At 61.3% G+C, this 56,718-nt stretch carries 56 protein-coding genes and 1 other RNA gene (1 of these 57 only partly in view); 23 read left to right on the top strand and 34 right to left on the bottom strand.

Annotation, left to right across the window (positions count from 1 at the left end; genetic code table 11):
• The 3 genes in view from AB3X55_07510 to AB3X55_07500 are tightly spaced (at most 9 nt apart) and all read left to right on the top strand, a layout consistent with a single transcriptional unit that may run on beyond the window.
• On the top strand, nt 1-2,073 hold the 3' portion of the coding sequence (locus tag AB3X55_07510; protein MEX0503427.1) for an ATP-dependent helicase. It extends 171 nt beyond the left edge of the window; 2,073 of the gene's 2,244 nt are visible here — the last part of the coding sequence; its start codon lies beyond the left edge, outside the window; the stop codon is at nt 2,071-2,073.
• Nucleotides 2,074-2,082: 9 nt separating this feature from the next.
• Nucleotides 2,083-3,051, top strand: coding sequence for a 50S ribosomal protein L11 methyltransferase (locus tag AB3X55_07505; GenBank protein MEX0503426.1), 969 nt, complete (start codon nt 2,083-2,085; stop codon nt 3,049-3,051).
• Nucleotides 3,048-4,835: an aminopeptidase P family protein gene (locus tag AB3X55_07500; protein ID MEX0503425.1), complete on the top strand. Its 1,788-nt coding sequence runs from the start codon at nt 3,048-3,050 to the stop codon at nt 4,833-4,835. The genes AB3X55_07505 and AB3X55_07500 overlap by 4 nt, the downstream gene beginning before the upstream one ends.
• Here the strand turns inward: AB3X55_07500 and ligA are convergent.
• The 21 genes from ligA to AB3X55_07395 form a co-directional block, all read right to left on the bottom strand.
• Nucleotides 4,832-6,943, bottom strand: a complete 2,112-nt coding sequence (gene ligA, locus AB3X55_07495) for an NAD-dependent DNA ligase LigA (protein MEX0503424.1) — start codon at nt 6,941-6,943, stop codon at nt 4,832-4,834. The two genes, AB3X55_07500 and ligA, sit on opposite strands and share 4 nt — an antisense overlap.
• A 1-nt stretch (nt 6,944) precedes the next feature.
• Entirely contained in the window at nt 6,945-8,606 is a 1,662-nt protein-coding gene (recN, locus tag AB3X55_07490; protein MEX0503423.1) for a DNA repair protein RecN, read from the bottom strand.
• Between the two features lie 2 nt (nt 8,607-8,608).
• Entirely contained in the window at nt 8,609-9,424 is an 816-nt protein-coding gene (locus AB3X55_07485) for an outer membrane protein assembly factor BamD (protein ID MEX0503422.1), read from the bottom strand.
• A 167-nt stretch (nt 9,425-9,591) separates the two neighbouring features.
• Nucleotides 9,592-10,509: a UDP-3-O-acyl-N-acetylglucosamine deacetylase gene (gene lpxC, locus AB3X55_07480; protein MEX0503421.1), complete on the bottom strand. Its 918-nt coding sequence runs from the start codon at nt 10,507-10,509 to the stop codon at nt 9,592-9,594.
• A 324-nt stretch (nt 10,510-10,833) separates the two neighbouring features.
• Nucleotides 10,834-12,855: a cell division protein FtsZ gene (gene ftsZ, locus AB3X55_07475; GenBank protein MEX0503420.1), complete on the bottom strand. Its 2,022-nt coding sequence runs from the start codon at nt 12,853-12,855 to the stop codon at nt 10,834-10,836.
• Between the two features lie 153 nt (nt 12,856-13,008).
• Nucleotides 13,009-14,304 carry a cell division protein FtsA gene (ftsA, locus tag AB3X55_07470; protein MEX0503419.1) on the bottom strand — a complete coding sequence of 432 codons (1,296 nt, stop codon included), beginning with the start codon at nt 14,302-14,304 and terminating at the stop codon, nt 13,009-13,011.
• A gap of 13 nt (nt 14,305-14,317) precedes the next feature.
• Nucleotides 14,318-15,148 (bottom strand): cell division protein FtsQ/DivIB, encoded by an 831-nt coding sequence (locus AB3X55_07465; protein ID MEX0503418.1) that lies wholly within the window; start codon nt 15,146-15,148, stop codon nt 14,318-14,320.
• Nucleotides 15,136-16,041: a D-alanine--D-alanine ligase gene (locus tag AB3X55_07460; protein ID MEX0503417.1), complete on the bottom strand. Its 906-nt coding sequence runs from the start codon at nt 16,039-16,041 to the stop codon at nt 15,136-15,138. Before AB3X55_07460 ends, AB3X55_07465 begins: the two co-directional genes overlap by 13 nt.
• Nucleotides 16,038-16,985 (bottom strand): UDP-N-acetylmuramate dehydrogenase, encoded by a 948-nt coding sequence (murB, locus tag AB3X55_07455; protein ID MEX0503416.1) that lies wholly within the window; start codon nt 16,983-16,985, stop codon nt 16,038-16,040. Before murB ends, AB3X55_07460 begins: the two co-directional genes overlap by 4 nt.
• Complete coding sequence (gene murC / locus AB3X55_07450) at nt 16,982-18,403, bottom strand: UDP-N-acetylmuramate--L-alanine ligase (protein ID MEX0503415.1); 1,422 nt, start codon at nt 18,401-18,403, stop codon at nt 16,982-16,984. The genes murB and murC overlap by 4 nt, the downstream gene beginning before the upstream one ends.
• On the bottom strand, nt 18,400-19,506 hold the full coding sequence (gene murG / locus AB3X55_07445; protein MEX0503414.1) for an undecaprenyldiphospho-muramoylpentapeptide beta-N-acetylglucosaminyltransferase: 1,107 nt from the start codon (nt 19,504-19,506) through the stop codon (nt 18,400-18,402). The genes murC and murG overlap by 4 nt, the downstream gene beginning before the upstream one ends.
• The gene (locus AB3X55_07440) at nt 19,503-20,636 is read right to left on the bottom strand and encodes an FtsW/RodA/SpoVE family cell cycle protein (GenBank protein ID MEX0503413.1); all 1,134 of its coding nucleotides are present in this window, start codon (nt 20,634-20,636) and stop codon (nt 19,503-19,505) included. Before AB3X55_07440 ends, murG begins: the two co-directional genes overlap by 4 nt.
• On the bottom strand, nt 20,629-21,960 hold the full coding sequence (gene murD / locus AB3X55_07435) for a UDP-N-acetylmuramoyl-L-alanine--D-glutamate ligase (protein MEX0503412.1): 1,332 nt from the start codon (nt 21,958-21,960) through the stop codon (nt 20,629-20,631). Before murD ends, AB3X55_07440 begins: the two co-directional genes overlap by 8 nt.
• A 12-nt stretch (nt 21,961-21,972) precedes the next feature.
• Entirely contained in the window at nt 21,973-23,061 is a 1,089-nt protein-coding gene (gene mraY / locus AB3X55_07430; protein ID MEX0503411.1) for a phospho-N-acetylmuramoyl-pentapeptide-transferase, read from the bottom strand.
• On the bottom strand, nt 23,051-24,508 hold the full coding sequence (gene murF, locus AB3X55_07425; protein ID MEX0503410.1) for a UDP-N-acetylmuramoyl-tripeptide--D-alanyl-D-alanine ligase: 1,458 nt from the start codon (nt 24,506-24,508) through the stop codon (nt 23,051-23,053). The genes mraY and murF overlap by 11 nt, the downstream gene beginning before the upstream one ends.
• Nucleotides 24,505-26,034, bottom strand: coding sequence for a UDP-N-acetylmuramoyl-L-alanyl-D-glutamate--2,6-diaminopimelate ligase (locus tag AB3X55_07420; GenBank protein ID MEX0503409.1), 1,530 nt, complete (start codon nt 26,032-26,034; stop codon nt 24,505-24,507). Before AB3X55_07420 ends, murF begins: the two co-directional genes overlap by 4 nt.
• Nucleotides 26,021-27,742 (bottom strand): peptidoglycan D,D-transpeptidase FtsI family protein, encoded by a 1,722-nt coding sequence (locus tag AB3X55_07415; protein ID MEX0503408.1) that lies wholly within the window; start codon nt 27,740-27,742, stop codon nt 26,021-26,023. The genes AB3X55_07420 and AB3X55_07415 overlap by 14 nt, the downstream gene beginning before the upstream one ends.
• Complete coding sequence (locus AB3X55_07410) at nt 27,739-28,152, bottom strand: hypothetical protein (protein ID MEX0503407.1); 414 nt, start codon at nt 28,150-28,152, stop codon at nt 27,739-27,741. Before AB3X55_07410 ends, AB3X55_07415 begins: the two co-directional genes overlap by 4 nt.
• Entirely contained in the window at nt 28,143-29,135 is a 993-nt protein-coding gene (gene rsmH, locus AB3X55_07405; GenBank protein MEX0503406.1) for a 16S rRNA (cytosine(1402)-N(4))-methyltransferase RsmH, read from the bottom strand. The genes AB3X55_07410 and rsmH overlap by 10 nt, the downstream gene beginning before the upstream one ends.
• Entirely contained in the window at nt 29,135-29,629 is a 495-nt protein-coding gene (locus tag AB3X55_07400; GenBank protein MEX0503405.1) for a division/cell wall cluster transcriptional repressor MraZ, read from the bottom strand. Before AB3X55_07400 ends, rsmH begins: the two co-directional genes overlap by 1 nt.
• A gap of 627 nt (nt 29,630-30,256) precedes the next feature.
• Complete coding sequence (locus AB3X55_07395) at nt 30,257-31,711, bottom strand: hypothetical protein (protein MEX0503404.1); 1,455 nt, start codon at nt 31,709-31,711, stop codon at nt 30,257-30,259.
• 455 nt (nt 31,712-32,166) lie between these two features.
• On the opposite strand from AB3X55_07395, the gene AB3X55_07390 reads away from it, so the two are divergent.
• Nucleotides 32,167-32,409 carry a type II toxin-antitoxin system RelE/ParE family toxin gene (locus tag AB3X55_07390; protein ID MEX0503403.1) on the top strand — a complete coding sequence of 81 codons (243 nt, stop codon included), beginning with the start codon at nt 32,167-32,169 and terminating at the stop codon, nt 32,407-32,409.
• Between the two features lie 23 nt (nt 32,410-32,432).
• Entirely contained in the window at nt 32,433-32,738 is a 306-nt protein-coding gene (locus AB3X55_07385; protein ID MEX0503402.1) for a HigA family addiction module antitoxin, read from the top strand.
• A gap of 78 nt (nt 32,739-32,816) precedes the next feature.
• Here AB3X55_07385 and rnpB read toward each other — a convergent pair.
• Nucleotides 32,817-33,225: RNase P RNA component class A (gene rnpB, locus AB3X55_07380), an RNA gene on the bottom strand.
• A gap of 36 nt (nt 33,226-33,261) precedes the next feature.
• Nucleotides 33,262-34,032: a lysophospholipid acyltransferase family protein gene (locus AB3X55_07375; protein ID MEX0503401.1), complete on the bottom strand. Its 771-nt coding sequence runs from the start codon at nt 34,030-34,032 to the stop codon at nt 33,262-33,264.
• A 265-nt stretch (nt 34,033-34,297) separates the two neighbouring features.
• On the opposite strand from AB3X55_07375, the gene AB3X55_07370 reads away from it, so the two are divergent.
• Entirely contained in the window at nt 34,298-34,939 is a 642-nt protein-coding gene (locus tag AB3X55_07370; GenBank protein ID MEX0503400.1) for a hypothetical protein, read from the top strand.
• Between the two features lie 8 nt (nt 34,940-34,947).
• Here the strand turns inward: AB3X55_07370 and AB3X55_07365 are convergent, their stop codons facing one another.
• Together AB3X55_07365 and AB3X55_07360 are read right to left on the bottom strand one after the other, a co-directional pair.
• The gene (locus AB3X55_07365; protein ID MEX0503399.1) at nt 34,948-36,912 is read right to left on the bottom strand and encodes an ABC-F family ATP-binding cassette domain-containing protein; all 1,965 of its coding nucleotides are present in this window, start codon (nt 36,910-36,912) and stop codon (nt 34,948-34,950) included.
• 1 nt (nt 36,913) lies between these two features.
• The gene (locus AB3X55_07360) at nt 36,914-37,654 is read right to left on the bottom strand and encodes a TerB family tellurite resistance protein (protein ID MEX0503398.1); all 741 of its coding nucleotides are present in this window, start codon (nt 37,652-37,654) and stop codon (nt 36,914-36,916) included.
• 96 nt (nt 37,655-37,750) lie between these two features.
• Between AB3X55_07360 and AB3X55_07355 the strand changes: the two genes are divergently transcribed.
• A complete protein-coding gene (locus AB3X55_07355; protein MEX0503397.1) occupies nt 37,751-37,993 on the top strand; it encodes a sulfurtransferase TusA family protein in 243 nt (80 codons plus the stop codon).
• 32 nt (nt 37,994-38,025) lie between these two features.
• On the opposite strand, the gene AB3X55_07350 is transcribed toward AB3X55_07355, so the two are convergent.
• Entirely contained in the window at nt 38,026-38,376 is a 351-nt protein-coding gene (locus AB3X55_07350; GenBank protein MEX0503396.1) for a hypothetical protein, read from the bottom strand.
• 23 nt (nt 38,377-38,399) lie between these two features.
• Between AB3X55_07350 and AB3X55_07345 the strand changes: the two genes are divergently transcribed.
• Genes AB3X55_07345 through AB3X55_07330 form a run of 4 tightly spaced genes read left to right on the top strand, consistent with a single transcriptional unit; the run spans nt 38,400 to nt 40,014 of the window.
• Nucleotides 38,400-39,164, top strand: a complete 765-nt coding sequence (locus AB3X55_07345) for a lysophospholipid acyltransferase family protein (protein MEX0503395.1) — start codon at nt 38,400-38,402, stop codon at nt 39,162-39,164.
• Nucleotides 39,165-39,182: 18 nt separating this feature from the next.
• Nucleotides 39,183-39,575: a DUF2237 family protein gene (locus AB3X55_07340; protein MEX0503394.1), complete on the top strand. Its 393-nt coding sequence runs from the start codon at nt 39,183-39,185 to the stop codon at nt 39,573-39,575.
• A 38-nt stretch (nt 39,576-39,613) separates the two neighbouring features.
• A complete protein-coding gene (locus AB3X55_07335; GenBank protein MEX0503393.1) occupies nt 39,614-39,817 on the top strand; it encodes a hypothetical protein in 204 nt (67 codons plus the stop codon).
• Nucleotides 39,814-40,014, top strand: coding sequence for a hypothetical protein (locus AB3X55_07330; protein MEX0503392.1), 201 nt, complete (start codon nt 39,814-39,816; stop codon nt 40,012-40,014). The genes AB3X55_07335 and AB3X55_07330 overlap by 4 nt, the downstream gene beginning before the upstream one ends.
• A 29-nt stretch (nt 40,015-40,043) precedes the next feature.
• On the opposite strand, the gene AB3X55_07325 is transcribed toward AB3X55_07330, so the two are convergent.
• Nucleotides 40,044-40,385 (bottom strand): TfoX/Sxy family protein, encoded by a 342-nt coding sequence (locus tag AB3X55_07325; protein ID MEX0503391.1) that lies wholly within the window; start codon nt 40,383-40,385, stop codon nt 40,044-40,046.
• A 227-nt stretch (nt 40,386-40,612) separates the two neighbouring features.
• Here AB3X55_07325 and AB3X55_07320 point away from each other — a divergent pair, with 227 nt between their 5' ends.
• The 4 genes from AB3X55_07320 (at nt 40,613) to AB3X55_07305 (ending at nt 43,080) form a co-directional block, all read left to right on the top strand.
• Nucleotides 40,613-41,551, top strand: a complete 939-nt coding sequence (locus tag AB3X55_07320) for a homocysteine S-methyltransferase family protein (GenBank protein MEX0503390.1) — start codon at nt 40,613-40,615, stop codon at nt 41,549-41,551.
• Between the two features lie 17 nt (nt 41,552-41,568).
• Entirely contained in the window at nt 41,569-42,072 is a 504-nt protein-coding gene (locus tag AB3X55_07315; GenBank protein MEX0503389.1) for a YbaK/EbsC family protein, read from the top strand.
• 97 nt (nt 42,073-42,169) lie between these two features.
• Nucleotides 42,170-42,544 (top strand): rhodanese-like domain-containing protein, encoded by a 375-nt coding sequence (locus tag AB3X55_07310; GenBank protein ID MEX0503388.1) that lies wholly within the window; start codon nt 42,170-42,172, stop codon nt 42,542-42,544.
• Nucleotides 42,541-43,080 (top strand): tetratricopeptide repeat protein, encoded by a 540-nt coding sequence (locus tag AB3X55_07305; GenBank protein ID MEX0503387.1) that lies wholly within the window; start codon nt 42,541-42,543, stop codon nt 43,078-43,080. The genes AB3X55_07310 and AB3X55_07305 overlap by 4 nt, the downstream gene beginning before the upstream one ends.
• Nucleotides 43,081-43,429: 349 nt before the next feature.
• Here AB3X55_07305 and AB3X55_07300 read toward each other — a convergent pair whose 3' ends face one another.
• A complete protein-coding gene (locus AB3X55_07300) occupies nt 43,430-43,774 on the bottom strand; it encodes a hypothetical protein (GenBank protein ID MEX0503386.1) in 345 nt (114 codons plus the stop codon).
• A 165-nt stretch (nt 43,775-43,939) separates the two neighbouring features.
• Here AB3X55_07300 and AB3X55_07295 point away from each other — a divergent pair, with 165 nt between their 5' ends.
• From AB3X55_07295 to AB3X55_07285, 3 genes are all read left to right on the top strand, one after another.
• The gene (locus AB3X55_07295; GenBank protein ID MEX0503385.1) at nt 43,940-44,458 is read left to right on the top strand and encodes a glutathione peroxidase; all 519 of its coding nucleotides are present in this window, start codon (nt 43,940-43,942) and stop codon (nt 44,456-44,458) included.
• 78 nt (nt 44,459-44,536) lie between these two features.
• Nucleotides 44,537-45,835 carry a DUF3422 family protein gene (locus AB3X55_07290; GenBank protein MEX0503384.1) on the top strand — a complete coding sequence of 433 codons (1,299 nt, stop codon included), beginning with the start codon at nt 44,537-44,539 and terminating at the stop codon, nt 45,833-45,835.
• A gap of 21 nt (nt 45,836-45,856) precedes the next feature.
• Nucleotides 45,857-46,363, top strand: coding sequence for a DUF3291 domain-containing protein (locus AB3X55_07285; protein ID MEX0503383.1), 507 nt, complete (start codon nt 45,857-45,859; stop codon nt 46,361-46,363).
• 3 nt (nt 46,364-46,366) lie between these two features.
• Here the strand turns inward: AB3X55_07285 and AB3X55_07280 are convergent, their stop codons facing one another.
• Nucleotides 46,367-47,356: an alpha/beta fold hydrolase gene (locus AB3X55_07280; GenBank protein MEX0503382.1), complete on the bottom strand. Its 990-nt coding sequence runs from the start codon at nt 47,354-47,356 to the stop codon at nt 46,367-46,369.
• A gap of 219 nt (nt 47,357-47,575) precedes the next feature.
• Here AB3X55_07280 and AB3X55_07275 point away from each other — a divergent pair, with 219 nt between their 5' ends.
• The gene (locus tag AB3X55_07275; GenBank protein ID MEX0503381.1) at nt 47,576-48,640 is read left to right on the top strand and encodes a cobalamin-independent methionine synthase II family protein; all 1,065 of its coding nucleotides are present in this window, start codon (nt 47,576-47,578) and stop codon (nt 48,638-48,640) included.
• A 42-nt stretch (nt 48,641-48,682) separates the two neighbouring features.
• On the opposite strand, the gene AB3X55_07270 is transcribed toward AB3X55_07275, so the two are convergent.
• Nucleotides 48,683-49,198, bottom strand: a complete 516-nt coding sequence (locus AB3X55_07270; protein MEX0503380.1) for a hypothetical protein — start codon at nt 49,196-49,198, stop codon at nt 48,683-48,685.
• 207 nt (nt 49,199-49,405) lie between these two features.
• Here AB3X55_07270 and AB3X55_07265 point away from each other — a divergent pair, with 207 nt between their 5' ends.
• Entirely contained in the window at nt 49,406-49,801 is a 396-nt protein-coding gene (locus AB3X55_07265; GenBank protein ID MEX0503379.1) for a helix-turn-helix domain-containing protein, read from the top strand.
• Nucleotides 49,802-49,876: 75 nt separating this feature from the next.
• On the opposite strand, the gene AB3X55_07260 is transcribed toward AB3X55_07265, so the two are convergent.
• From AB3X55_07260 to AB3X55_07250, 3 genes are all read right to left on the bottom strand, one after another.
• Nucleotides 49,877-50,506 carry a hypothetical protein gene (locus AB3X55_07260; GenBank protein ID MEX0503378.1) on the bottom strand — a complete coding sequence of 210 codons (630 nt, stop codon included), beginning with the start codon at nt 50,504-50,506 and terminating at the stop codon, nt 49,877-49,879.
• A gap of 69 nt (nt 50,507-50,575) precedes the next feature.
• Complete coding sequence (locus tag AB3X55_07255) at nt 50,576-51,712, bottom strand: DUF1501 domain-containing protein (protein ID MEX0503377.1); 1,137 nt, start codon at nt 51,710-51,712, stop codon at nt 50,576-50,578.
• A gap of 1 nt (nt 51,713) precedes the next feature.
• On the bottom strand, nt 51,714-53,207 hold the full coding sequence (locus AB3X55_07250) for a DUF1800 family protein (GenBank protein ID MEX0503376.1): 1,494 nt from the start codon (nt 53,205-53,207) through the stop codon (nt 51,714-51,716).
• A gap of 122 nt (nt 53,208-53,329) precedes the next feature.
• On the opposite strand from AB3X55_07250, the gene AB3X55_07245 reads away from it, so the two are divergent.
• From AB3X55_07245 to AB3X55_07235, 3 genes are all read left to right on the top strand, one after another.
• Nucleotides 53,330-54,103, top strand: a complete 774-nt coding sequence (locus AB3X55_07245) for a dienelactone hydrolase family protein (protein ID MEX0503375.1) — start codon at nt 53,330-53,332, stop codon at nt 54,101-54,103.
• A gap of 258 nt (nt 54,104-54,361) precedes the next feature.
• On the top strand, nt 54,362-55,084 hold the full coding sequence (locus AB3X55_07240; GenBank protein MEX0503374.1) for a hypothetical protein: 723 nt from the start codon (nt 54,362-54,364) through the stop codon (nt 55,082-55,084).
• A gap of 498 nt (nt 55,085-55,582) precedes the next feature.
• Nucleotides 55,583-55,954, top strand: coding sequence for a cupin domain-containing protein (locus AB3X55_07235; protein ID MEX0503373.1), 372 nt, complete (start codon nt 55,583-55,585; stop codon nt 55,952-55,954).
• Between the two features lie 159 nt (nt 55,955-56,113).
• Here the strand turns inward: AB3X55_07235 and AB3X55_07230 are convergent, their stop codons facing one another.
• Nucleotides 56,114-56,431, bottom strand: coding sequence for a putative quinol monooxygenase (locus AB3X55_07230; protein ID MEX0503372.1), 318 nt, complete (start codon nt 56,429-56,431; stop codon nt 56,114-56,116).
• Between the last annotated feature and the right edge of the window lie 287 nt (nt 56,432-56,718).

Raw genomic sequence — 56,718 nt, 5'->3', positions numbered from 1 at the left:
AAGCCGTGGAACATCCTGGCCGTGACCTTTACCAACAAGGCGGCGCGCGAGATGAAGATGCGCGTATCGGCGATGGTGGGGCCGCTTGCCGAACAGGTCTGGCTTGGCACATTCCATGCTCTTGCCGCCCGGATGTTGCGCCGCCATGCCGAGCTTGTCGGTCTGCGAAGTGATTTCACAATCCTTGACATGGATGACCAGAACCGGGTTCTGAAACAGCTGATGGAGGTGGATGACATCGACTCCAAACGCTGGCCGGTGAGGCTTCTCGGCGGCGTGATCCAGCGCTGGAAGGACCGCGGGCTCACCCCGGACAAGGTCGGGCTTGCCGAGGCGGGCGATCTTGCCAATGGTCGGCTTCGCCAGCTCTATGAGGCCTATCAGGCGCGACTTCTGGCGCTGAATGCGGTCGATTTCGGAGATTTGCTGCTGCATATGCTGACCGTCCTGCAGGGACACCCCGATGTGCTGGCGGAATATCATGGCCGCATCACACACATCATGGTCGACGAGTACCAGGATACCAACGTTGCACAATATCTCTGGCTGCGCCTGCTGACCGGCAGCAACCGCAATCTGTGCTGTGTCGGTGATGACGATCAGTCGATCTATGGCTGGCGCGGTGCCGAGGTGGGCAACATCCTGAAGTTCGAAAGCGATTTCCCGGGTGCCAAGATTGTCCGTCTTGAGGAGAATTACCGGTCGACAGGACATATCCTTGCTGCGGCATCGGGGATCATTGCGCGCAACGAGACGCGGCTTGGCAAAACCCTCTATACCGGGGCGGGTGATGGTGAAAAGCTGCGCGTCAACGGATATTGGGACGGGGCTGACGAGGCCCGTGCCGTGTCCTCGGAAATCGAATCGATCCAGGCCGCCGGCGAGGATCTGTCGCAGATTGCGGTTCTGGTCAGGGCCGGGTTCCAGACCCGTGAATTCGAGGAACGTTTCATCGCCATTGGCCTTCCCTACCGGGTTGTCGGCACACGGTTCTATGAACGGGCGGAGATCCGCGACGCCATCGCCTATCTGCGGCTGATCAGCCAGCCTGCCGACGATCTGGCCTTTGAGAGAATCATCAACGTGCCAAAACGGGGGCTTGGAACGGCCAGCATTCAGGCGATCCATATCCAGGCACGGGCCACCGGAAAGCCGCTTCTGGCGGCGGCGATCGATCTTGTCGCCAGTGACGAGTTGCGACCCGCGGCGCGTACCGCGCTTGGCGGCTTCTGTCAGGATATCAGACGCTGGCGCGAGGTTTCAGGAACCTTGCCCCATACCGATCTGGCCAAGATGGTGCTTGATGAATCCGGCTACACCGCGATGTGGCAGGCCAACAGGTCGCCAGAGGCCGAAGGTCGGCTGGAAAACCTGACCGAACTTGTCAACGCCATGCAGGATTTCGACACGCTGCAGGGGTTCCTTGAACATATCTCGCTGGTCATGGATGGTGATTCGCAGTCCGACCAGGGCGAGGTGACCTTGATGACCCTCCACGCAGCCAAAGGTCTGGAATTCGACACCGTCTTTCTTCCCGGATGGGAGGAGGGGGTGTTCCCAAGCCAGCGCACAATCGACGAGAATGGCGCTGTCGGGCTGGAAGAGGAACGACGGCTTGCCTATGTCGGCATCACCCGCGCCCGCCGGAAAATCTTCCTCAGCTTTGCCGGCAGCCGGCGGATCCACGGCCAGTGGCAGAGTTCGATCCCCTCGCGGTTTGTTCAGGAACTGCCACCCGAAACGGTGATCGAGGATATCGTCCAGGGGCTTGGTGGCGGCATACCCTTTGGGCGGGCCGCACAGGCACAGCTTGCCGGGAATGGTGGCTTTGGCGAGTCGCCGCGCGGCGGCTACGGGCCTGGCTGGCGCCGGATGGCGGCGCGCCAGGAAAAGACCGAGGCGGATCACTATCTGCCGACAGGCAGCAAGGATGGCTTTGTCGCCGGGGATCGTGTATTTCACCAGAAATTCGGTATGGGAAACATCATCCATATCGATGGTGACAAGCTTGAAATCGCCTTTGACAAGGCCGGTCACAAGAAAGTCGTGGCCGGGTTTGTCAGCAAACCGTAATCTGCCGCGATGACCAACCTCTACACTGTCAGCCTGCAGCTTGACCAGAGCCTGTCGCCCGGCCAGCTTGGCAGCTTCGAGATGGTGTTTTCCGAGCTTCTCGATGCCGCCGCGACCGCGCATCTTCGTGACGGTGGCGGTGACTGGGTGATCGAGGCAATATTCACCTCGCCGCCGGACAATACGGCCATTGATGGCCTTCTGGCATCCTGTTTTGCGGCCTGTGGGCATCCTCCGGTGCCGGTAACGGTCCGCCAGCTTGCCGACCGTGACTGGCTTGCCGAGAACCGCGCGGCCTTTCCGCCGCGACAGATCGGCAGGTTCTGGATTTTCGGCGGCCATGTCGAAACGCCCCCGCCAGCGGCAAGCTGGCCGGTTCAGGTCGAGGCCGCGCAGGCCTTCGGGTCGGGAACGCACCCGACAACCGAGGGCTGTCTTCGCGCGCTGGAGGATATTCTTCGTGGCGGCGCTTTGCGGCGTCCGCGCTGCCTCGATATGGGATGCGGGTCGGCTATTCTGGCGCTGGCCGCGTTGCGGGCACGGCCCGGGGCGATGATGCTGGCCACGGACAATGACCCGATAGCCGTGCGGACAGCGGCCGCGAATGGCCGGATCAACCATATCGCGCCGCACCGGCTTCATGCCGTCTGCGCGCAGGGCTATCAGTCACGTCGGGTACGCGGCGCGGCACCGTTCGACATCATTCTGGCGAATATCCTTGCCAGACCATTATGTCAGATGGCCGGTGACCAGCGGGCAAGCCTTGCCAATGGCGGCTGGCTGATCCTGTCCGGCATCCTGAACAATCAGGCGGTGATGGTGGAACGGCGCTATGCCGCCCAGGGGTTGCGCCTTGCCAGGCGGATCCGGATCGGGGAATGGACAACACTTGTCATGCGCCCGGCGCGCCTTGGCCTGTCCCGCAAGCTATGGCATTCTGCCCCGTCACCCACAGCATCTGTCGGACCCGCGAAATGAGCAGTCTCACCCCATCGGAAAAGCTTGCCGGCCTGCGGGCGATCCTTGCCCGGCGCGGCCTTGATGGCTGGTATGTGGGACGCGAGGATATGTTCCAGGGCGAAGAGGTGCCACCGCGCGAGGAGCGTCTTGCCTTCATCAGCGGTTTTACCGGTTCGGCCGGCTTTGGGGTGATCCTGCCCGATCACGCGGCGCTGTTCAGCGATGGACGATATACGCTGCAGATGAGCAGGCAATCCGACCCGGATCTGTGGCGCACATTCACCCTGCCGGAGGCCAGCCTCGCCGGCTTTCTGCAAGAGGCGAGGGCAAATGGCCGGCGCCTTGGCATCGATCCGCGGCTGGTCACGGTGCGCGGGTTTGAACGGCTGCAGGAGACATGCCTGAAAGCCGGGGTGGAGCTGGTCGCCGATGACGACAATCCGGTCGATTCCTTGTGGGGCGATGACCGGCCCGGCACAGTGCCGTCGCGACCATTTCGCATGCCGGACCGTGTGGCCGGCCAGTCCATGACCGACAAGCTGGCGGCGTTGTCGGCGCGCCTCGAAGCCGAAGGGTGCGAGGCGGTCGTGATCAGCCGTCCCGACGCGGTGAACTGGCTGGTGAATATTCGTGGCACGGATCTGTCGAACACGCCGATCAATCTTCTGTTTGCCCTGTATCACCGGGACAATGGATTGATCCTGCTTGGTGACAGGGATCGTCTGGCCCCGGTCATGGAAGGGGATCTGGCAAATCAGGCTGCAATTGTGGCCCTGTCGCAATTTGGCGATCTCATTGATGCGCGGGCCGGATATGGTGACAAGGTGAAGGTGATGTTCGATCCTGACAGCCTGCCGCAGCAATTGCATGCGCCGCTTGCCAGGGCAGACATCACGCCGGTGGCCGCGCCCTGTCCGGTCACCGCGATGAAGGCGGTGAAGAATGATATCGAGTTGGACGGCACGCGGCGCGCGCATGTCGAGGATGGCGCTGTCATGGTTCGGTTTCTTGCCTGGCTGGACAGCGGCGCGGCGCGGGGGCTGAGCGAAACCGAAATTGCCAGCCATCTTCTGGCCCTTCGCAAGGCAAGTCCGCGCTTTCTTGCCTCGAGTTTCGAGACCATCTGCGGGTCCGGGCCGAATGGTGCCATTGTGCATTACCGCGCCATTCAAGGGCAGGACAGTGTGCTGGTCGATAACAGCCTGCTTCTTGTCGATTCAGGGGCGCATTACAATGACGGGACCACCGACATCACCCGTACCATCGCCATTGGCACCCCGACGCCGCAGATGATTGCCGCGTTCACGGCGGTTCTGCGCGGTCATATCGCCGTGGCGACGGCGCGTTTTCCCCAAGGAACGACCGGCCAGCAGATTGATGCCCTTGCCCGCGCGCCAATGTGGGCCGTGGGGCTTGATTACGCGCATGGCACCGGGCACGGGGTGGGGCATGTCATGCAGGTCCATGAAGGTCCGGCAAGCATCTCCAAACGCGGCACCGTGGCACTGGAAACCGGCATGTTGCTGTCGAACGAGCCGGGATGCTACCGGGTTGGCGAATGGGGAATCCGGACCGAGACACTGGTCGCCGTTACCGGACAGGATGATGACGGCTTCATGGGGTTCGAGACGATCACCATCTGTCCGTTCGACAGGCGGTTGATTGACGGCGCGATGCTGCTTGCCGCCGAACGGGCCTGGCTGAACGATTATCACGCGCGGGTCGAGGCGACGCTGGCCCCGCAGCTTGCCGATGACGCACCGTGCCTTGCATGGCTTCGGGCGGCCTGCGCCCCGGTCTAGCCCGCCGCGCCGGCGTCAATCATCGCCAGCCAGTCTTCCTCGCTGAGAACGGTCACGCCAAGTTCGGCCGCCTTGCGGGCCTTCGAACCTGCATCCGCGCCGGCAACAAGATAGGTCGTCTTTGTCGAAACCGATCCCGACACCTTGGCGCCGAGGGATTCGGCGCGTGCCTTCGCCTCGGCGCGGGACATGCCCGCCAATGTCCCGGTGAAGACAATGGTCTTGCCGCTGATGGCGCTGTCGTCCGACGGGCGTTCGGGCGGGGTCACGTCAAGCTGGGCCAGTAGGTCGGCAACCGACGCACGGTTGCTGTCATTGGCGAAAAATCCGATCAGATCCGCCACCATTGACTCGCCAATCTGGTCGATGGCCACCAGCTCTGTGGATGTTGCCTCAAGATCGGCGGATGGCGACAGCGCCGCCATCATTGCGTCCGGCTGCATGAAATGCAGCGCCAGAATGCGCGCCGTCGCCTGACCGACCTGACGGATACCAAGGGCAAAGATGAAGCGTTCAAAGCCAATCTGGCGGCGTGCCTCTATGGCGGCAAGCAGATTGGTGATGGACGTCTCGCCATAGCCGTCGAGCGCGGCCATTTCGGCGCGCCTGTCACCAAGGCGAAAGATGTCGGCTGGCCGTTCAACCCAGCCAAGGCCGACAAACTGGTCGATCTGCCGCGCGCCCAGACCCTCGATATCAAAGGCATCGCGGGACACGAAATGTTTCAGCCATTCCAGACGCTGGGCAGGACATTCCAGACTGTTGGTGCAGCGCCTTACAGCCTCGCCTTCGGGCCGCATGGCCGGCGCGCCACATTCCGGACAGCTGTCGGGAAAGACAAACTCGGTACTTTCGGCGGGGCGTGCCTGATGGATGACGCGCACCACCTGTGGGATCACATCTCCGGCCCGCTGGATCACCACCCTGTCGCCGACGCGCACATCCTTGCGGCGGATTTCATCCTCATTGTGCAGGGTGGCGTTGGACACCACCACACCGCCAACGGTGATCGGGGCAAGCCTGGCAACAGGTGTCAGCGCGCCGGTTCGTCCCACCTGAATGTCGATGGCGTTGAGGGTCGTTTCGGCCTGTTCGGCAGGGAATTTATGCGCCAGTGCCCAGCGTGGGGCACGGGCAACCTGGCCCAGACGTTCCTGATAGTCATGCCGGTCGACCTTGTACACCACACCGTCGATATCATAGCCGAGATCGGCGCGCGCGGCGCCAATGGCGGCATAGACAGCCAGCAGGCCGGCGACATCATCACAGCGCTTTGACAGCCTATTGATGCTGAACCCCATTCCGGCCAGTGCCTGAAGGCTCATCATATGGGTGTCGGCCAGAGGGGCGCTGACTTCGCCAAGTGAATAGGCAAAGAACTGCAACCGCCGCGAGGCCGTCACACCGGGATCCTTCTGGCGCAACGATCCGGCAGCGGCGTTGCGGGGATTGGCGAATATCTTGCCGCCGGATTCCTGCTGTGCGCTGTTCAGGGCCAGAAAATCGGCCCTGTCCATATACAGCTCACCCCGTACCTCGAGAATGGCTGGCGGGCTGCCGGCAAGCCGGGCCGGTACCGCCTCGATCATTCGCACATTTGCCGTTACGTCCTCGCCCTCCGTGCCGTCACCGCGGGTGGCGGCCTGAACCAGAATGCCGTTCTCATAGCGCAGGGACAGCGACAGACCATCGATCTTCGGCTCGGCGGTGAAAGCCAGCGCAGCCGCATCGTCAAGCGACAGGAAGCGTCTAATACGGGCCGCAAAATCGGCAATGTCCTCGTCTGAAAAGCCGTTATTGAGCGACAGCATCGGTCGCACATGGCGGATCTTGCCGAACCCGGCGACAACCGGCGCGCCGACGCGCCTGCTGGGGCTGTCATCGCGGATCAGGTCGGGAAAGACGGCTTCGAGATCGCGATTGCGGGCCACCAGCGCGTCATAGTCGGCGTCGCTGATCGCCGGGTCGTCCTCGCCATGATAGCGGGCATCATGCCAGGCGATGGCGATGGCGAGCGATTCCAGCTCCTGGCGTGCCGCGTCGATATCCATTTCGGATGCCGGCGTGGTGCCGGGGCGCAGCGCGCTGATCGCCTTGTCATCCGTCATCCTAACGCTCCAGCAGGGCCAGCGCGGCGGCGCGCGCCTCGGCGGTGATTTGTTCGCCAGCCAGCATGCGGGCGATTTCCTCGGTGCGGGCATCGTCGGCCAGTGGTTCGGTGGCGCTGATCACGCCGCTGTCTGTTGCTGTCTTGGCAATCCGCATATGATGATCGCCCTTTGCCGCGACCTGCGGTGAATGGGTCACGACAAGGGTCTGGGTGGTTTTCCCAAGCCGGGCCAGCCGGTCCCCAACCGCAGCCGCGACAGCGCCGCCAACGCCGGAATCGACCTCGTCGAAAATCAATGTCCGGCCGGCCGCGTCACCCTCCAGCGCGACCTTCAGCGCCAGCAGAAAACGCGCCAGTTCACCCCCGGATGCAATCCGGTCGATCGGCCCGGCCTTCATGCCCTGATTGGTGCTGGCCTCGAAACGGACCTGCTGTGTGCCAAGCGGCCCGAACTGGTCCGGTGGCAGATCGCTGATGGCCGTGGCAAAGCGCGCGCCTTCCAGTTTCAGCGGTGGAAGTTCGCCCATGACCGCCTGGTCAAGTCGCTGCGCCGCCTGCAGCCGGTTGGCGGCGACAATGGCCGCAATCTGCTGATAATAGTCGCGCCACTGGCGTTCATTGTCGGCAAGTTCGGTCAGCGCGCCGGCTGAATCCTCTATGCCCGCAAGACTGGCGGCAAGACGTTCGTGAACCGCGGCAAGATCATCAGGTGTGCAATCATGCTTGCGCGCCTGCTGGCGCAGCTCGTGAAGTCTGTCATCGACGGTTTGCAGCCGCGCCGGGTCGTTTTCCAGCTCGTGTCCGGCGCTGCTGATGCTGGCAGCGGCCTCGGCAAGCTCGGCATCGGCCCGGCCAAGCGCGGCCTGGGCCTCGTCAAGCAGGCCGGCAGCAAGTGGTGCCGCCCTGTCAAGCGCGGCGCGGGCCCGGCCAAGCATGGCCTGGGCACCGCTGTCACCGAAAATCGCATCATCGGCAATGGCCAGACCTTCGCCGATGCGCCCGACATTCGACAGCCGTTCACGCTCGGCGGACAGCTCGTTTTCCTCGCCTGGTCGCGGTGCCAGCATGTCCAGCTGCTGCACCGCGTCGCGAAGCCATTCCTCTTCGGCGCGCGCGGTTTCCAGATCGCGTTTCGCCTGGGCCAGATTGCGCTGCGCCTGAAGCCAGTTTGTCCAGCCGGAACGGAGTTTTTCCAGAACGTCCCGATGATTGGCGGCGCGGTCGACATGGCCAAGATGGGTCGCGGGATCAAGCAACCCGCGGCCTTCGAATTGCCCCTGTATTTCAACCAGCGAGTCACCGATTTCGCGCAACAGCGCCGCTGATACGGGGGTGTCATTGATGCTGGCCGAGGATTTGCCGTCGCTCTTCAGCCGGCGGCGCAGGATCAGCTCGTCATCCGGCGGAATATCGGCTTCGGCAAGGCGGGCCCATACCGGATGATCCGCTGCCAGATGAAACACCGCCGATACCTGCGCTGTTGCCTCGCCCTCGCGGATCAGGCGAAAATCGGCGCGGCTGCCAAGCGCCAGGCCAAGCGCATCAAGAAGGATGGATTTACCGGCACCTGTCTCGCCCGTAAGCACGGTCAGCCCATGCTCGAAGGTCAGCGTCAACCGCTCGATCAGAACGATATTGGAGACCGACAGGCTGTGCAGCATGGCTAGCGATCAAACAGGTCTGACAGGGATTCGATGGCGCGCTGGAACATGCCCTTCGGCAATGACCGCGCAGGATCCTCGGCAAGTGACAGCAGTTCCTTGGTCCAGAACGAGTCCGGGTAGTTGTAGACCGCGACCGATCCAACACGGTCGGCTTCATCGACCAGGCCAAGCGCAAGATAGGCCTCGACCATCCGATACAGCGCCTCCGGCACCTGATTGCTTGTCTGATAATCCTGCACCACTTTCGCAAAGCGTCGCAGGGCGGCGGTATAATGCCCACGCTCGGTATAGAAACGACCAACCGCCATTTCCTTGCCGGCCAGATGCGAACGGGCAAGGTCCGCCTTCAGTCTGGCATCACGAACATAGGTGCCCTGCGGAAAGCGAAGCAGCATTTCATCGAAAGCGTTCATTGCCAGAAGGGTCATTTCGGCATCGCGCTCGACATCGACGATCTGTTCATAATAGCAGAGCGCCCGAAGATAATAGGCATATTGGACCATCTCGTCCGCCGGGTACAGCTCGATAAAGCGTTCCAGCGCGGCGACAGCGCGGGGATAGTCATTGTCCTGATAGAATGACCATGCGGCCATGATCTGCGAACGAACGGCGAGGTCCGAATAGGGATGCTGGCGTTCCACCTCTTCGAATTTCGGGGCGGCCTTTCCGGGTTCGCCTTCGGTTGCCAGCGCAAGCGCCTCGTCATACAGCGTGCCGGCAGGCCGTTCTTCCTGTTGCAGCGGTTCGGGTGCGGCACAGCCTGTTATGGCAAGTGTTGCGGCAAGGGCAATGGATGTCAGAAGAATCTTGGCCAAGATGGCTCTCCACAGGGGCGGTAGGTCTCTGGCCCGACACAGGATCGGATGCCGGACAAAGCTTGCGCCCACAATAGCCGCAAGTGAAGCAGGTGAAAAGACGCCAGATGCGTTGCCGGTGCGCCGGCATGCCGACAGGCGGGGAAGGGGTGAATGCCGTGTAACGGTCAGACCGCGGCGGCGGCGGCAACTTCGGGAAGCGCGTAACCGTCGGAATGCTCGACAGCGATGCCGTCCTCGATGATCTGGAAACAGGCTGGTGAATTCCACAGCGTGTTGATCAGCTTGGCACACATGGCATGACCGGGCCGCGATGCGGTCATCCGGCCACGCATCATCGAGCCGAGAAGGTACAGGTCGCCAAGGCAATCCAGAATCTTGTGGCGCACGAATTCACGTTCCATGCGAAGCCCGCCATCATTCAGAACGGTGCCGTTCTCAACGACCACGGCATTGTTCAGCGACCCGCCAAGGGCAAGGCCGGCATTCTGCATTGCCGCAACATCCCGCATCAGACAGAAGGTGCGGGCCGCGGCAAGCTCGCGCTCGAACGAGCCGACACCATGCCGATACACGAACCGCTGGCGTCCGATGGCTGAATCGTCGAAATCAATTTCCGCGTCGATCTCAAGATGGTCACAAGGCTCAAGCTTGGCCCAGCCGCCGCCATGTTCAACCGAAATCGGCGCGGTGACCACAAGCAGTCTGCGTCTGGTGCCAAGCTGGCGGAGGCCGACGCGATTGATGGCCTCGACAACCGGCAGGCTGCTGCCGTCAAGGATGGGTGCCTCGCCGCCGTCAATATCGACAATGGCGTTGTCAACGCCAAGTCCGGCAAAGGCGGCCATGATATGTTCAACCGTTTCAAGGCCAACGCCATCTTCATTGACAATGCGGGTGCAAAGCCGCGCCTGGCGTACCGTATCCGGGCGCGCCGCAATTGTCTGGCGGCTTTCGGTTACATCGACGCGGCGGAACATGATGCCGGTGTTGGCGGGGGCGGGGTGAATGGCGACACGAACGAAGCGGCCCGAATGCAGGCCTACGCCGTCAAAGGCAATGATATCTGCGACAGTGGTCTGCATTGGGGATTGGGTCTGCATTGGGAATTGCATGTGTTTGTCGCTATGCATATGCGGGTGACCCTGTCGACTTCCGGTTTGCCGGCAAATATCTGCATCGCTGAACGCATCGGTTTGCCGTAATTTTCGTGGTTTGACCACTGCTGCATTAAGAAGCGGTCCGGGTCCACAATCAAATCACATTTGGTTACAGGTTGTTACAAGCGGAGGTCTGTGTAATGGCGGAGGCTCCAGACCGTTGTATCGGCAGCTGTTACAGACCAAAAAAAAGGGGTCCGGCACAAGGCCGGACCCCGTTTTGATGATGTTGTTCGACCGACGTGACCGTCAGTTCGCCTGACGCCGCAGGAAGGCCGGGATCTCCAGATCGTCAGCCGGCTTGTCAAGCGTTGTGGTGCCAGCCGGCTCCGGCATGCGGTTCATCGCATCGGCACGGGGCAGATCAAGGATCGACGGGGTCGAATCCCTGTCCGCAACAGCAGATGCGGTGGCGGCCTTGACCGGCGCGATGTCGGTGGCAGCGGCCTCGACAGCCGGCTCACGTCGTGGTGATGCCGCCTCGTCCTGGGGCTTTTCGGTCCACAGCCGCGAGATCTTGTTGATCAGGCTCGTCTTGCCGCCGGCAGGTGTCGTGGCGGGCACGGTTTCATTCTCGGGCATCTCAGCCGGTGTTCCGGGAATGAAGGGCGTGCGGGGCGCCGTCAGCTCCGCCGGTGTATCGGCAACCATGACAGTGCCCGGCGCGGCGTCGGCCTGTGCCGCTGATGTGGCCGGTTCCGTCAGTTCCACAGCAGACGGTGCCGCCGGCATGCCGCTGCCAAAGCTGGTTGACCGTTCCCTGGCAATGGCCTCGTCGATCGAGATCTGCCTGTCATCAGCCCCGTCGGCGGAAGCCGATTCCGAGTCGGTCTTTGCCGTGGCCCGGCCAGAGGCAAGAAAGGCCAGCCGCGAACGAGAGGCCTTTGTTGGCACAAAGCCCGGCATGATGGCACCGTCCCCGCTGCCGTCGGCCTGATCAGCTTCGGCCAGAACGGTTTCAGTCTGATCTATTTCAGCCTGTTCTGTTTCAGCCTGAACGGTTTCGATCTGCCCGGCCTCTGCATCTTCGGCCTCGGCATGTTCAGCCTCTACATGTTTGGCTTCGATCTGGTCGGCTTCGGCCTGCTCAGCCGGCGCTGCCGGTTCGGTTGCCGCGGCGGATTCTGCTGTCGCATTGTCCGCAACGGGTGTCGGGCTGTCTTCGGACGCCACTGCCGTCACACTGCCGGTGGCAATGGCCGCCGCCGCAGGGGCGGTCGGCATGGCGGTTGGTGCCGAGATGATGGTGGACCGGCGGGTGATCGGGGCCTGCAGGAACGTCGGACGTTCGCGGGTCTGCAGATTGGCTTCGATCCCGGTGGCCACGATCGACACCCGCATCACACCTTCCAGCTTTTCGTCGAAGGTTGATCCGAAGATGATGACAGAGTCGACATCGACTTCACGACGGATCCTGTTGGCGGCCTCGTCGACCTCAAACAAGGTCATATCCATGCCGCCGGTGACATTGATCAGGACGGCGCTTGCCCCCTGCATCGAAATGTCGTCCAGAAGCGGGTTGTTGATGGCGGCCTCGGCGGCCTGCGTGGCCCGGCCTTCGCCGGATGCCTCGCCGGTGCCCATCATGGCTTTGCCCATCTCGCTCATCACCGCGCGGATGTCGGCAAAGTCGAGATTGATCTGGCCCGGCTTGATCATCAGGTCGGTGACGCCGGCCACGCCCTGATGAAGCACCGTATCGGCCATATGGAAGGCATCGGCAAAGGTGGTACGCTCATTGGCAAGCCGGAACAGGTTCTGGTTCGGGATCACGATCAGCGTATCGACAAAGCTCTGCATCTCGGCGATTCCGGCCTCGGCCTGTGCCATCCGGCGCTGACCTTCAAAGTCGAAGGGCTTTGTGACAACACCAACGGTCAGGATGCCGCGTTCACGGGCCGCCCTGGCGATGACCGGTGCCGCACCGGTGCCGGTACCACCACCCATGCCGGCGGTGATAAAGACCATGTTGCAGTCGGCAAGCTCGCTCATCACCGCTTCGATGCTTTCTTCGGCGGCGGCGCGTCCGACATCCGGCTTCGATCCGGCACCAAGCCCCTGCGTGATCGCGCTGCCAAGCTGGATTTTGCGGCTGGCAAGCGAATGGGCGAGGGCCTGTCCGTCGGTGTTCGTGACCAGGAAGTCAACACCGTCAAGGTCGGAGTTGATCATGTTGTTGACGGCATTGCCGCCAGCGCCGCCAACACCGACTACAGTGATGCGCGGACGCAGTTCCTGCATGGTTTGCGGAACGGAAAGATTGATTGTCATGAGACTCTCCCTTGTGCGGTTGGTAGTGATGGTGCTGCCGGCATGTGACTGTCACCCTGCGCGGCAGTGATTGGAGACGGGGACAAAATGGCCCCGTTGCTGGAATTTCCTGGTTCAGACATCAAACAAAGTCGCATGTGGCGTGCTCCTTTCTCATAGATTGTCCCTGAACCAGGCACCGAGCTTTTCGATCGGCCCGTGGGGCAGGGTTCTGGTTTGCCGTTCTGCCGGGTCATCCTCGGTCAGCCTGCTGACATGGAGGAGGGCACCGACGGCGGCGGCGTTCGACCGGCTGGTCTCTTCGACGGCCAGATTGCTGATCCCGTCCGGCTGGCCGAGAACGACGTTCCTGCCGACAAGCTGCGCACAGAAATCCGCAATGCCGGTCAACTGGCTTGTGCCGCCGGTAAGCACGAACCGGTTGCCGGCGGCATAATCCATCCGTGCGGCACGCATCCGGTCCATCAGCAACTCGATGATTTCCTCGATCCGTGGCTTGATGACGGCGCTGAGAAGCCGTCTTTCAATCGTCTTGCCGCCGGCCTCGATCACATCGCCAAGGCCGGGCAGGGTGATGTTGTCGGACATGCCAAGCTGCAATGCTTCGCGAACCGGTGACGGGGCCGAGGCCATGACATCGACCGGCGTGATCGAGCCGTGTACGGCCTTCAGCCGCTCGGCCTCGGCAAGCGGTGTTGACAGGATCCGTGCAATATCGGTCGAGACATGCTGCCCGCCGACAGGCACCGTATCGGCATAGATCAGCTTGCCGTCCATGAAGATGGCGATGGACGAGGTGCCGCCACCAATATCGATCACCGTGCTGCCAAGGTCGCGATCCTCGCCGGACAGACAGGCAAGTCCGGCCGCATAGCCGGCATGGATGAACCGTTCGGCGCTCAGATGGTTCAGCGCCAGCGCCTCGATGATATTTGTCAGGCTGGTGCGCAGCGCTGCCACATTCAGGAAATCGACGGCAAGCGTGCGTCCGCGCATCCCTGTCGGGTCGGCAATGCCGCGCACGTCGTCAAGGCTGTAATGAAGCGGATGAAGCTGCATCAGCTGCAATGACGGGTCCAGCTCCTGAGAGCCGCACCGGTCGAGAAGACGACGAACATCACGGCGGCTGACGGTGCTGTCGGACAGCGTCATGTCCTGGGTGCGGACCTGCGAACGCGGGCTGCCACCGGGCAGAACGACGGTGACCGAAGCAATGGACAGATCGGCTGCCCGTTCCGCGCTCTGCACCGCATGGCCGATGGCGTCGCCAAGTGCCGTCAGCGCGGTGACCTCGCCGGCGCGCATGCCCGCCGAGGCATGCGTTCCCTGTCCGAGAAGGCGAAGCTCGCCCTGGCGGGTCACCTCGCCGATCATGCAACAGATCTTGGCGCTGCCAATATCCAGAATGGCAAAGGGCCGTCCTATGCTGCGTCGACGCCGCAGTTTCATCGCCGCCTCCCTGTCATGTGTTTCTCCCCTGTCCGCGAACCGGGATATTCGGTTCGACAATCATCTGGTCGGGCACCCGCATGTCGATCACCGCCAGATCGCGGTTGGTGATCTGCTTGCTGTGGTCGATGATGGCCAGCTTCGACCAGGCGGTACGCGGGTCGGTTTCGGGAAGCCTGACCCTGATGCCGTTGCGAAGATGCACATCCCAGCGGCGTTCGGACTGAAAGGTAACGGCCCAGACATCGGCGAACAGTTCCGGTTCGGTCTTCAGGATGTTCAGGATCGGGCCGGCATTCGATGCCGCGCTCGACCCGGCCACCACGGTCAGATGGCCGAATGCAGACGGGTCTGCGCCCGCTATCACGGTGCCGGTTTCATCGATCACACGATGCCCCGCATCTGTCTGAAGAAGCGCCATTGGAATGCGTTCGGTCAGGATGATCCGGACTGTCGAGGGCATGCGTCGTTCGACGGCCACCTCGTCAATCCAGCCGATGGTGGACAGGCGTTCATGCAGGTCGGGAAGCGAGATTGTCAGCATCGGCTCGCCGCGCCTCAGCTCGCTGGCGGCAAGGATGACCGATTGCGGCGTGTGGGCGCGTCCCTTGACTTCGATTGTCTCCAGCCGCAGGCCTGCCTGTGCGCTGGCCTCGATGATGCCGTCTGTCAGCTGCGCGCGTTCGACATAGCCGACGGCAATCATGGCGCAGGCACCAATGGCCAGGCCGCCGCGAAGGATTGTCCGCAGATCGGGGCGGGTCCGGCGCCGCACAACACCTGCCTCGGCCGTGTCGCGCGGCGTTGTGTCAGCAGATTTGCGAAACGGAATCAATCGTCGCATTGCGCCGTCTCCAGAAGATGATTGACCAGTTCTTCTCCCGACATGCCGACAAACCGCGCCTGTTCGGGAACCAGCGAGGTTGCCGTCATTCCGGGCACGGTGTTGATTTCCAGCATGTAGAGCTGATTGCGACCCTCGTCCCAGCGGTAATCCGCCCGGATCACGCCACGGCAGCCAAGGTGACGATAGGCGCGCTCGGCCCAGTCACAGGCCAGCAGCGTTGTCTGCTTGGGAATGTCTGCCGGCAGGACATGTTCCGAGCCGCCAGCCGCGTATTTGGCGTCGAAATCATAAAAACCGAGATTGGGTTTGATTTCCGTCACGCAAAGGGCGGTGCCGTCGAGAACCGATACCGTCAGTTCACGCCCGGGGATAAAGGGCTCGGCAATCAATGTGGCGTCGACATCCCACTGGCTGCGGGCCGGCGGTGTTGTGCTGTTTTCGGCGACAATGACAACGCCAAGGCTTGACCCGTCATTGCGCGGCTTGATGACATGCGCGCCGGTATAGTCGGCCGGATAGACATGGCTGTCCTCGACAAGTGCCAGATCGGCCGGCACCGCGATCCCGACCTCGGCAAGCATGCGCTTGGCGCGGACCTTGTCCATCGCGATGGCCGACGCCATCAACCCGCTATGGGTGTAGGGAATGTTCATGATGTTGAGCAGACCCTGGATGTTGCCGTCCTCGCCAACCTGGCCGTGAAGCGCGTTGAAGGCGCGCGAAGGCTGCATTTCGGCAAGGGTGTGGGCGATGTTGCGGTCGACCTCGACCTCGACAGCGTCCCAGCCGGCATTGCGTGCGGCCTGACCGCAAAAGCTTGCCGATACCCGGCTCACCCGGGCCTCGGATGTCCATCCACCCATCAGGACAGCAACCCGTTCGCCGGTCATGGTTTGGCCCCCCCGTCGGTCTCGTCAGGGATGGTCTGTCCTTCGGCAAGCTGGCCGACCCGGCGGATTTCCCACCGCAGCGCCGGTCCGCCCCGACTGGCAACGCGCTGGCGTACGGTCTCGCCAAGACATTCGATGTCATGGGCCGATGCAGCGCCCTGATTGATCAGGAAATTGCAGTGTTTTTCGGATACCAGCGCCCCGCCGATTTCCAGACCCCGGCACCCTGCGGCGTCGATTTCCTGCCAGGCCTTGCCACCTGGCGGGTTGGCAAAGGTGCTGCCGCCGGTACGCACGCCGCGTGGCTGGGCATCGCCGCGGCTGGCGACGATTTCCTTCATCCGTGCCCGGATGGCGGTGCTGTCACTGGCCTCGGCCCTGAGATCGGCATGGGTGAAGATCCAGTCTGCCGGCGCGTCACTGTGCCGATACGCCATCCCCATCTCGTCCGGTGTCGCGCTGAAGGGCTGTCCCGTCCTGTCAAACCCGTAGGCGCGGAGGACGACATCGCGGAACTCGCCGCCATAGGCCCCGGCATTCATCCGCAATCCACCCCCGACGGTGCCCGGAATGCCAACCAGGAATTCCAGCCCGGCAAGCCCGGCCTTGGCGGCATAGCGGGCGACTTCGGCGTCGCGCGCGCCGGCACCGGCGGTGACCACATCACCATCATGCGTGATGGTGTTCATATGGGCAGGGGTGTGGATGACAACCCCGGAAATGCCGCCATCGCGGACCAGCAGATTTGACCCGGCCCCGATTGTCAGCACCGGAATGTCAGCCGGGCAGGCGGCCAGGAAGCTGGCAAGATCGTCATTGTCGGCCGGTGTGAAAATGATTTCGGCGGGGCCGCCGACACCAAACCAGGTGTGTCTGGCCATCGGTACGGCGCTGGCATAATCGCCGCGAATGGCGGGCAGACGGTCGACAAGGCGGGTCGTCATGTGTCCATCTCCCGCAGCCTGTCCATTTCGGTGGGGAGCTGGGCAGCCCAGCTGGTGATATCACCCGCCCCAAGACACATCACCAGATCGCCGCTTTGCGTGCGGTCAAGGATTTCCCGGGCCAGCATATCCGGTCCGGCCAGCGCCGCCGGGCCGCGATGGCCATGATCGCGAAGACCTGTGACAAGCGCATCGCGACCGATATCATCGATCGGTGTCTCGCCGGCGGCATAGACCTCGGCAACCAGCACTTCGTCAGCATCGTTGAAGCAGCCGCAGAAATCCTCGAACAGGTCGGCAAGGCGGCTGTAGCGATGCGGCTGTACGACAGCCACCAGCTTGTTGGTGCCACACAGCATCCGTCCGGCGCGAAGGGCGGCCCTGATTTCAACCGGATGGTGCCCGTAATCATCAATCACCGTCACGCCGCCGCTGACGCCTTTGGTTTCGAACCGCCGTCCGACACCGCCGAACATCTCCAGCGCGGCGGTAATCCGGTCCGGTGTCACCCCCATCTCCAGCGCCACCGCCAGCGCGGCAAGGCAATTCTGGACATTATGCTCGCCAAGCATCGGGAAGCGGACTTCCCGCATCATCTCATAGCCACCGGCCGTGCGGTCGGACAGGATCACATCGAACACCATCATCGGCCCGTCATGGCGCAGATTGACCGCCCGCACATCGGCATTGGCAGCCATGCCATAGGTGATGATCCGACGGTCCTTGATGCCGGCCATCAGCCGCTGTACCGCCGGATGGTCGATACACAGGGTGGCAAAGCCGTAGAAGGGGATCGAGGCAACAAAATTCAGGAAGGCCTGTTCCAGCGATTCATAACTGCCGTGATGATCAAGATGTTCGGGGTCGATATTGGTTACAACGGCAACGGTCGGGTTCAGCTTTGAAAAGGAGCCGTCGCTTTCATCGGCCTCGACAACCATCCACTGGCCATGACCAAGCTTGGCGTTACTTCCCCAGCCGGTGATGATACCGCCATTGATCACCGTCGGATCGATCCCGGCGCTGTCCAGCAGGGTCGCCACAAGCGAGGTCGTGGTCGTCTTGCCATGTGTTCCGGCAACCGCGACCGACCAGCGAAGCCGCATCAGCTCGCCAAGCATTTCGGCACGGTGGACAACAGGAAGGAACCGTTCGCGCGCGGCAATCAATTCCGGATTGTCGGGCCGGATCGCCGTCGAGATGACGACAATCGCGGCATCGTCCACATTTTCGGCCTTCTGCCCGCAGATGACCTTGATGCCCTTCTTGCGAAGCCGGCGGACATTGGCATTCTCGGCGCTGTCGCTTCCCTGGACGGAATAGCCCATCTCGAACAGGATTTCGGCAATGCCGCTCATGCCGATACCGCCGATACCGGTGAAATGCAGGGTGCCGATGGACAGGGGAAGTTCGCTCATCTTTCCCTCGCTGTCAGGTTGGCAAGCCCGGCCCGCATCAGCGCATGTTCGGCGATCAGCGTGGCGGCGTCGGGGGCGGCAAGGCTGCGTGCGGCCTCGCCCATCTGCCCGCGCCTGTCGGGGTCGGTCAGAATGGCGGCAATCTCAGCGCCGAGCCGGGTGGCATCCAGCGTCGCCTCGGCAAGGCAATATCCACCGCCAGCCAGCTCGAACTGCTGCGCATTGGCTGTCTGGTGGTCATCCATCGCGCCGGCGAAGGGCACCAGCAAGGCAGGACGTCCTGCCGCCGCAAGCTCGGCAACCGTCGAGGCACCGGCGCGGGCAATCACAAGGTCACTTGCGGCAAGACGTGTCGGCATGTCGTCGAAAAAGGCGGCGACCTCGGCGTCCATATTCATTGCGTCATAGCTGTGGCGCAGCTGGTCAATCTGTTCGGCGCGGCATTGCTGGACAATCTGAAGGCGCGCCCGCAGCGCCTCAGGCAGCGTGGCAAGGGCGGCCGGCACCAGATCGGCAAAGACAGCCGCGCCAAGCGAACCACCGATGATGGTCAATGACAGCGGTGCCTCGGCACGGGTCCGGCGCGGTGGGATCGCAAAGAAGGCGGATCGCACGGGCATGCCGGACACGAAGCTTGCAATGCGTGCCGGCAGGTTGCGCGTGCCTTCCCAGCTCAGCGCCAGATGACCGGTCCAGCGGGCCAACAGGTGATTGGCCCGTCCGAGGAAGGCGTTCTGCTCGTGGAGCAGGGATGGTACGCCAAGCAGTCTGGCGACAAGCAGGGGTGCAAAGGACGGATAACCGCCAAAGCCGATCATCGCTGCCGGCCGGCGCTTCAGCATTGTCAGCAGCGCCAGCGCAGCGCCGGCACCCAGTTTGGCCATTGCGGCGAGACGCCGGAATATGCCGCGCTGAAAGGGGGATGCGGCTGGCAGCACAAGGCGGCCATCGGCGGGAACAAGGCGGGCACCGCGACGATCGGTCATGACCAGTGTTTCGACCCCGGCACCGCGCAGCGCCTCGGCCACGGCAAGGGCCGGGAACACATGGCCACCGGTGCCGCCGGCGGCAAGCGCGATCAGCGGTTTGCGGTGCCCGGTCATGCCGACACCTCCTGGCGACGTCGGCCCGGCAGCGCATAGGGCGAGCGCCGCCGCGTCAGGGCCAGAATGAGTCCCATCGTCAGCCCGCTGGCGACAAGTGACGAGCCGCCATAGCTGATCAGCGGCAATGTCATGCCCTTGGTCGGGATCAGGTCGGCTGACGAAGCCATGTGGATTGCCGCCTGCACACCGAACTGCAGCACCAGACTGGCGCTGGCAAGCAGGCAGAACAGCCCTTCATCCGACATCGCTCTGGCAAATCCACGCAACACGATGAAGGCATAGAGCGCGACCAGTGTCAGACAGGCAAGGGCCCCGAATTCCTCGGCCGCGACGGCAAAGATAAAATCGGAATGGGCATCGGGAAGGTGCAGCTTTACCGTGCCGTCGCCCGGTCCGACGCCAAACAGGCCGCCATTGGCAAAGGAATGTTTGGCCTGTTCAACCTGCCACGCGCCACCTTCGATGAATTTCTCGATCCGCAGCTTGACGTGGTCCAGTGTCAGGTAGGCGATGAACAGACCCAGCGGTGCCAGCGCGACGATGCAGACCACCAGCAGCATCGGCATGCCGGCAAGAAACATCTGGAACCCCCAGGTCAGGACGATCATCAGCGTCATCCCGATGTCGGGCTGCAGCACCAGAATGCCGACAATCAGCGCCATCAGCAGCGATGAATAGATCCAGCCCGGAAAATCCTGGCCCTCGCGCCACAGGGTCAGCAGCCATGCCGATACGACGGCGAAGAGCGGCTTGGCGAATTCGGACGGTTGCAGGTTGAATCCGGCGATATTGATCCAGCGGGTGGCGCCCTTGATTTCACTTCCCGCAACCACGGCCAGCCCCATCAGCCCGATAATGCCGATCAGGCCGACCAGCGCCAGCGCCCGGATCGGACGCGGCTCGAGAAGCGATGTGGCGATCATCAGACAGACAGCCGGAATCAGGAAGATGCCCTGACGGATGCCGAAATGCTGTGACGGCAGATTGATCAGGTTTGCCACTGCCGGCCCGGCGGCCATGACCAGCAGCGTGCCGACGACCATCAGCAACAGCGCGCTGGCCAGAAGCCAGCGATCCACTGTCCACCACCAGACACCGACAAGCGAGCGATCCGTGCGATCAAGCATGCGCGCCTCCTGTGTCCGGCCCGGTGGCGGCAAGCTGTCTTGCGAGGGCGCAGAAGGCGTCCCCGCGGGCGGCAAAATTCGCAAACTGGTCAAAAGATGCAGCGGCAGGTGACAGCAGGATCGTTGTCAGGCCTGCGGCGGCGCTGGCATCGGCAAAGGCGGCGGTTGTCGCGGTTTCAAGATCGCCTGACAGCCTGATCGGCACCCGGTCGGCCAGTGTTGCGGCGAAATCCTTGGCGGCGCTGCCGATCAGATAGGCGCGTTCGACATTCGCGGTGGCGTCTGCGGCAGGGCCAAGCCCGCCCTCCTTTGCCTCGCCACCGGCAATCCAGTAGATGCTGTCATAGGCGGCAAGCGCACAGGCGGCGGCCACACCATTGGTCGCCTTTGAATCATTGATGAAAGCCACGCCCCGATGCTGGGCGACATGCTGCATGCGATGCGGCAGGCCGGCAAAATCCCTCAGCCCGGCGGCAATATCGGCCTCAGCGACGCCAAGATGGCGAAGACAGGCGACGACAGCAGCGGCGTTGACAGCGTTGTGCAGACCGGCAAGGGCGGGTGCCAGGTCGAATTCCGCCGGCAGATCCCGCGCGCCGACCGTCACCGCAGTGCCGCCACCGGCCGCAAAATCGGCGGCAAGCCGGGCAACCGGCCCCTCGGCCTCGCCGAATACCGCCAGCCCGTCCGGCGGCAAGGCGGACAGGATCCGTGCCTTGGCGGCGACATAGCCATCCATGCCGCCATGTCGGTCAAGGTGGTCCGGTGTAATGTTCAAGAGAATGGCCATATCGGCGCGAAGTGATGGGGTTGTCTCAAGCTGGTAGGATGACAATTCCAGCACGATCACCCCGTCCCCGCCCGGATCTGCAAGGGTGCAGGCGGCCTCGCCGATGTTGCCGCCAATACAGGCCTTGATGCCGGCAGTCTTCAGGCAGTGGCCAAGCAGCGCCGTTGTTGTCGATTTGCCGTTTGTGCCGGTGATCGCAACAAGACGTGCCTGCGGTGCGGCGCGCATCGCCAGTTCAATTTCGCTGATGATCTCGACGTCGCTGTCGCGGGCCCGTGCGGCGGCTGGATGCGGCGCTGGATGATGATGCGGAATGCCGGGGCTGATGACCATGGCATCAAGCCTGTCCCAGGGCCAGTTCTGCCAGTGTTCGACCTGTAATGTGGCCTGGCGGTCATCCGGTGCCTGGCGCGCATCGTCATGCAGCCAGCATGTGGCACCGGCCGCATCAAGCGCGCGCGCCGCCGCCATGCCGGACAGGCCGAGACCGAGGATCCCGACTGTTTTGCCTGACATGGAATGTGGAACGAGCATGATTGTTTGTTCCTAGCGAAGCTTCAGCGATGACAGGCCGGCAAGTGCCAGCACGACGGCGATGATCCAGAACCGGATGACGATGGTCGATTCAGCCCAGCCCTTGCGCTCGAAATGATGGTGCAGCGGTGCCATCAGGAAGATGCGCTTGCCGGTAAGCTTGAACGAGGCGACCTGCAGAATGACGGACAGCGTTTCGACAACGAACAGGCCGCCGGTGATCGCCAGCACCAGCTCGTGCCGGGTTGCCACCGACATCGCGCCAAGCGCGCCGCCAAGCGCCAGCGACCCTGTATCCCCCATGAACACGCGGGCCGGTGGTGCGTTGAACCACAGAAAGCCCAGCCCGGCACCCAGAAGAGCGCCGCACATCACCGCCAGATCGCCCGTACCGGGGACATAGTTGATCTGCAGATAGGTGGCGAAATTCACATTGCCGGCAAGATAGGCAATCAGCCCGAAACAGGCGGCAACAATCATCACCGGCACGATGGCCAGCCCATCCAGCCCGTCTGTCAGATTGACCGCGTTTGACGCGCCGACAATGACCATCATCGCAAAGGGCACATAGAAAAGTCCCAGCGAGATCAGCGTGTCCTTGAAAAAGGGCACCGCCACGCCATAGCGCAGCTGCGCCGGTGACATCTCGATCAGCACCAGTGTGGCGATAAAGGCGACGCCAAGCTGCAACACCAGTTTCATCCGTCCCGACATGCCATGATGCGAACGGCGACGCAGTTTCATCCAGTCATCGACCGATCCGACCGCCCCAAAGCTGAGCGCCACAAGCAGAACCGGCCACAGATAGGGATTCGACAGCGGCATCCACAGCAGGGTCGACAGGGCAAAAGCGCCAAGTATCAGCAATCCGCCCATGGTCGGTGTCCCGATCTTGGTCACAAGATGCGATTCCGGCCCGTCGGCGCGAATTGGCTGGCCGTCGACCTGGCTGGCCTTCAGCCAGCGGATCAGCGCCGGACCGAACATCAGGCTGATGATCAGGGCGGTGATTGTCGCACCGCCGGTCCGGAAGGTGATGTAGCGGAACAGGTTGAAGATCTGAAAGTCGTCGGACAGAGGCACCAGAAGGTCAGGCAGCATGGGATGCACCTCCGTTCGCGTCTGTGGTATCGGCAAGCTCCTGAAGAACCGCTGCAGCAACATGGCAGGCACCGGACCCGTTCGATCCCTTGATGAAGACATGGTCGCCATCGACAAGTGACGCCCGCAGCGCCTTCAGTGCCGCTGCAGGTGTATCAACGCCGTGATGGTCGATGCTGCCGGCAAGCTGTGATGCCATTGCGGCCATCATCGGCCCGATGGTGATCACAATCCGCGGCGCCAGTGCGGCAATGGCCGGGACGAGGGCGGCATGCGCGGCCTCGCTTGACTGGCCAAGCTCCAGCATGTCGGACAGCACCATGATGTGGGGCGGTGTGGTGCCGAAGGTGGCAAAAGCGGCCTCCATCGAGGCGGGGCCGGCATTGTAGCTGTCGTCGATCAGCGTCATGGAGGTGCCATTGAAAACGCCGCTGCTGACAGCGCCGCGACCTGGCAAGCCTCTGAAATCAATCAATGAACTTGAAGCATCCTTCACATCAAGGCCAAGCGCCGCCACGGCGGCCAGCATGGCAGTCGCGTTATGGGCCCAATGATCGCCGCGCAGTCCCATCCGGAAGCAAAGCGCGGTCCCCATAATGTCTGCCCGAACAATCATCCCGGCATCGGGCCCGCCTTCGTCCGTGGTGATGTCGAGAAGCTGGGCCTCCGCGCCCTGTGCGGTGCCAAACCCGATAATCCGGCTGGCACCGGCGGTGCTGGCGCGGGTGCCGAGAAAGGTGAAATAGGGATCATCGGCGTTCAGAATCGCGGTGCCGCCATCCGTCAGCCCGTCAAAGATTTCGGCCTTTGCGGCGGCGATATCGTCCAGCGAGTCAAAGAAACCGGCATGGCTGTTGGCGATGCGCGTGATGACCGCGATATCCGGCTGGGCGAGGGCGCTCAGCGTCGTGATCTCGCCGGGGGCGTTCATGCCGATTTCCTGGACTGCGGCGATGGGGGTTTCGGGAAGCGCCGCCAGGGTCAGCGGCACGCCGAGATGATTGTTGAAGCTGGCACGGTTGGCATGACAGCCACCAAGCTGGCGCAGCATATGGGCCAGCATTTCCTTGCTTCCGGTTTTGCCAACCGATCCGGTAATGGCGACCAGATGGCCGCCGGACATCCGGTGCGCCGCCCGCCCAAAGGCACCAAGCCGGGTCAGCGCGGCCTCGACATCGTCAACCATCAGCAGTGGGCATGAGATCTCGCCGGTCTCGCGCGACACCAGCGCGGCGGCGGCACCGTTTGCGGCGGCGGCGGCGACATAGTCATGGCCATCCGCCTGCTGGCCGGCCAGCGCGGCGAACAGGGTGCCCTGCGCGCATTGCCGACTGTCAATCTCGACAGCGGTGACGGTCAGCTCGCCGGGCGGGTTCAGCCATCTGCCGTCAACACGGCGGGCCAGCTCGTCGGCGGTGAGGTTCATTCCCGGGTTGGCGGCGCTCATCCGGCACCTCCATCGGCTGTCAGCCTGCGAATGGCGTTGCGGGCGACACTGGAATCGTTGAAGGGCAGGGTTTCATTGCCGACAAGCTGCACACTTTCATGGCCCTTGCCGGCGATCAGCAGCACATCGTCATTGGTCAGTTCGCGCATCGCCGTCGAGATGGCTTCGCCGCGGTCGGCGATCTCGATGGCGTTTGGGCAGGATTCGATGATGGCGGCGCGGATGGCGGCAGCATCCTCCGAGCGTGGATTGTCATCGGTGACATAGACAATGTCGGCATGTTTGCGGGCGGCGCTTCCCATCTGCGGGCGTTTGCCCGTATCGCGGTCGCCACCAGCACCAAAGACAACGGCAAGCCGGCCGCGCGTTTCCGGCCGCAATGCCTTCAGCGCCGATTCCAGCGCATCGGGTGTATGGGCATAATCGACAACCACCTTGGCGCCGGTCGGGTGACCCGACACAAGCTGCATCCGGCCCTCGGCACCGGTGACATAGGGAAGTGCCCACAGCGAGTCATGGATCGGCAGACCGCTGGCATGTGCCATGACCGCCGCGGTCACCGCGTTGACAGCCTGAAAGGTGCCGGCAAGCGCCATTGGAATGCGCAGAGTGTTGCCATCATGTTCGACCGTCACGTCGAGGCCGAAATCCATAGCGGCGACATTGCTGATCCGGAAATCGGCCTTTTTGGCGGCACCAACGGTCAGGATCACATGGTTTTGCGGGCTGCTGCCGCGCAGCATCTCGACCAGCCGCGCGCCATAGGGATCGTCGATATTGATCACCGCCGTGCCGCCGGGCATCAGAAGCTCGGTAAAGAGCCGTGCCTTGGCGGCGAAATAGGATTCCATATCCGGATGATGATCAAGATGATCGCGGCTCAGATTGGTAAAGCCGGCGACATGGATCTTCAACCCGTCAAGCCGATGCTGGGCCAGGCCATGACTGCTTGCCTCAAGCGCAAGATGCGTGATGCCGGCCGCGCAGACCGGTTGCAGCGCGGCATGCAGGCTGGCCGCATCGGGCGTCGTCAGCGACGGCAGGCCGAGCATGCGCCCCTGCATGGTGCGGGGATCCGGCCCCTGCAGCCCCAGCGTGCCGATCGACGCGGCGTCCCATGTTGCCCGGCGCCAGATCTGGCGAATGAACTCGACGGTGGATGTTTTCCCGTTGGTGCCGGTCACGGCGGCGATCATGCCGGGCTGGCGGGTCCAGAAACGGGTCGCGGCAAGTGCCAGTTCACGCCGCGGCGATGCACAGCCCAGAACAGGCACGCCGGTGGCGGCGATGGCTTCGAGCGCCGCATCAAGCGGCCGTTCGTCGGTCAGAATGGCTGCGGCCCCGGCCTCCACTGCCGCGCCGGCGAAGTCGCGCCCGTCGGCGTGACTTCCGGCAACGGCCACAAACAGAAATCCCTTGCCGGCCTCGCGGGAATCACTGCCAAGGCCGGTGATGTCGAGCGTCGCGATCTCTGCCGCACGCGGGTGCGCAGATGTCGGGCCGGGGATGAGATCAGAAAGCAGCAAGCGTTTTTTCCTCTTTTCCGATCTTGAAGTCGAGGCGCAGTTTCTGGCGAATTTCGGGCGCTTTTTCGTCAACAGGATGAATTCCGAGCAACGGTGCCGCATTTTCGATGATGTGGCGGGCGGCAGGCGCCGCCACCCATCCGCCGGTGGCGTAGCCGTAGGAATGTTTCTGTCCCTTTGGTTCGTCGACCATCACAACCAGCACATAGCGCGGGTCGTGGACCGGGAATGTCGCGGCAAAGCTGGCGATGTTGCGGTCCTTGTAATAGCCGCCTTCGGGGCGGATTTTTTCGGTGGTGCCGGTCTTGCCGCCGACCATATAGCCGCGTGCCTCGGCATAGTTGCCGGTGCCGTCGGGATGTTTGACCACAAGCCGCATCATCGAGCGTACCGAGCGCGTTGTCTCATCGGAGAACACCCGTTCGCGAACCGGCTGGTTGTCGGGCTGGCGGCGCAGCAAGGTCGGCGCGGTCCACAGCCCGCTGCCACTGGCGGTGGCCACGGCGGCGGCAAGATGCATGGGTGTCACCGAAATGCCGTGACCATAGGAAATCGTCGCAATTTCCGACTGCCGCCATGACCGGGGGATCAGCGGCGTGGCGACTTCGGGAATTTCCAGGGACAGCCGGTCGAACATGCCGAGGCGGCGCAGATAGGCCTGTTGGGTTTCGGCACCGATTTCGGCCGCCATCCGCGCCGAACCGATATTCGACGACAGGACCAGAATTTCGGGAACGGTCAGCGGCCAGTCATAGACATGAAAGTCGCTGATGCGATGTCCGCCGATGCGAAGCGGCTTGGCCACCTCATAGCGCCGGTTCACCGTCGTGGTTCCGGCCTGAAGCGCCATCGCGGTGTTCAGCACCTTGAAGGTCGAACCCATTTCATACAGGCCAAGTGTGGCCCTGTTGAATCTGGTATCGGCGTCGGTGCCGCCGAAATGGTTCGGGTTGAAATCGGGCAGCGAGACCAGCGCCAGCACTTCACCACTCTCGATATCGAGCATGATGCCGGCACCACCGATGGCCTCAAATATTTGAATTTGCTTGTTGATTTCGCGCGCCACGATGGCCTGGACGCCAGCGTCGATCGACAGGGTGATGTCCTTGCCGGCGGCAAGCTGGGCGTCCAGCGACTTTTCCACGCCGGCAAGGCCGTTATTGTCGGTGTCGACCTGGCCGAGGATGTGTGCCGCCAGCCTGCCGCTCGGATAGGCGCGAAGGGTGCTTTTGCGAAAATACACGCCCGGAATGCCGAGATTCAGGATTTCGGCATGCCGCGCCGGGGTCAGCTTGCGGTCCAGCTCGACATATCTTGTGTCCTTGGTCAGCAGCCTGACCAGCGCCGCCTCGTCATGGCGTGGCAACAGCGGGGCCAGCGCCCGCGCCGCCGCCGCCGGATCCATGATCTCGCCCGGATCGGCATGAAGCACGGTGATCGGCAGGTTGGTTGCCAGCAGCCGCCCCTTGCGGTCCAGAATCTGGCCGCGCTCGGCTTTCGGCGGTGGCACAATGCCGGCGGTGCGGGCGTTGGCCTCGTCGGTGGCAAGCAGCATCACCCGCGCGGCGATGGCCGCAAAGACGGCAAAGACAACGACTGCCGACATGACAAGCCGCACCTCGGCAATGCGGCGCGAACGTGCCGGATCGGGGCGGGACGGCAGGACAAGGGCGCGAAGCCGTGATGTGAGCGTGACCGGGCTGTTCATTGCGGCGTGATACTCCCTGTCTGAAGGCTGATACGGTCATCCGGAGTCGCGGCGATCCGTGTCAGGTCGCGCGGCGCCGGTTCGGGCGGCAGCAGCGTAATGACGCCGACATCGGCCACCGGATCATCAAAGCGCGGCAGGATCCGCATCGGGATGGCGTCGATCGGCAGCACCCGGTCCTCGGGGATGGGCTGCATCTCCAGAAGCCTGTTGGACAGTTCCAGAACCCGTTCCGGACGGGACAGATGCGCCCATTCGGCTTCCAGCACGGCGATTTCGCGTTCGGTCGATCTGATATCCCGTTCCAGCGCCAGCAGGTCGCTTTCGCGCTGGTCGATGCCGATTTTCACCTGATAGAGCGTGGTACCGAGGATGGCTGTCAGGATGCTGACAAGAAGGATCATGCGCATGCCGCGTCTCCCCCTATTGCGGTGTGGGGTTCGGCCAAGGCGGCGTCGGTCCGCCTGGCAACACGGAGCTTTGCCGAGCGGGCCCGGGCATTTGCCGCCGTTTCGCCAGCTTCGGGAAGGATCGGCTTGCGGGTCACCAGCTCGAAGGTCGGGGCAGGGCCGGTGACCGCGGGGCGATGACGCGACGGGTTGGCGCGGGCGCTGCTGCGCGCCCCGAGAAAGCGTTTCACGATCCTGTCTTCCAGCGAGTGAAACGACACCACGGCCAGAATGCCGCCTGGTTTCAGCATCGCCTCGGCGGCACTCAGCCCGTCCTCGATCTCGCCAAGTTCGCGGTTGATATAGATCCGCAGTGCCTGAAAGCTGCGCGTTGCCGGGTCAAGCTGACCGGGCCGCGGGGCCGGCATCACCGCATGGATGATCGCCGCCAGCTGGCCGGTGGTGGTGATCGGCGCTTCGGTGCGGGCACGGACAATGGCGCGGGCAATCCGCCGCGAGGCGCGCTCTTCGCCATAATCCCACAGGATCTGGGCCAGCGCCCGTTCATCGAGCCGCATCACGATATCGGCCGCGCTGTCGCCCGATTTCGACATCCGCATGTCCAGCGGCCCGTCCAGCCGGAAGGAAAATCCACGCTCGGCCTGATCAAGCTGGGTTGAACAGACACCAAGGTCGAAGGCGATGCCGTCAAGGCCTGTTTCCGGCCCGGCAAGGTCGCGCATGGCGGAAAAGCATCCTTCGCGAAGCTGCAGCCTGTCGCCATATCTGTCGGCCAGCGCCGCGCCGCGGGCAATGGCGTCGGGGTCGCGGTCGATTGCGATAACGGTGCTTGCCGCAGCTTCGAGGATCGCTTCGCTATAGCCGCCATTGCCGAAGGTGGCATCAAGATAGAGCCCGCCATCACGGGGGGTCAGGGCGGTCACGACTTCGCGCAGCAGCACCGGCGTATGGAGTGCCTGATGCTCTGGGCGCGCGGCGGCCATCAGCGCCTCCCCTGGGGATCGCTGGCCGGGTCGTCCGGCGGACGCCGGCCACCGCCAAGCCGCAGGCTGGGCAGGCCGGCCGTCTTGGCGCGGGTGCGGGCCTCTGTCTCGCGCGCCCGATAGCGCGCCGGAAGCCAGATCTGAAAGGACCGGCCGATGCCGGCATACAGCGCCATGTCGTCAAGTTCGGCAAAACTGATGAAATCCGCCGAGAGCATGATCCGGCCCTCGCCATCGAGTTTCATTTCCTGGGCGCTGGACAGCATTGTCTGCAGCGTCGCCACCTCTTCGGACAGGCTGTCCATACTGTCGATGGCGTCGACGATCTGGCCAATCCGCTCGGGCCCGCATCCCTCCAGACAGGGTTCGGTCAGCGATTTGAACAGATATAGCGGGTCGCGCCGACGTTCCAGCACCGCGCGGAAGGGCGCCGGCACAGACAGCCGTCCCTTGCGGTCAATGCGGTTCTCGAATGTGGACAGGAACAGATCCACGCGACATCCCCGTAATCCTGGCGAGGCTCTGGCGGGACTTCCGGTGCCCGGCGCGGCGATACGCCGGTCTGGCATTTCCCTGTCACAGGCCCGCTGACCGGGCCCGGCAAGGGCGGAAGGGTGCCGGCTGTCGATCCCCCATGGATGGCAGCCATCCCACATTGCCTCAATATGGGATTATTTGGGATATCATGGGAAATATTGGCCGTCAATGGGTTCAAGCTGTTTTTTCATGGGAAAAAGCCAATGTTCTCAATTAGTTAAGTATGAATTTCAACTATGGTTCGTAACAGACTGAAAAAAGGGCAGATTCCCAATACTGTTCATTTTTTGTTCTTATTTTGGGGTAAATTTGGGGTAAATTTGGGGTGTTGGGGGCCGGAATCGGCCCCGGAACGACATCGCGAATCGGGCAACAGTGATTTTGGGGGATGTTGGGGGGTGTTCGGGAGGCAAAACGCGGGTGATCTCAAGCGCGCGGCGTGTCACCGCCACCAGATTGGGGTGGGCCTGTTGCAGATTGTCCAGCGAGCGCTGCGAGAATGTGAAGCCTGATGCCATGCGGCCAAGATGCCACCGTCAGGCAGGGGCGTGGTGATGCAACATTTCGGCAGTGGTGCCTTCTGGTCAGGAATCAGGCTTGCCAAAAAGCTCTTCATATAGTGGTCCGAAATTATGGGGAATTGCCTCTGGACCATAGATGTTTGCTATGGCTGTCCAGAAGGCTTGAATGTCTAAATCAAATTTATCCTTCCATAGATTGGGTTGAGTCTCCCAACGCTGCTTCAGATGACTGACGAGTTCCGCAAGTCGGTGTGGTATGCCTGACGCATGTGTGATCTGATTGTTGTTTAATACCGCATTGAAAATTCTTGATACATCGTTTGGTCTCAAGTCACTTCTTATCGGCCAGACGCACCTGTGCAAATTTGCTTCGGCATTTCGATATGATCCAGACGCTGCAAATAGACTGATCATTTTGTCAATCATCGGAAATGAAACGGGACGCAGAATCAGCGGACACCCTTCATTGAAATCATCAAAGGCTATATATTTCAATTTGTTAAATATTGGCGCGAGATCAGGAATGTCGATGCAGCCAAGTGCGGGAAGTACGAATTTATGTAGGTTGGTTCCTCTTTGTTCAATCATCAGATTGGAAAGCTTACCCAAGATCGTTTGTTCCGTAATTTGGGCGATTTGCGCCCTCATCGGCTCCTTTAACCGAGACCATAAGGCTGGCTCCCATGACAGAAGCAACAGCGTCATCAATTTTTGGCTGTCGTCAGTCGTTTTATCAAGATGATCGAAGTACGTGGCGACGACTTCATCAAAAAGTGGACTGTCTACTTTTAACACCGCACTCAAACATGCCAGAAACCCTCTACGACGATCAAATGGTGATCCTGCTTCGTAGTTTTGGTGATCGCTGATTTGGAATGGGTCTTCTGTCAGTAGCAAACCACGCCGGGCACCATGGGCGATGGCACTGCGAAGGGTCTTTGTTCCACTTTCTACATATCGCTGCGTAACCAATTGCGTTGCGGCAGGTTGCCATTTGGGAAGCCGCGTTTCATCAAGATCATGCCAGAGGCGAACAAGAGCTTCCTTACCTTGTGACGGTGGGCGGATTAGCAATCGGTCCAGCGCGTGCGCGATATGCGCCCGAACGGCCTCCGGTATAGGCACGAAGTGCCCTTCATCGCCAGCCAAGGTTGGATGGGCGCATGAATTTCTGTCCTCCCGTAGCCTGTTAAACTGTGTTTGGTCGCGGTGGTTGAACATGAGGAATTCATTGGTCGCTCGATCTATGATTTCCCGCTCGACCCTCAGCATCTTACCGGGATTTTGGGCGTTGCGTTCAATTTCCCCCACATATTGCTCGGCAACGTTGTTTCCCTGTTCGCTAAGCTCCCTAATTTTTGAAATCAGATCGCCAAATACAGCGGACCAACACATCACCACGGCAGACCGCATGGCGCCCGCGCGGTAAGCCGCAATGGCCTCGTCAATAAGCGCTCTCGAGTGAGGATTTTTGACCTGCTCGGCCAAGCTGTCGAGGTCCGAAAGCTGTGTCGGCATCACATGCTCCCAATTCCATGGAAGAAGGCAAAGGTCACAGCACTTCGATTAACGGGAAGAGTTTGATGCAATGCACGAGGATGGTCAATCACCATCATTCACAAAGCCTCACTCAGCCTTAAGCGATAATTAACCGCAGGGTTCTATCCTCTCATTGGGCTTTCTGATGATGGGAGGATCAGATGAAGGTGTTCATCAGTTGGGCGGTGATCGTAGTAGGCAAATGGCGAAGGCGCTGCGTGAAAGGCTGCCAGATGGCCTGTAAGCCGGGTTCTGTAGCGGTTTCCCGGTGATGGCCATTCATCTGGCGGTGCCGTTGCCGGCCCATCGCCGAACACAACCCCCTCCGTCCATATGTTCCGTCCATATGTAAGGTGTCGCTTGACATATGTAAGGCATTGCCTTACATATTGGCCTGTGATTGAAAGCATTCGCCACAAGGCGCTCAGGGCCTATTGGACACGTGGCAGGGCGGGTGGGCTGAATGCCGACTGGCTGAACCGGTTGACGCTGATCCCCTCGCCCGTCTCGATGCCGCCATCCGCCCCGAGGACATGAACGAGCCGGGCCTGCGCTTCCACGCGCTGGGTGGTGAGATGAAGGGCCGCTATTCGGTGCGGGTGACGGGCAACTGGCGCGTCACATTCGCATGGGACGGCGAGAACGCCGTCGATGTCGATCTTGAGGATTACCACTGACGCCATTTCCAGGGAGGGAAACAATGGCCAAGAAACACCCGTCGATTCCGCCGACCCACCCCGGTGCCTATCTTCGCGAGATCGTGCTGCCGGACATGGATATGACCAAGGCCGGCATGGCCCGCGCCCTCGGCATTTCGCGGCAGACGCTCTATGACATCCTGAACGAGAAGCAGCCCGTCACCGTCGATATGGCGCTGCGGCTCGGGCGGTTTTTCGGCACTTCGCCGGAATCATGGCTGAACATGCAGAACAGGTACGATTTCGAGAAGGCCCGGCAGCGGATCGATCTTCAGGCGATCCCCGTCTATGAACCGGCGGCCGGGTGAACCGCCGCCGCTCGTCCCCGGGCTGATGCGCGGCCTTCGGCGGTGCATGACGGGACATCGCCGGATGTCGGAAAAACCACTGCCAGATGGCCTGTAAGCCGGGTTCTGTACCGGTTTCCCGGTGATGGCCATTCATCTAGCGGTGCCGTTGCCGGCCCCGTCAAGCAACCTACCCGGACATCGGCGCGGAACCGCGCCTGCCGTGCCCCGGCATGACGCCGGCGCATGGCCCGTGTCCCTACATGGTCTTGCTCCGGATGGGGTTTACCCTGCCCGGCCCGTTGCCGGCCCGGCGGTGCGCTCTTACCGCACCTTTTCACCCTTACCGGCACGAACCGCGCAAGGCGGGGCCGGCGGTATGGTTTCTGTGGCACTTTCCCTGGGGTCGCCCCCGCCGGGCGTTACCCGGCATCCTGGTCCCGTGGAGCCCGGACTTTCCTCTCCCCGTCCCGCAAGGGGCGCGGGCAGCGGCCATCCGGCCATCTGACAGCGCGCGCAGTGTAGGCGCGCCGCGATAACCGGGTCAAGACGGGTCGGTCGGTGAAGTTTCCCGGGCGCGGCGTGGCCGGGTGTCAGGCAGGCACAGCGCGTCGGCACGGTGTCCAAGCTCGGTCAGCGATGTTTCCACCATCCGCCGGTAATGGTCCAGCGAGGCACCGCCACTGCGGCCATCACCCGCCGGTACATCGATCGGCGGTACATTGCCCGCCGATACATTGATCGGCGGCACATGGATTGGCGCGCCCATCACCAGCCTGCCACGCGACAGCGGTTTCGGGATCATCATCCTGTCCCATCCACCGGCGCGCCAGTAACGGGTGGCCGACCAGCTGAGCGGCAGGATGGGGCGGCCACTCAACCTGGCAAGCGCCACCGCGCCGCGTGCGGCGGTGCGGGCCGGGCCGCGCGGCCCGTCGGGCGTGATCGCCACCGACCTGCCATCTTCCAGCGCGCGCACCATCCCGCGAAGTCCGGAAAATGGCGCGCGGCTTGACGAGCCCCAGATCGTGCCGATGCCAAAGCGCCGGATGCAGGCCGCCATCATCCGCCCGTCGGCATGCGGTGACTGCAGGGCGCAGAGCGGACGGCGCGACGGCCAGAGCCAGGGCATGGCAAACAGCTTTTCATGCCAGAACACGACGATGATACCGGGATGGGCCGCCATGAAATCGTCCAGCGCGCGCCTGTCGGCGCGGCTCCAGCGAATGCTTGTCATGAGAAGTCCGATGATGGCGGCAACCAGATACCCGAAAACAATATGTCCGCCGCGTGACCGGATCGCAGCCTTGATCATGCGTATGACACCTGTTGTCTGTTGCCTTCCATAGGGTGGGCATTAACAGGTGAAGTCAAATCATGGCGGGATGTCGGGATGTGGCGGCAGGCTCACACAAACGTGACTGTACAGGCGGCACGCTCTGCTTTCATAAGGTTGGTATAAGTAGCCCTTAGATTCCGCCCCGGTTTTACCCTTTGCGCCGGGGCGGAAAACAGCCTTCAGGACTTGCAGGAACGTCAAGGGCTTTTGGGAGTGGAAGGCTTTGTGACGTGAGGCAAAAATGACATTTCAACAAGACCCGAAGCTGATCGAAATGCTTCTGAACATGCAGAGGTGCAGCAATTTCGGCATATGCAGGGATGCGCAATACGATCCGTCTGCAGGACATGTTCCAAGGGGATTTTCAGGCGCGACTGGCACATTGGATGAAGTCCTGCTGATCATGGTCATGGCTGAGCCGGGGTTTCCCTTGGGCGATGAGACCTATTCGGGAGATCCAGCCACAGACCTGAAGACATTGTTGAGTTCCAGATATTTGAGAAGGGGTGAGAATCTCATTCATCGGAATGTCGTGAATTTTCTGAACAGTGTTTTCCCGATGTTTTCCGGAAATTTCGATGAGCTTTTCAGGCGCGTATGGTTGACGGAGAGCCGTCACTGCTCCATCGCCGTGGAAACCGGACATATTCCAAAACGGGAACGGTTGATATGCTCTCGGAAGCATTTGGTCGAACAGGTTAGGCTGTTTCCAAACGCGATTGTTCTACTGGCTGGCACGAAGGCTGGACAGGCGCATGGTCTGATTGACAACGCAATTCAGTGCGGTGCATTTGCCCCTCCCGGATGCAATCACTTCAAGGTAAGACAGAGCCATGCCGAAGCAGCGGAGAAAGTCAGGCATCACGTGGCGAAATATCTGTAATTTCCACACTATCCGTTGTTCAATGCTTCCTCGGCTTCGGCGGCTTCCAGCCAGCGGGTCTCCTTGGCCTCTTTTTCCGTCCGCGCTGTGGCCAGCCTGTCGGCGGCGGCGGTAAACCCGTCCGGGTCGCTGGCAAAAAAGGCCGGGTCGGCAAGCCGCGTTTCCAGCCTGTCTATTTCAGCCTCCAGCACCTCGATCTCGCCGGGAATCGTGTCCAGCGCATGGCGGTCCTTGAAGCTGAGCTTGGCGGTGCGGTTGCCGGTCGGCTTTGCGGTCTGCCCAGCGGCCCGTCCTGTGCCGCGACGCCCGCCTGTCTTGCCGTTCACCCCCATGCTACCCATGCCGCTTTCGCGGGCCGCGCGGCGCGCCATCGCGGCGGTGCGCCGTTCCAGATAGTCGGTATAGCCGCCGGCATGCGCGCTGACCTTGCTGTCGCCTTCAAAGGCCAGCAGCGCGGTGACGGTGCGATCCAGAAAATCCCTGTCATGGCTGACGATCAGGATCGTGCCGTCATATTCGGCGATCACCTCCTGAAGCAGGTCGAGCGTTTCCATGTCGAGGTCGTTTGTCGGCTCGTCGAGAACAAGGAAATTATGTGTTTCGGCAAACAGCTTGGCCAGCAGCAGCCGGTTCTGCTCGCCCCCCGACAGGGTGGCCACCTTCTGCGTCATCTTGTGGTCGTCGAACAGGAAATCGCGAAGATAGGCGGTGACATGTTTCTGCTGTCCGGCAACCTCGATCATGTCGCTGCTGCCGCCCGTCAGCACTGTCCAGGGCGATGAATTGCGGTCAAGGGCGCTTCGCTGCTGGTCGAAATAGGCCGGGTTCAGGCCGAACCCCTGGCGCACGCGCCCGCTGTCGGGGTTTGCCAGACCCAGCAGAACCCGGACAAGGGTCGATTTGCCGATGCCGTTCGGCCCGACAATGCCGATCCTGTCGCTGCGCCGGACCAGCATGTTGAAATGGGTCAACAGCTGGCGGCGTGCCGCTTCGGTGCCCGATGCGTCGTCATTGTCGCCGATATCCTTTGCGCCAATATCCTTTGCGCCAATATCCTTTGTGCCGGTTGGTGGCAGCGGCACCGAGATCGACAGATCAATGGCCTCGAGAACAAGCTGGCCACCGCCCTCGGCCGGGCCGGTTTCCATCTTCATGGTGCGCTGGGTGATGCCGCCGGTGCGGGCCCGTTCGAGGCGCAGCGTCTCCAGCTCGCGAAGCCGTCCCTGATTGCGCTTGCGCCGTGCCGAAATGCCTTCGCGCGACCATTTTGTCTCGGCGGCGATGCGGCGATCCATCTTGTGAAGCACCACCGCCTCTTCGGCCAGAATGCCCTCGGACCAGCTGTCGAACTGGGCAAAATCGCCGTCACGGCGGCGCAGTTTGCCACCATGAAGCCAGACGATGCCGGTGCCCAGATTGCGCAGAAAGGCGCGGTCATGGCTGACCACCAGCAACGCGCCACGGTGCTGGCGCAGCATCTCCTCCATCCATTCGATGGTCGGCATGTCCATATGGTTTGTCGGCTCGTCCAGAAGCAGCACATCCGGTTCGGTATAGAGCGCGCGGGCAAGCGATACGCGCCGCGACTCGCCGCCCGACAGCCCGTCCGACAGCCGGTCCGGGTCAAGCCCCAGCCGTTGCAGGAATTCCTCGGCCTTGTGGATTGGCACCGGCCGGCCAAGCCAGTCGGCGTCATGGCCTGCGGTCACCACACTTCGCAATGTCATGCCCGGCGGGATCACGGGGGCTTGCGGCAGATAGGCGACGCTGGATCCGGGCGCCATCCACAGGCTGCCTTCATCCATGTCGGCGCGGCCCGCCATCAGTTTCATCAGGCTTGATTTGCCGGCCCCGTTGCGTCCGACAAGTGCCAGCCTGTCGCCGTCATGAAGCGTCAGGTCGCCGCCACGCAGCAACCAGCGGTCACCAAGATTGATGCCGGCGGCGGCGATGGTCAGAAGCGGTGTTGGCATGTCATGAGACCCCCACGCTCATCCCGCGAGCGCGCGCCATGCTTTCATAGGCGGCATTGATTCTGGCCAGCCTGTCATTCGCCGCGGCGATGAATTCCTCGGGCATGCCGTCAGCCATCAGCCTGTCGGGATGGTGATCGCGGACAAGGGCTTTCCAGTGGCGGCGCAAGGCCTCGTCCGAAATATCCTTCTCGACCCCAAGCACATCCCACGGCTTTGGACCGTCGGTGGCATGAAGCGCCATCATCCGCTGGAAATCCTCCTGCGAGAATCCGAAAATATCCGCAACCCGGGCCAGATAATCGATTTCGGGTGGCGACAGATCATTGTCCGAACCGGCGATATGGAACAGCAGGTCCAGAAGCTGTTCCAGTACCGGCGCGCGCGGGCTGAACATCCGCGCCACCTGATTTGCGTAATCCTCGAATCCGTCCGGTGTCTGGCGCGCCAGATCCCAGAACCTGCCGACCTGCCTGACCTCGGAGGCCGGGATATGGACACGCTCGCGAAAGGCGGCGATCTCGTCGCGGCTGACAATGCCGTCGGCCTTGGCCATTTTCGCCGACAGGGCGATCATCGCCACCGTAAAGGCCACGCGGCGGCTGGCGTCGGTTTCGGGCCGCTGCGGCGCGATGAAGCCGCGTTCCACGGCAATGCCGGCCGCCGCGCCAAGCAACCCGCCAATCGGCCCGCCAAGCGCCGCGCCGGCAGCACCGCCAATGATCATTCCCCAGATACTCATCCGCCTATCTAGCGGCTGGCAAGCCTTCAGCGCAAGTCGTGCTGCGATGATTTGGCACTGGTATCGCATCTGGTCACGATCTAATTTGATGCCGCTATGGATGGATCAACCTATGAAATCACGGTCAGCCTCGACCTGACGGGGCTGAAATGTCCGCTGCCGGTGCTGAAAGCGCGGCGGCAGATCGGGCAGATGGAGTCAGGCATTCTCGAGGTGCAGGCCGATGATCCGGCAGCGCCGCTCGATTTCGAGCATTTCTGTGACACCGCCGGGCTGACCCTGCTGAAAAGCGTCGCCGCCGACGGGCTGTATATTTTTCACATCAGGGTCGGCAGCTGACAATTTAGCCAACGTAGGTTAGCCAAGCCGGGTCAGCCAAGGCAGTTCAAGTGGAATGCGTAGGCCTGCGGGCCATCGGGCGGGCCGTCATACAGCCCCAATTCGGCACATTTGATGAAAAATCCGGGGGCCGGCAGGCCGCCGCGCGCCCGCGAGATCACACGGGCGCTCAACAGCGGCGCGCCCGCACCGGCGTCGGTTTCAAGCCGCTTTTCAAGCCAGACAGTCAGCCGGTGGATGCGATGCCGGCCGGTTATGCCCGCCGCATCGGCAAGCTCGGCATAGGTGATCAGCCTGTCCGCCGCCGCCGCCGCGGCAAGCGCCATATCGGCGCGGCTGTGCCAGCCATCTTCGGCTGTGTCTGCGTTCTGATCATCTGTCATGTCGTCCGTTTCCCGATAAAGATTTGCGCCGATTGCCTGTGCTGTCGATTGCGCCTATTCTCGCCGCCATGATGTATCTCAGATCATGGATCTTCAACATCCTGTTTTATGGTGTCACCGCGGTGCTGGCCGTCATCGTGGTGCCGACCCTGCTGTTGCCGGCGGCGGCGATCAGGGCTGTTGCCCGGTTCTGGGGCTGGCTGACGGTGGGGCTGCTGCATATTGTCGGTGCCTCGCACAGGGTGTCGGGCGCCCCGCATCTGGATGATCAGGTCATCTATGCCGCCAAGCATCAGTCGGCGTGGGAAACCATTGTCCTGTCGCTGCTGCTGCATACGCCGACGGTGGTTCTGAAGCGTGAATTGCTGATGCTGCCGCTGTTGGGGATGTATTTCCAGAAATCGGGCTGTGTGGCGGTGGACCGGTCGGCCGGGATGCGCGCCCTGCGCAAGCTTCGCGATGATGCGGTGGCGGCGCGTGACCGTGGCCGCTCGCTGTTGATCTTCCCGCAGGGCACGCGCGTGGCCCCCGGTGCCGAGCAGAAATACGAGATCGGTGTGTTCGCGCTGTATGAGGCCACCGGTCTGCCGGTGGTGCCGATCGCGCTGAATTCGGGACATGTCTGGGGGCGCAACAGCTGGCTGAAACGACCCGGCCGGATCGAGGTGGAATTCCTGCCGCCGATTGCCCCCGGTCTGTCGCGCCGTGCGTTCATGGCCGCGCTGGAAACCGCGATAGAGACTAGAATGGCGGTTCTCGACGCCCCATATCTTCACCTTCAGGATTAATTCAGGCCGGAGGTCATCATGGACGGCTCGCAGGGACGCCCGGAAGGACAGAAAAACGTGCTTGGCGGCGCGTTGCAGAGCTGTTCGCAGGATCCGGTGACGGGGTTTTTTCGCGATGGCTGCTGTCATACCGGCCCGCAGGACCAGGGTCTGCACACCGTCTGCGCCGTGATGACCACCGAATTTCTTGAATTCAGCAAATCTGTCGGCAACGATCTGTCCACCCCGATGCCGCAATTCGGCTTTCCGGGCCTGAAGGATGGTGATCAATGGTGCCTGTGCGCCGCGCGCTGGGAACAGGCGCGCGAGGCTGGCAAAGCGCCGAAGGTGCGGCTGCTGTCGACAAACCGGGTCACGCTTGCCGTCTGCAGGATCGAGGATCTGAAGGAACATGCCGTCGACCTGCAGTAACCTGCCATGATAGGATCAGGGCGAACCAGGAGGCCTGCATGCTGACACTCGACCAGAAAGTCACACTTCACTGCACCGACACCGGCAAGGACGCCCCGGGCACGATTGTGCGGATCGCGCCGAACCGGGTGGATGTGATGCTGGATGGTGGTGGCAACATCCTGATCTCGCTGTTCATGCAGAAACCGGGGCTCTATGTTGGCAGCCAGTCGGGCCTCGAATTTGTGATGCGGACCTCATGACAATCGCAGACAAACCATCAACCGGGGGGCGCGAACCGGATCAATCCGACCCCGTGCCATCACGTCCGGCCGATCTGTCGGTCTGGATGATCTGGGCGGCGGTGATGCTGGTGGCGATTGCCATTCTGCCCTTTGCCGCGCGAAGCCAGGATGTGGTGCGCGCCATTGCCACGATGTGCGGGTTCAGACTGGACTAGGTCACTACTCTGGGCCAAGTCACTCTGGACTAGGTCACGCTTGACGGCTTTGGGGGCAGTGCCGCGCAGAACAGGATCGCCATATCGACATAGCGTTGCAGATCGGCATCCTCGGCAACCCCTTCGGGTGCGATCATTGCCCATCCGCGCATCACCCTGCCGGTCAGGTCCATCGGTCGCACATGCGGCTCTTCGCTGATCGCATCCCACCCGTCAGTGCCGATGCGGATCACCAGCATGTCGTTCCAGACGCCGACGCACATATGGCCGTTCATCAGGAATCCATAGCCACCGAACATATGGGTGATCTCCATTTCGATGATACCCATCATCATTTCGTCAAGGCGTGCCGCCAATCCCGGATCATACATTGTTCCAGTCCCCCATGCTTCCGGCCTCCCATGCTTCCGGCCTCGCCGCTGCAAGAACCGGGCTGCCAGAGTGCCATCGCCGCACCGGCGGGGGCAAATCACAAGAAGCGGCGCAGGCCGTCCAGACATGTCAGGATCCGTCACAAGGCGGTGCAGACCGTTCAGGTTGCTTGCCATGCGGGCGGAATACATCCTACGATGGATGCGAATTCTGTAGAGGGCTGAATGTGATCATTCTTGACGGTGGACTGGGACGACAGTTGGAAGCCATGGGAGCCCCCTTCAGGCAGCCGGAATGGTCGGCGCTGGCGCTGATGGAGGCCCCGCAGATGGTCCGCGACGCGCATGATGCCTTCATTGAGGCTGGCGCTGATGTCATCACGACCAACACCTATGCCATTGTGCCGTTTCATATCGGGGAAGACCGCTACGAGGCGCAGTCCGAGGAGTTGCTTGCGCTGGCGGCCAAGCTGGCCCGCGATGCCGCCGATGCGGTGCCGCATTCGGTGCAGGTGGCGGCCAGCATTCCCCCGATGTTCGGCAGCTACAAGCCGGACGCCTTTGAAATTCAGGGCGCGCGCCGGATGATGCAGCATTTCCGCCGGTTTCTGGCGCCGGTGGCCGATATCTTTATCGGCGAGACGCTGAGTTCGATCAGCGAGGTGACCACCTATCTCGACATGTTTGCCGATTGTGCGGCCGATCTGTGGGTGGCGGTGACGCTTGAAGATGTCGATCCCGTGCCGGGCAAGCCGCGTCTGCGTTCGGGCGAGCCGTTGACCGAGCTGCTGCTGTCAATCGAGGGGTTGAGATTCGACGCCCTGCTGTTCAATTGCAGCCAGCCCGAAGTGATGAATGACGCGGTCGCGCTGTCCCGGTCCGAACTGGAAGCCTTTGCCCGCCAGCATGGTGCCTCGCGCCCGATGATCGGGGCCTATGCGAACGCCTTTCCGCTGATGAATGACGATTACGAGGCGGCGAATGAAAACATCCACCAGCTTCGCAAGGACATAACGGTCGAGGCCTATCTTCGCTTTGCCACGCAATGGGCCGAAAGCGGGGCGGATATCATTGGTGGATGTTGCGGCATTACCCCGGACCATATCCGCAAGCTTGCCGAAACCCTCAAGGCGCCGCCACCGGTGGCCGCGCCGGACTACGCCTGAGGGGGTCTGTCGCGCAGATGTCCGATGCCTTTCTGGAACATCCCCAGGTTCGTCATGCAGCGTCGTGCCTTGCCGCGGCCGGGCATCCGCACCAGGTTATCGCGCTGGCCGACACCGCGCGAAGTGCCGCCGAGGCCGCGGCCGCGCTTGGTGTCGAGACCGGCGCCATTGTGAAGACATTGATGTTTGTCGCCGGCAATGACGACCTGCCGGTGATCGCGCTGGTGGCCGGTGACAGGCAATGCGATGTGTCGGCGCTGGCGGCCCGTGTCGGGGTGGCGACCCCCTGTCGGCGGCCGGACGCAGCGCGGGTCAAGGCGGTCACGAACTATTCCATCGGCGGGGTGTCGCCAATTGGCCTGCCGGCGGATCTGCCGGTCTTTCTCGATGGCTCTCTGTTTCGCTTCGACACCGTGTGGTCGGCGGCCGGGCACCCGCATTGTGTGTTTCAGGCAAGCCCGGCGGCGCTGTGCGCCCTGACCGGGGCGACGCGGGTTGATGATATCGGCATCAGCGGCTAGGCGCGCTTGAACGCGGTGGATCAGTGCCTATCTGAGGCAGATACACCATTCCGGGGGCAGCCGGACCCGCGAGGCGGGCATAACCAGTGAGGGCAGCATGAAACACGCACAAGATTATCTCGCCGAGGCAAATGCAGCGGTTCCGCGGATCAGCGCCGAAGACGGTGTGGCGATCCATCAGCAGGGCACCGCCGTCTTTATCGACGTTCGCGACAGCGGCGATGTCGCCAAAACCGGCACCATTGCCGGCGCGTTGCGGATCCCCCGCGGCTTTATCGAATTCGCCGCCGACGACACAACCAGTTTCCACAATCCCGCGCTGCAGAAGGACAGTGAAATCCTTCTTGTCTGCGCGGCCGGTGGTCAGGCGGCGCTTGCCGGCAAGACATTGACCGAGATGGGCTATCAGAACGTGACCAATGTCGGCGGCATCTCGGATTGGATCGCGGCTGGCGGAGAGACGGAGTCATGACCCGCAGAGGGCAGGCCGGCACCCGCGCCGAACAGCGCCAGTCCCCCTTGCCTTGGATGCTGGCCGCAGCGCTCGTCGCACTGGCGCTTGGCATCGCCTCAGGCCTGGCACATGCCGCGGGCAGTGACTCCAGCGGATCGGACAGTTCCGGGTCCAGCTATGGCAGCGCGTCGATGTCGAAAGACATGCGCAAGGCGTCCTATTACATCAACAAGCAGGATTACAAGGCCGCGTTGACGCATCTGGAAGCCGAAATCGCCACCAATCCGGACAGCGCCGATGCCTGGAACCTGACCGGCTTTGCCGCGCGCAATCTTGGCGATTACGCCCGTTCCGAAGTTGCCTATGACAGGGCGCTTGCCATCAACCCCGCGCACAAGGGGGCGCTGGAATACAAGGGCGAGCTGTATCTGAAACTTGGCAATCTTGCCGGTGCCGAGGCGCTTCTGGCACGCCTCAGCAAGGTCTGTTCCTTCAACTGCGAGGAAAAGAAAGAGCTTGCCGAGGCCATCGAAGCCTACAAGAAAGCCAACTGACGGTTGGGCAAGCCATCAAGAAGATAAAAAAAGGGAGGCCGAAGCCTCCCCGATATCAGATGTAAAAAAAGGGAGGCCGAAGCCTCCCTTTTCGTTTGATGGATAAGATAAGCGCAAATAGCCTGCGTCAGGCGTGACCACCGAGGCTGCTCTTCAATCCGCCCGCCACAATTGCATTATCAACACCGATCGAACTAGACATCAGATCACCTCCTTTACTTTGTTAAACCGATAACAATAGACTAGGTGCGGATGACGGCAAAGTCACGTCCGGGCGCACGCCGCGCGGCAATTTGTCCGGTATGTATCTTGTCCAGCGCGTATCTTGTCCGGCGTGTCTTCCGGCGTGTCAGCCGCCAAACAGTCCGGTGGCAAGCCGGGTCAGCGCGTCAAGCCCGTCGGCCAGCGCGGCGCTGATGCCGGTTGCCATGCCGGCCGCCATGTCGGTTGCGGTTTTGCCCCATGACGCGGCGGTGTCGCCGGCATCGGCAGCGATATCACCTGCCGGCAGATTGCCCAGCCTGCGCAGGATTTCACCTCCCGCGCTGGCGATATTGCCGGTGGTGTCGATGATGAAGGCGAGCGCATCGTTATACAGTTCATCACCATTCAGGCTGTCAAAGGCGCCAAGCGCCCGTTCCATCACATTGTCCCGGCCATCGGCCAGACCGGTATCCTGCTGATCTTCAGTCATGGGTGAACACGCCTTTCTACCCGGACCGCAGCCTCGACCCTTGGTCCTGGCCGGTTAGTCCCTACATAAAAGCCAGACGAAACCCTGATGAAACGGGACGCGGCGATGTTCAGACGACATGTAATGCGATTTACCAATCTTGTCGCCTGCCTTTGCGCGACCCTGATGATGGAGACAATGATGGCCGGGACGGCACGTGCTGGCGAGGTCACAGCGCATGATTTCACCTTCGAGAGCATTGACGGGGGCCCTTTGCGTCTGGCCGATTATGCCGGCCGGCCGATCCTTCTGGTCAACACCGCGTCGATGTGCGGGTTCACGCCGCAATATGAGGCGCTGCAATCGCTGTGGGCGGAATATCGCGATCGCGGCCTTGTTGTGCTGGGGGTGCCGAGCAATGATTTCGGCGGCCAGGAATATGACAGTTCAGCCGAAATCAAGCAGTTCTGCGAAATCAATTACGGGATCGACTTTCCGATGACCGAAAAGGTCGCGGTCAAGGGCGATGACGCGCATCCCTATTACCGCTGGGTCGGAACGCAGGGGCGGCTGATGGTGCCGAAATGGAATTTCCACAAGCATCTGATTGATGGCGAGGGACGTATCGTCGACTGGTTTGCATCGACAACGGCCCCCGATTCACGCAAGGTCATCGCAGCCATTGAAAAGCAGCTTGGCCGCTGACGCCGCCACCGGACTGTTGATTCCCGGCTGACGATACCCGGCTGATGGGTGACGGATTGAAAATGTGGAGACGCGGAGATGGATGAATTTGCGCTGCGACGCCCCCTGTCGGACGAGCTGCATGCCCGTGCCTTTCACGATTTCGACGGGGCCGGGCGGTTCATCCGCTTTGTCTTTCTGACCGATGGCAATGCTGTCGCCATTCTTGACTACATCAACCGGTTTCTGACGGCGGCAGGGCGCGAGCCGATCCCGGCCGGAACAAAGTTCCTGCGGCTTGAGATGGACGGCTATGCGCTTCGCGTCGAACAGCATACCGAATTCATGTCGGTCAGTTTTGTCGAAAAGGGGCACCGCCGGGCCACCGGCCTTCTTGCCGATGCCTTCGACCCTGCCATTTCGCATCTTCCCCTTGCCTGGGCGCGTAAAATCCCGGCGCCGGTCTTTCACGCCATATGGCTGGAAATCGGCGGCAAGCCGCCACGGGGGCTGACCCCTGAAAAGATGATGGCAACAATGGACAGCCGCGCGATCGCCTCGAACAATTTCAGCAATGGCGATGCGCAGCTGCATTTCGCCTTTGACATCGACCGCGCGGGGTTCTCGCGGATTGCGCTCTTCAATCAGGGCATTTCGCCAAACCGCATGGGACGTGTGGTGCAGCGTGTTGTCGAGCTTGAAACCTACCGGTTGCTGGCGCTTCTGGGGCTTGCCGCCGTGCGTGACAATACCGGCATGCTTGGACAGATCGAAAACACCGTCGGCGCGCTGACAACCGATATGGCGGCGCAGATCAAGCAGGCGGACGGCCAGGTGCAGCAGCTTTTGTCGGTGCTGTCGACACAGGCGGCAGACCTCGAGGAAATCTATTCGCGGACATCCTACAGGCTGGCCGCCACAAAGGCCTATGAGGCCATCCTGATGGACAGGATTGCCAGCCTGCAATTCTCGCGGCTGGCGGGGTTTCAGGGGGTTCGCGGATTTCTGGGACGACGGATGACGCCGGCGCTGGACAGCTGCCGTGCCTTTTCGGAACGGCTGACGCGGCTGTCGGAACGGATCACACGGGCAGGTGATCTGTTGCAGACCCAGACCGAGATGATCATCCAGCGGCAAAATCGTGACCTTCTGAGTTCGATGAATGCCCGCGCGCGCCAACAGCTGCGGCTTCAGCAGACGGTTGAACGCCTGTCGGTCGCCGCTGTCACATATTACGGTGTCGGGCTTGTCGGATATCTTGCCAAACCCCTGCCGCTTGATGAATGGGCGCTCGACATCAATCTGGTCAAGGCGGCGGCCGTGCCGGTGATTGCCTTTCTGGTGTGGCTTGCCATCCGCGGCGTGCGGGCCGGTCTTCACGACCATGAGGATGATTGATCAGGGTAGGCTGGTGTCCGCATGTCACACTCCGAGATCACCTTTCCGCATCCGGACGGGCATCATCTGGCGCAGGTGAATTTCGCCACCGCCATTGCCGATCTTGATGACCCTGTCATGGCGGGGTTTGTCACCGCGCTGGCGGCGGTGAACGGCATTGCCGAGAAATCGCCGGGCTTTGTGTGGCGCCTGAAGGACAAGGATGACGAGGCGGCGGCAATGGCCATTCTTGGCGATCCGCGCGAGACCTTCACCCTGTCGATATGGCAAAGCGCCGCCGATCTGGAATTCTTTGCCTGGAACACCGTTCATCGGCGTTTCATGAAGAACCGGTACAGATGGTTTCTGCCGCCAGGGGCACCGTTTCTTGTCATGTGGTGGATCCCGGCCGGCACCATCCCGACCTTTCCCGATGCGCTGGCGCGGCTGAAGCGGCTGCGCGAGGAGGGGCCATCAGAGGCCGGCTTCGGCTGGGACAATCTTCCGGGAACGCGTATATGGCAGACCACAGGCCCACCGCCTGTCTGAAGGCTAGCCCCTGATGGCGTTGCACCAGGCGAGCGTGGCCCGGATATGCCAGTTCAGCTTGCGGTCATGGAACCCGACATGGCCGCCCCCCTTTGTCACCACGATGGCGGTGCCGGCACCGGCGCGGCGCGGTGCCGGTCTGGCAAGACAGGGCGTGACAGGCACCCACGGATCATTCGATCCCTGAAGAACCAGCGTCGGAATAGCAAGGTCGTCCATCCGCCGGTGGACACTGGTGGCGGCGTAATAGGCGGCGCTGTCGGCATATCCGGCCAGCGGTGCCGTTACCAGATCGTCAAATTCATAGAGGCTTTGCGCCGCCGCCGCCGCGTCACGATAATGCCGGTCCAGCCCCGGTGCCGTGGCGGCAATATCCTTCAGCCCGGCCAGCATGTAGCGGATATAGAGCAGATTGCGCCGGGAGCTGAACTGTCTGGCTGTCGCTGTCATGTCGAGCGGGGTGCCGATGGTGACAAGGCCGGCAAGGCGTGCCGCCTGATCCGGAAACGCCAGCGCCATGTTGAGCGCCGCCGTCCCGCCAAGTGAATGTGCCATCATGAACAGCGGCACACCGGGATCAAGCGCTGCGGCGGCATCGATAAAGGGAATCAGGTCCGCGCCGGCACCGGCATTGTAGGTGCCGCGCGCCAGCTTTCGGGCCGGACCGGCGCCGCGCATGTTGATCCTGAGAACACTGTAGCCGGCAGCCAGAACCTGTGGCACCAGCCACCAGATATGCTGGGCATCCATGCACCCGTTCAGCCCATGGACGGCGATCATGCATCCCCTCGACGTGCCGGTCGGCGGATGAAAGGCGGCCAGCAGCCTATCGCCGTCATCAAGGTCGAGCAGAATTTCGCGGGAAGGGGGCGGGGGCGGCGCGTCACGACGCAGGAAATGCCGCATTGTCTGCAGGTCGCCGCCAAGCCAGGGCGCGGCCTCGCCAGAAAAGGGCGGGATCAGACCGCCGGCATCATTGCGAAGAAACGTCATGCCGCATCATCTTTCATGTCATCGCGCCGCGCAATATGTGGCTGTCGCTGGCCGCCGACAGTCCAGCTGTTGTCCTGCCTGTCCGGTCGTACAGGACCGGTAACGGGCGGCTGTGAAGATGAATCTTCCGCCGGTCGCCGTGGATGCGTATATTGCCGGGAGATACCGGCGGCATTCCGGCCTCCGGCTGTCCACCTGCCGGGATCAAGGAGAGTTGCCGTGCCAGAAAAGCTTTCAACCACTGTCATCGGGTCCTTCCCCAAGCCCGATTACCTGCCAATCCGCGACTGGTTCGATTCGGCCCGTGATCGTGGCACGATGAACGCGCCCGAGGTCACGCAGGGCTATTCGGCCTATCGCATGTCCGACGCCGATGAGGCGCTGTTTGTGCGGGCCGCGAAAGAGGTTATCGCGCTGCAGGTTGACGCCGGCATTGACGTGCCGACCGATGGTGAAGTGCGGCGCGAGAACTACATCCACTATCATTGCCGGCATGTCACCGGTTTCGATTTTGCGACACTGGAACACAGGGTGCTTCGCGACGGTGCCTATGAAACCGATCTGCCGGCGATCAGGGGGGCTGTCAGCCATGACGCCGCGCCCTACAGCCCGCATGATTTCAAGGCCAGCCAGTCTGTCAGCAAAAAGCCTGTCAAATTCACCCTGCCGGGACCGCTGACCATCATGGATACCACCGCCGACTGCCATTACGAGGACCGGCCACGTCTGGCGCGCGATCTTGCCGCGACGGTGAACAAGGAGATACTGGCGCTTGCCGATGCGGGGTGTCGTCACATTCAGCTTGATGAACCGCTGTTCGCCCGGCAGGTGGATGATGCGATGGAATTCGGGCTTGAGGGCGTCGAGCGATGTTTTCACAAACTGCCGTCACATGTCACCCGCGCGGTGCATATCTGCTGCGGCTATCCGGACCATCTCGATGACGAGGATTACAAGAAAGCCGATCCGTCGAGCTATCACAGGCTGGCGCGTGAAATGGACGGTCTCGGTTTTGACCAGGTCTCGATTGAGGATGCGCATTGCTGTAACGACCTGTCACTGCTTGATCTGTTTGCCCGCAAGCAGGTGATATTCGGGTCGGTTGCGGTGGCCCGCAGCCGGATCGAAACCGTCGAGGAGGTGATGACACGGCTTCGTCAGGCGCTTGACCATATCGACCGTGACAGGCTGGTTGTGGCACCGGATTGCGGTCTTGGCATGCTGACGCGTGATCTGGCGGTTGCCAAATTGAAGGTGATGTGCGCCGCCGTTGCCGAACTGTGACGGCCCGCAAGTGATCCGGCAACCGGCCTCTCGGTCGGCCTCTCAGCCATTGCCGAGCATGAAACCGGTGATGCCGGACAGGAACCACCCGGTGACCAGCATGACAAGGCTGGTGATGACGCGGCGCCTGTTCAGCGATCGGTCCATGATCGATTTTGTCAGACCGATCGCCAGCAGCGGTGCCAGACCGGTAAAGAAAATGCCGAAGGTCAGCATGCCCATGAAGATTCCGGCAAACGGCATGGTGAAAGCCGCGTCCGCCGGCATCACCGGCAGACAGGCCACCGCGCCGACCGGATAGGTCAGAACCGGCATTGTCAGACCGATACGGGCCGGGTCATGCCTGTCACGCAGTGCCGGCAGGTTGGCGATGAAGACATACAGATGCAACGCCAGCGGGATCATCGCCACGGCAATCAGGGCATCCTGGGTGGCCGGTGCCGAGGTCAGCATCAGCACGGGAACCATCAGGACCAGCACGGCAATCCAGGACAGCAGCACAAGCCGCCATGCGACCACCGGATCGCAAGCGTTGAAGACACGGTGAAAGATGGTCATGGCGCAGACTGCCGGCAGGTGGGAAACGGGTATGCACTCTATCGCGTCCCTGCGCGTGTTACAAATGCGCCCTGATGGGGGCATCTGGTGACGCGAGCGTCCGGCCTGTAACAGCAGGATTGTCCCCACAGGCATTGACAAAATCAGTTAAAATACCCCATTTTCGACATATTGACGTAATGTGAATATTTAAGAGGAATCCCGCCCGTGGTCGCCAACCTCAGTTCGAATGTATTGTCCCCGTCCGAGCCGGAATCGACGCTTGGGGAACGGCTGCAGAAGGCCCGGCGGAATGCCGGTCTGTCGATGGCGCTGGCGGCGCATCTTGCCGGCGTGAAACCGGCGACGCTCCGTGACTGGGAGCGTGACAGGAGTGCCCCGCGGGTGAACAAGCTTGTCAGTCTGGCGGGTATCCTCGGTGTCAGTCCAACCCATCTGATGGCCGAGGAGGGGCAGTCCGAAAATCCTGTCGCCACTTCGCGCGGCCGGCAGGAAAAGCTTCTCAATCATCTGAAGGCCGAGATCAGGGAGATTGAGGCACAGCAGAAGGCGCTGACAAAGCGCCTGAGCGCCGCATTGGGCATCCTGAACAAACTGAAATGATCACTCTCGCCCTTGGCGAGGTGACATATGGCATGCCGTTGGCCACCAGTTCTGCGTCGGGCAGATCATCGCGATCTAGAGTGGCCGACAATCCTTGAGTTCGAGCAGACCGTCCTGCCAGTCATCAACATAAAACTCATAGAGACCGGCAAGTTCTCCTGATGCGCCCTCTGCCTTGCGCTCGGCAAGCTGGACATAGAGGGGCGGCAGCGCCACCTCGCCCTGATTGATGAACAGATGGAAATACGGCATCTTGCCGATTGGCAGAGAGCCGCGTGTCCATCTCAGATTGGCCTCATCCTTGAGATGCTCGGGCGTGGCCATGCCGCCCGTCCTCCAGTAATTTTCGCCAAATTCAAAAACGCCGTCACTCACCGTCAGTTTGCCACGCGCCAAACGTTCAACGCGTTTATTTTCCAGCATCCGGCGCTTGATCTCGAACTGGCAGCTTGTGGCCGCAAAATCTGTCCAGATATTGGCGTTGGAGAAGTCGAATTGATTTGGCAGCCGTTTCAGGTTGGCGATCTGGTCTGCATCAATCATCACGTCAAAGGTCTGCAGCACTTTTGATTTGCCAAGCTTGCCCGGCATTGAACCGGACTTACGGTTGCTCTGTTCGACCGTCCCGTCAGATTTGAATGTCAGCGCCACCGCACTTTGTACCGGCAGCCCCGACACGGCCAGAACCATGCCGAGCATGATCATACAGACAGCGTTAGATGTGCGGTGCAGCGTCAGTGTTATCAAGTTGGTGGTCCACGTCATATCGGCTGCCTATCCGAACAGGGTATCCGTCATCCGCGGCAGCGCGGCGTCATAGAACACCTGCGAGGCGACAAGGTCATGATCGAGGCCGAATGCCGCCTCGACGCATGCCGCGCACACTGATCGATAATCGATGGTCGCCTGCAGGTCGCGTTCCTCGAACAGATCGCGCGTGGCAAGTCCCGGCCATTGTGTGATGACCTGGCCTTTGCTCAGCAATCCGCCGGCCAGAAGCCCGGCCGAACCCCAGCCATGATCCGTGCCAACAGAGCCGTTCATCTTTACCGTCCTGCCAAATTCCGTCAGCGTCAGGATCACGGTGGTGGACCAGGCGTCCTTCAGTGTTGATTTCAGTCCAAGAAAAATATCATCGAGTTCGGTCAGCTGGCGGGCATGATTGCCGTCATCACTGCCCTGCATGGCATGGGTGTCGAATTCGCGGACCCGGATCACAGCCGCGCTCGGCCCATCGGGCTTTGCCAGCTTGCTGCCGGCATATTTTGCCAGGCTGACAGGGTCGCGTGCCGCAATGTCCGGTGACCCTGCATATTTTTCCGCAACGCGTTGGAACGTTGCCGCCGCCAGCCCGTCGCGGTCCTGCATCAGCAGGGTTGCCAACTCCGGTGACGGGTCGCTGGATCCGTTCAAACTTGCCGGATAGTAATTGTCGAGTTCTTTGCTGCCGCGGATCAGCAACGGCATATCCATCGACAGGGCGCGCCCCGGCATGCCGGCAAAATCAAGCGCTCTGCCAAGCCAGCCTGTGCGATCGGAAAAGGGGACCATATTCCCTGTTTCCATGATGTTCTGGCCTTCGAAATGCGAGCGCTTGACGTAAGGAAAGCTGGTGGCGTGGACAATGCTGGCATCGCCATCGGCCAGCATACCGCCAAACCCGCCAAGCGACGGATGAAGCCCGAAAAACGGGTTCAGGCGAATGGCCCGCGCCGCGACCAGGTTCTTGCGCTGCCGATGCAGATCGGGATCGCCGATCGGTGGCACTGCTGCCAAACCGTCCAGCCCGCCTTCAAGAAGGATGACAACGATATTGCCTGGCGGCAGGTCTTTTGTGTGACCACTGATTGGAATGCCGGCAAGCGCCAGTGATGCGGTTGAGGATTGCAGAAACAAACGACGGGAAATCATCTCACGCTCCCATGAATTCTTGGCTGCAGCACAGCAGGATGAACCGCGCCTTTGCACTCGACCCTTTGTCGACCAGTGCGCGCGTTGCGGAGCTGACGTCAAGAAGGGTCATCAGTTCGTCTGCCCGGCGCTGGGGGCGGCCATGATCAAAAATCATGGCCGCAAGGCGCATCCGCCGCTCAAAATGTTCCGGAGAAATCCAGTCGACACCCAATACCGAATACCCGTCCGGCTGGCGTTGCGACCAGAAATCCTGGCCGATCTCCCGATAGAGTTTCTCCACCCGGTATTCACCGCCATGCGACAGCAATTCGCGATGCAGATCGTCAAAGCCCTGGATCATATTGGCCTGTGACATCCGCAACACAGTGATCAACCAGGTCAAGGGCCACTGGAATTTCGGCTGTGACGAGGCGGCGGCACGTTCCAACAGCGCATCATGCACGGTTGGCAGATGGCCATCGCTGTCCCGCCAGACGGATTGCAGATGGGCAACGTCCTGCGGAGATGGATTGTCAGCGATGAAATGCACGCACAGCTTGTGACACAGGTGGCGGGCCGTATGCTCACTTGCGGCCAGATCCTCGACAAGAAGCTGCAGCGCTTCGGGCCCTGCCGGATATGTTTTCCCCATCACGGTTTTCTTGCCGGGTTCGGCCTTGTTCTCGAAATAGGCGTTGTGAAAATCCGTGATCCCGGCATCCTTGAAATTCTTGACCGTTTTCGGATTGTCAAAGATGTCTCCCCAACCCGAAAGGATTTTTGCAGCCTGCCGGATATCCGCTTCGGTGTAGCCGATGCTGGGTGACGTCGTGTGAAGCTCCATCAGCTCTCGCGCCAGATTGTCGTTCAACCCAATCTGGACGCTTTTGCCCAGTTTGCGGGCGCGCTGCGACTTTTCCCCCACATTGTAGATGTTGTCGAGGTAACTCAGCATGCCGGGATGGCGTGTAATATCGTAGGCCAGATCGGCAAAGCGACCGTCGATCCCTGTGCCGATGACATGCTGGATCACATGCCCGTTCATGAAGTTGCTTTCGCGGCCACCACCGATTGTGAAGTGATTGAACCAGAAATGGATCAACCGTTGGCGAACCGGGTCGGTGCCGTAAATTCCCTGATGCGCCAGATGAAGCTGATCGATGAACCTGTGATCCCGGGATCGCAGGTCTCTTCGCACGGCATCCTTTTCCTTTTGCGACATGTCAGCCGACGCATCCACCTCGTCACTGCGCTTGCGATCATGGCGCAGCGCGGCCATGCGCGCGTCGAGATCGAACATCATGCTTTCCGGCCAGGGTTCGATGGCGGTTGCCATGGTTTTCAGGGACCGGATCCCGACCGGCCTTACCGGACTTTGAAGCTGTTGCCGTGCATCACCGACGGTTTGCAACGCGCCATGCGTTGAATCTGTGCCAAACCCGAATCTCAGCCCGAACTGCATGTTGAACCACCATACAAAATCAAACCTGCACCAACGACGGCATGCTGCCATTCACAGTCTTCCGCGTCTACAAGCTAAGATGGTGGACATGCGCTGCCGCCACAAGACTTGATTGTACGGGTCGGCACCATCATATCGCTTCCATCAGTAACTCGTGCCTGCGGGAGCGCCCCATGAAACTTCGTTTTTCCAAAAATCCTGTCACCAGATATCTCGTCGCGGCCTTCATGTCGGCGGTTGCGGCGACAGGCCTTGCCCATGCCGACGGCCATGGGCATCTGTCCTATTCTGTCGACGGCAAGGCGTTTGCCGCCCATGTCGAAATGGCTGGCGCGGCGCCGAAAGGCACCGTGTTCATCGTCCATGACTGGGACGGTCTGAATGATTACGAGAAAAGCCGGGCCAAAATGCTGGCCGGGCTTGGCTACAACGCGGTGGCAATCGATCTGTTTGGCGTTGACGCCAAGCTTGAAGGCCGTGACGACTATCGGCGTGAAACCGGCGCACTCTATCGCGACAGATCCGCCTTCAGGGCGCGTCTTGCGGCCGCCATCGATGCTGGCAGGTCGGTTTCCGACAAGGGTCCGAAAAGCTTTATCATCGGATATTGTTTTGGCGGCGCTGCCGTCCTTGAATCGGCGCGGGCGGCGATGGGCCTTGATGGCTATGTCAGCTTCCACGGTGGCCTTGGCACGCCCGAAGGCCAGAATTACGCCATGACGGACGCACCGGTGCTGCTGCTGCATGGCTCGGCCGATCCGGTGTCGGGCATGGATGACCTTGCCGGTCTTCTGCAGGAACTCCAGGCGGCCGGGGTGCAGCATGACGCCCAGATATTTGGCGGTGCCCGCCATTCATTTACGGTTGCCGGGTCGCGGGACTATGACGCCGACGCCGACGCCCGGTCATGGGATGCGCTGGTGCGCTTCCTTGATCGCAACAGCTGACGCTCGTCGTCACCATTGGCAGACCACAACGGGTGCCGTCACTGTCTTCGGGATGGTGACGGCATTTGTCTTTCGGGAATGACGGGTCTTTCTTTCGGGACTGGTGGACCTGCCTGCCATCAACCTGCCATTCTGCCATCCATCCATTCTGCCACCCATTCTGTATATCGCTGTTGACTAAGGGCGCACAGGCCATAGGCTATGGGTGATGCCCGGTTTGGCCGGGGCATCGGTGCCACGCTTGCAAGGATATGTGTGATGTATGGATTTTCCCTTCCCGTTTGTCTTGTCTGGCCCCTTCGTCTGATCGGGGTGTTTGCGGTCATTGTGACCGGCGGCATGGTCGCGATCGCCAGCCAGACCGGCCAGACCTATGACCAGATGCATGCCAAGCACCATTCATCCGGATCCCAGGATACGGGGCATGACGGGCATCATAACGGGGCCTATGACGGCCATCATGGCCATCATGACGGGTCATATATGGGGCATTATGGCGAGGGCACTGCCGCCAAACCCACCAAGCACGCAAGGCACAAGCATGATGAAGTCAATATGCCCGGTCTGCAGGGCATTGATACCACCGATGTCGAGATCAGCGATCTGAAGACCATCTTCATCAACCATATGAAAATCGACAGGGTGGTTGAAAATCTGCCGAACGGGATCAGGACGGTGACCGAATCCGACGATGCCGATCTCCGGGAATCGATTGTCACCCATGTCGCCTTCATGGTGACCCGTCTGGAAGAAGGGCGGAACCCGCAGGTCATGATCCAGTCGCCGACGCTGAACCTGCTGTTCGAAAGATATGACGAGATCGACACCGTGATCGAGATGACCGAGCTTGGCATCGAGGTGATCCAGACCTCTGAAAACAGCGAGGTGGTCGCCCTGTTGCAGACACATGCCGCCGAAGTCAGCGACATGTCGGCGCGGGGCATGGCCGCTGTCCATGAACGGATGATGAAATCGAACTGACCGGCCTGTCTTTACCCATATGGCTGGTATGTCGGCGTTTCATGGGTCAACACGCTGTAATCTATAAATTATTTTTGTTTCGATGAAGGGTGTGGCCAGACCATATCAATCACCGTGACATTGACCAATTTTTGAATTTGGCACGTTACTTGCTGATCAAGACGGGAGAGGTGGTTGCGTCTGCTCCTTACCTGTATGAAAGCAACTTGAACCCAGCGGTTGCAGATAGCCCACCTCTCATCTCCAAGCCAAACTGGCCATAATCATATGATCGGCCAGCTCTATCCGGTTACAGCATTCTGCCATCCGTGATGCACGACTGACAGCTCTCGGACAGTTCCTGAGAATGTGTCTGAAACCTTCCATGACCTTGTCTTTGCGGAAGTTGGCTTACCTGACCACGATTGTGGCGTCTAGGCTGGACCCGGCTGATCAACATTTTGATTGGTTGAAGAGGAATGAACACCAAAGCAGCATAAATTCACAGGAGAAGCCATTATGTCAAAGATGTACAAGAAATCGTTTTCCGAAGCTGACGAAGTCAAAGCGCCTCCAAAAACACACGTATCCGTTGTAAAGCTTGGCGATATGAATGCGTCAAAATTGGTCTTGGAACCTGGCTGGAAATGGTCTGACTGCATCAAGCCAATTGTTGGTGGAGACAGCTGCCAGGCCGGCCATGTGGGGGTGATTACCCAAGGCAAGCTGATGTGTGTTCACGATGACGGAACAGAAATTCTTGCTGAAGCTGGTGATGCCTATTATTTCGCGCCTGGCCATGATGGCTGGGTGGTCGGTGACGAAACGGTCATCGCTTACGAAATTGTCGGCTCCGGCAAGGATTTTGGACCTTGGCAGTCAGGTGAATAGGGCGGTCTGTCATTGTTTCGGATGAAGCCTTTCCTGAGTCAGGCTTTCCCGAGTCAGGCGTTCAAAGTCTGAACATCTATGCAACCTCATGAAAAGTGACGGCCCTGAAGGCCGTCACTGATCTCTTGGTTGAAGATGTTTCAAGGTTTGATCAGTGTTTCAACTGACAGAGGTCGGCTCGCCCCAACAAACCTTCATTTCGCCTGCCGCCCAGTTCATAAGCGCAGCCTCGAACTTGCTGCCCGCAGTTCTTTCGGGGATCTGCAGATACGCACCGAAATGCTCCGGGCTTTCCCATGTCTCCCAGAGGTGGAAACAGGTACTGCCGTCTTCAGCCGTCGAGATCATCCATTCGGCGGAGATGAATCCGGCCTGCTTCTTTGTCAACGGAAAGCCATCTTCAGAATTGGCGAGATCAGCAAAGTCTTCAGCATGTTCCGGCTTCAGGGGAAGTTCGATATAAGCAGTCTTGGACACTTGTCTCTCCTTGGTCTTCTGTTTGACTCCGTGGCATTCGGGTCAGTAGACCATGAAACAGGAAGGTGTCGTCAAGCTTGCAGAGCAAATTGTTGTGGAAAACGCAATTTGCCCGATGCGGATTACCCCTCTCCATAACCGTCACCAATCACCTGCAAACACGCAATCTGCTTGCAATTCAGTTGGTTAGCACATGATGTGATGGGGGGAATGGTGCTGGTGGAGAGGTAGGTTTCTCTGCACAAGCACCGTACGCATCACGTAATCGAAGCTACGCCTAGAATCTC

Source organism: Alphaproteobacteria bacterium LSUCC0719, from assembly GCA_040839025.1.
In the GTDB taxonomy this organism is placed as follows: domain Bacteria; phylum Pseudomonadota; class Alphaproteobacteria; order Puniceispirillales; family Puniceispirillaceae; genus UBA8309.
The sequence above is the reverse complement of the archived record's forward strand: the minus strand, read 5'-3'. Positions and strand labels throughout refer to the sequence as shown.

Bases quoted from the DNA above. Each gene is read 5' to 3' on its own strand.
- AB3X55_07505 (MEX0503426.1), top strand. From the start codon at position 2,083: ATGACCAACCTCTACACTGTCAGCCTGCAGCTTGACCAGAGCCTGTCG.
- AB3X55_07500 (MEX0503425.1), top strand. From the start codon at position 3,048: ATGAGCAGTCTCACCCCATCGGAAAAGCTTGCCGGCCTGCGGGCGATC.
- ligA (MEX0503424.1), bottom strand. From the start codon at position 6,943: ATGACGGATGACAAGGCGATCAGCGCGCTGCGCCCCGGCACCACGCCG.
- recN (MEX0503423.1), bottom strand. From the start codon at position 8,606: ATGCTGCACAGCCTGTCGGTCTCCAATATCGTTCTGATCGAGCGGTTG.
- lpxC (MEX0503421.1), bottom strand. From the start codon at position 10,509: ATGCAGACCACTGTCGCAGATATCATTGCCTTTGACGGCGTAGGCCTG.
- ftsZ (MEX0503420.1), bottom strand. From the start codon at position 12,855: ATGACAATCAATCTTTCCGTTCCGCAAACCATGCAGGAACTGCGTCCG.
- ftsA (MEX0503419.1), bottom strand. From the start codon at position 14,304: ATGAAACTGCGGCGTCGACGCAGCATAGGACGGCCCTTTGCCATTCTG.
- AB3X55_07465 (MEX0503418.1), bottom strand. From the start codon at position 15,148: ATGCGACGATTGATTCCGTTTCGCAAATCTGCTGACACAACGCCGCGC.
- AB3X55_07460 (MEX0503417.1), bottom strand. From the start codon at position 16,041: ATGACCGGCGAACGGGTTGCTGTCCTGATGGGTGGATGGACATCCGAG.
- murB (MEX0503416.1), bottom strand. From the start codon at position 16,985: ATGACGACCCGCCTTGTCGACCGTCTGCCCGCCATTCGCGGCGATTAT.
- murC (MEX0503415.1), bottom strand. From the start codon at position 18,403: ATGAGCGAACTTCCCCTGTCCATCGGCACCCTGCATTTCACCGGTATC.
- murG (MEX0503414.1), bottom strand. From the start codon at position 19,506: ATGACCGGGCACCGCAAACCGCTGATCGCGCTTGCCGCCGGCGGCACC.
- AB3X55_07440 (MEX0503413.1), bottom strand. From the start codon at position 20,636: ATGCTTGATCGCACGGATCGCTCGCTTGTCGGTGTCTGGTGGTGGACA.
- murD (MEX0503412.1), bottom strand. From the start codon at position 21,960: ATGCTCGTTCCACATTCCATGTCAGGCAAAACAGTCGGGATCCTCGGT.
- mraY (MEX0503411.1), bottom strand. From the start codon at position 23,061: ATGCTGCCTGACCTTCTGGTGCCTCTGTCCGACGACTTTCAGATCTTC.
- murF (MEX0503410.1), bottom strand. From the start codon at position 24,508: ATGAGCGCCGCCAACCCGGGAATGAACCTCACCGCCGACGAGCTGGCC.
- AB3X55_07415 (MEX0503408.1), bottom strand. From the start codon at position 27,742: ATGAACAGCCCGGTCACGCTCACATCACGGCTTCGCGCCCTTGTCCTG.
- AB3X55_07410 (MEX0503407.1), bottom strand. From the start codon at position 28,152: ATGCGCATGATCCTTCTTGTCAGCATCCTGACAGCCATCCTCGGTACC.
- rsmH (MEX0503406.1), bottom strand. From the start codon at position 29,135: ATGGCCGCCGCGCGCCCAGAGCATCAGGCACTCCATACGCCGGTGCTG.
- AB3X55_07395 (MEX0503404.1), bottom strand. From the start codon at position 31,711: ATGCCGACACAGCTTTCGGACCTCGACAGCTTGGCCGAGCAGGTCAAA.
- AB3X55_07385 (MEX0503402.1), top strand. From the start codon at position 32,433: ATGGCCAAGAAACACCCGTCGATTCCGCCGACCCACCCCGGTGCCTAT.
- AB3X55_07375 (MEX0503401.1), bottom strand. From the start codon at position 34,032: ATGATCAAGGCTGCGATCCGGTCACGCGGCGGACATATTGTTTTCGGG.
- AB3X55_07370 (MEX0503400.1), top strand. From the start codon at position 34,298: ATGACATTTCAACAAGACCCGAAGCTGATCGAAATGCTTCTGAACATG.
- AB3X55_07365 (MEX0503399.1), bottom strand. From the start codon at position 36,912: ATGCCAACACCGCTTCTGACCATCGCCGCCGCCGGCATCAATCTTGGT.
- AB3X55_07360 (MEX0503398.1), bottom strand. From the start codon at position 37,654: ATGAGTATCTGGGGAATGATCATTGGCGGTGCTGCCGGCGCGGCGCTT.
- AB3X55_07355 (MEX0503397.1), top strand. From the start codon at position 37,751: ATGGATGGATCAACCTATGAAATCACGGTCAGCCTCGACCTGACGGGG.
- AB3X55_07350 (MEX0503396.1), bottom strand. From the start codon at position 38,376: ATGACAGATGATCAGAACGCAGACACAGCCGAAGATGGCTGGCACAGC.
- AB3X55_07340 (MEX0503394.1), top strand. From the start codon at position 39,183: ATGGACGGCTCGCAGGGACGCCCGGAAGGACAGAAAAACGTGCTTGGC.
- AB3X55_07335 (MEX0503393.1), top strand. From the start codon at position 39,614: ATGCTGACACTCGACCAGAAAGTCACACTTCACTGCACCGACACCGGC.
- AB3X55_07330 (MEX0503392.1), top strand. From the start codon at position 39,814: ATGACAATCGCAGACAAACCATCAACCGGGGGGCGCGAACCGGATCAA.
- AB3X55_07325 (MEX0503391.1), bottom strand. From the start codon at position 40,385: ATGTATGATCCGGGATTGGCGGCACGCCTTGACGAAATGATGATGGGT.
- AB3X55_07315 (MEX0503389.1), top strand. From the start codon at position 41,569: ATGTCCGATGCCTTTCTGGAACATCCCCAGGTTCGTCATGCAGCGTCG.
- AB3X55_07310 (MEX0503388.1), top strand. From the start codon at position 42,170: ATGAAACACGCACAAGATTATCTCGCCGAGGCAAATGCAGCGGTTCCG.
- AB3X55_07305 (MEX0503387.1), top strand. From the start codon at position 42,541: ATGACCCGCAGAGGGCAGGCCGGCACCCGCGCCGAACAGCGCCAGTCC.
- AB3X55_07300 (MEX0503386.1), bottom strand. From the start codon at position 43,774: ATGACTGAAGATCAGCAGGATACCGGTCTGGCCGATGGCCGGGACAAT.
- AB3X55_07295 (MEX0503385.1), top strand. From the start codon at position 43,940: ATGATGGAGACAATGATGGCCGGGACGGCACGTGCTGGCGAGGTCACA.
- AB3X55_07290 (MEX0503384.1), top strand. From the start codon at position 44,537: ATGGATGAATTTGCGCTGCGACGCCCCCTGTCGGACGAGCTGCATGCC.
- AB3X55_07285 (MEX0503383.1), top strand. From the start codon at position 45,857: ATGTCACACTCCGAGATCACCTTTCCGCATCCGGACGGGCATCATCTG.
- AB3X55_07280 (MEX0503382.1), bottom strand. From the start codon at position 47,356: ATGACGTTTCTTCGCAATGATGCCGGCGGTCTGATCCCGCCCTTTTCT.
- AB3X55_07270 (MEX0503380.1), bottom strand. From the start codon at position 49,198: ATGACCATCTTTCACCGTGTCTTCAACGCTTGCGATCCGGTGGTCGCA.
- AB3X55_07260 (MEX0503378.1), bottom strand. From the start codon at position 50,506: ATGATCATGCTCGGCATGGTTCTGGCCGTGTCGGGGCTGCCGGTACAA.
- AB3X55_07255 (MEX0503377.1), bottom strand. From the start codon at position 51,712: ATGATTTCCCGTCGTTTGTTTCTGCAATCCTCAACCGCATCACTGGCG.
- AB3X55_07250 (MEX0503376.1), bottom strand. From the start codon at position 53,207: ATGGCAGCATGCCGTCGTTGGTGCAGGTTTGATTTTGTATGGTGGTTC.
- AB3X55_07245 (MEX0503375.1), top strand. From the start codon at position 53,330: ATGAAACTTCGTTTTTCCAAAAATCCTGTCACCAGATATCTCGTCGCG.
- AB3X55_07240 (MEX0503374.1), top strand. From the start codon at position 54,362: ATGTATGGATTTTCCCTTCCCGTTTGTCTTGTCTGGCCCCTTCGTCTG.
- AB3X55_07235 (MEX0503373.1), top strand. From the start codon at position 55,583: ATGTCAAAGATGTACAAGAAATCGTTTTCCGAAGCTGACGAAGTCAAA.